Origin of the sequence: Blautia sp. AF19-13LB (assembly GCF_003479105.1) — a bacterium.
Taxonomy (GTDB): Bacteria; Bacillota; Clostridia; order Lachnospirales; family Lachnospiraceae; genus Fusicatenibacter; species Fusicatenibacter saccharivorans.
Genome location: NZ_QUGO01000013.1, coordinates 252 through 57,922, shown reverse-complemented (window position 1 = coordinate 57,922; position 57,671 = coordinate 252). Strand labels below are relative to the sequence as shown.

Annotated in this window: 50 protein-coding genes, 2 tRNA genes and 1 other RNA gene (1 of these 53 only partly in view); 46 read left to right on the top strand and 7 right to left on the bottom strand. The window is 47.5% G+C overall.

What is annotated here, in order from left to right; genetic code table 11:
• The 10 genes from DWX32_RS13770 to ilvA all read left to right on the top strand — a co-directional run.
• Positions 1-980, top strand: partial view of an acetate kinase gene (locus DWX32_RS13770; RefSeq protein WP_022462727.1) — the 3' portion only. The gene continues 217 nt to the left of window position 1, outside the view; 980 of the gene's 1,197 nt are visible here — the last part of the coding sequence; the start codon falls outside the window, past its left edge; its stop codon occupies positions 978-980.
• A gap of 74 nt (positions 981-1,054) precedes the next feature.
• Complete coding sequence (locus tag DWX32_RS13765) at positions 1,055-1,582, top strand: YceD family protein (protein WP_055267341.1); 528 nt, start codon at positions 1,055-1,057, stop codon at positions 1,580-1,582.
• A 2-nt stretch (positions 1,583-1,584) separates the two neighbouring features.
• Entirely contained in the window at positions 1,585-1,764 is a 180-nt protein-coding gene (gene rpmF, locus DWX32_RS13760) for a 50S ribosomal protein L32 (protein WP_022462729.1), read from the top strand.
• A gap of 207 nt (positions 1,765-1,971) precedes the next feature.
• On the top strand, positions 1,972-2,757 hold the full coding sequence (locus tag DWX32_RS13755) for a hypothetical protein (RefSeq protein WP_055218872.1): 786 nt from the start codon (positions 1,972-1,974) through the stop codon (positions 2,755-2,757).
• Positions 2,758-2,985: 228 nt separating this feature from the next.
• Positions 2,986-4,026: a phosphate acyltransferase PlsX gene (plsX, locus tag DWX32_RS13750; protein ID WP_117802559.1), complete on the top strand. Its 1,041-nt coding sequence runs from the start codon at positions 2,986-2,988 to the stop codon at positions 4,024-4,026.
• Positions 4,016-4,249, top strand: a complete 234-nt coding sequence (gene acpP / locus DWX32_RS13745) for an acyl carrier protein (protein ID WP_117802558.1) — start codon at positions 4,016-4,018, stop codon at positions 4,247-4,249. Before plsX ends, acpP begins: the two co-directional genes overlap by 11 nt.
• Positions 4,250-4,354: 105 nt before the next feature.
• The gene (rnc, locus tag DWX32_RS13740; RefSeq protein WP_055228392.1) at positions 4,355-5,047 is read left to right on the top strand and encodes a ribonuclease III; all 693 of its coding nucleotides are present in this window, start codon (positions 4,355-4,357) and stop codon (positions 5,045-5,047) included.
• A gap of 7 nt (positions 5,048-5,054) precedes the next feature.
• The gene (smc, locus tag DWX32_RS13735) at positions 5,055-8,615 is read left to right on the top strand and encodes a chromosome segregation protein SMC (RefSeq protein WP_117510309.1); all 3,561 of its coding nucleotides are present in this window, start codon (positions 5,055-5,057) and stop codon (positions 8,613-8,615) included.
• Between the two features lie 60 nt (positions 8,616-8,675).
• Positions 8,676-9,617, top strand: coding sequence for a signal recognition particle-docking protein FtsY (gene ftsY / locus DWX32_RS13730; RefSeq protein ID WP_022462735.1), 942 nt, complete (start codon positions 8,676-8,678; stop codon positions 9,615-9,617).
• Between the two features lie 35 nt (positions 9,618-9,652).
• Entirely contained in the window at positions 9,653-10,864 is a 1,212-nt protein-coding gene (gene ilvA / locus DWX32_RS13725; protein WP_055219017.1) for a threonine ammonia-lyase, read from the top strand.
• Between the two features lie 125 nt (positions 10,865-10,989).
• On the opposite strand, the gene DWX32_RS13720 is transcribed toward ilvA, so the two are convergent.
• Positions 10,990-11,074, bottom strand: a tRNA-Leu gene (locus DWX32_RS13720).
• Positions 11,075-11,099: 25 nt separating this feature from the next.
• Positions 11,100-11,184 (bottom strand) — tRNA-Leu (locus DWX32_RS13715).
• Positions 11,185-11,387: 203 nt separating this feature from the next.
• On the opposite strand from DWX32_RS13715, the gene DWX32_RS13710 reads away from it, so the two are divergent.
• The 18 genes from DWX32_RS13710 to DWX32_RS13625 all read left to right on the top strand — a co-directional run bounded on the left by DWX32_RS13710 (position 11,388) and on the right by DWX32_RS13625 (position 29,432).
• The gene (locus DWX32_RS13710; protein ID WP_055218880.1) at positions 11,388-12,395 is read left to right on the top strand and encodes a deoxyguanosinetriphosphate triphosphohydrolase; all 1,008 of its coding nucleotides are present in this window, start codon (positions 11,388-11,390) and stop codon (positions 12,393-12,395) included.
• Between the two features lie 16 nt (positions 12,396-12,411).
• Positions 12,412-14,190, top strand: coding sequence for a DNA primase (gene dnaG / locus DWX32_RS13705; protein WP_118660311.1), 1,779 nt, complete (start codon positions 12,412-12,414; stop codon positions 14,188-14,190).
• 105 nt (positions 14,191-14,295) lie between these two features.
• Positions 14,296-15,438, top strand: a complete 1,143-nt coding sequence (gene rpoD / locus DWX32_RS13700; RefSeq protein ID WP_055228389.1) for an RNA polymerase sigma factor RpoD — start codon at positions 14,296-14,298, stop codon at positions 15,436-15,438.
• 22 nt (positions 15,439-15,460) lie between these two features.
• Entirely contained in the window at positions 15,461-16,159 is a 699-nt protein-coding gene (locus DWX32_RS13695; RefSeq protein ID WP_118594896.1) for a tRNA (adenine(22)-N(1))-methyltransferase, read from the top strand.
• 118 nt (positions 16,160-16,277) lie between these two features.
• Positions 16,278-17,933, top strand: coding sequence for a nucleoside kinase (locus DWX32_RS13690; protein ID WP_243037597.1), 1,656 nt, complete (start codon positions 16,278-16,280; stop codon positions 17,931-17,933).
• A 91-nt stretch (positions 17,934-18,024) separates the two neighbouring features.
• An RNA gene (gene rnpB / locus DWX32_RS13685) (RNase P RNA component class A) lies at positions 18,025-18,375 on the top strand.
• 182 nt (positions 18,376-18,557) lie between these two features.
• Complete coding sequence (locus DWX32_RS13680; protein WP_117510305.1) at positions 18,558-19,154, top strand: Maf family protein; 597 nt, start codon at positions 18,558-18,560, stop codon at positions 19,152-19,154.
• 16 nt (positions 19,155-19,170) lie between these two features.
• Positions 19,171-21,345 carry a M3 family oligoendopeptidase gene (locus DWX32_RS13675; RefSeq protein WP_118594895.1) on the top strand — a complete coding sequence of 725 codons (2,175 nt, stop codon included), beginning with the start codon at positions 19,171-19,173 and terminating at the stop codon, positions 21,343-21,345.
• A gap of 233 nt (positions 21,346-21,578) precedes the next feature.
• Positions 21,579-21,788: a FeoA family protein gene (locus DWX32_RS13670; RefSeq protein ID WP_022462744.1), complete on the top strand. Its 210-nt coding sequence runs from the start codon at positions 21,579-21,581 to the stop codon at positions 21,786-21,788.
• A gap of 19 nt (positions 21,789-21,807) precedes the next feature.
• Complete coding sequence (locus DWX32_RS13665; protein ID WP_022462745.1) at positions 21,808-22,029, top strand: FeoA family protein; 222 nt, start codon at positions 21,808-21,810, stop codon at positions 22,027-22,029.
• 116 nt (positions 22,030-22,145) lie between these two features.
• Positions 22,146-24,296 carry a ferrous iron transport protein B gene (gene feoB / locus DWX32_RS13660; RefSeq protein ID WP_022462746.1) on the top strand — a complete coding sequence of 717 codons (2,151 nt, stop codon included), beginning with the start codon at positions 22,146-22,148 and terminating at the stop codon, positions 24,294-24,296.
• Between the two features lie 97 nt (positions 24,297-24,393).
• Positions 24,394-24,528, top strand: coding sequence for a FeoB-associated Cys-rich membrane protein (locus DWX32_RS13655; protein WP_022462747.1), 135 nt, complete (start codon positions 24,394-24,396; stop codon positions 24,526-24,528).
• Between the two features lie 33 nt (positions 24,529-24,561).
• On the top strand, positions 24,562-25,017 hold the full coding sequence (locus DWX32_RS13650) for a transcriptional repressor (protein ID WP_022462748.1): 456 nt from the start codon (positions 24,562-24,564) through the stop codon (positions 25,015-25,017).
• A gap of 176 nt (positions 25,018-25,193) precedes the next feature.
• Entirely contained in the window at positions 25,194-25,505 is a 312-nt protein-coding gene (locus DWX32_RS13645) for a DUF6110 family protein (protein ID WP_022462749.1), read from the top strand.
• A 97-nt stretch (positions 25,506-25,602) separates the two neighbouring features.
• Entirely contained in the window at positions 25,603-27,690 is a 2,088-nt protein-coding gene (locus DWX32_RS13640) for a heavy metal translocating P-type ATPase (protein WP_118594894.1), read from the top strand.
• A 364-nt stretch (positions 27,691-28,054) separates the two neighbouring features.
• Complete coding sequence (locus tag DWX32_RS13635) at positions 28,055-28,345, top strand: DUF2325 domain-containing protein (protein WP_022462751.1); 291 nt, start codon at positions 28,055-28,057, stop codon at positions 28,343-28,345.
• Positions 28,346-28,363: 18 nt separating this feature from the next.
• Positions 28,364-28,918 carry a DUF3793 family protein gene (locus DWX32_RS13630; RefSeq protein ID WP_055228382.1) on the top strand — a complete coding sequence of 185 codons (555 nt, stop codon included), beginning with the start codon at positions 28,364-28,366 and terminating at the stop codon, positions 28,916-28,918.
• Positions 28,919-29,009: 91 nt separating this feature from the next.
• Entirely contained in the window at positions 29,010-29,432 is a 423-nt protein-coding gene (locus DWX32_RS13625) for a flavodoxin (RefSeq protein WP_022462753.1), read from the top strand.
• Positions 29,433-29,526: 94 nt separating this feature from the next.
• Here the strand turns inward: DWX32_RS13625 and DWX32_RS13620 are convergent, their stop codons facing one another.
• Positions 29,527-30,681 carry a DUF4317 domain-containing protein gene (locus DWX32_RS13620; protein ID WP_022462754.1) on the bottom strand — a complete coding sequence of 385 codons (1,155 nt, stop codon included), beginning with the start codon at positions 30,679-30,681 and terminating at the stop codon, positions 29,527-29,529.
• Between the two features lie 275 nt (positions 30,682-30,956).
• Between DWX32_RS13620 and DWX32_RS13615 the strand changes: the two genes are divergently transcribed.
• From DWX32_RS13615 to nadC, 4 genes are all read left to right on the top strand, one after another.
• A complete protein-coding gene (locus DWX32_RS13615) occupies positions 30,957-32,171 on the top strand; it encodes an AI-2E family transporter (RefSeq protein ID WP_242991186.1) in 1,215 nt (404 codons plus the stop codon).
• Between the two features lie 384 nt (positions 32,172-32,555).
• The gene (gene nadA, locus DWX32_RS13610; RefSeq protein WP_118594893.1) at positions 32,556-33,464 is read left to right on the top strand and encodes a quinolinate synthase NadA; all 909 of its coding nucleotides are present in this window, start codon (positions 32,556-32,558) and stop codon (positions 33,462-33,464) included.
• A gap of 40 nt (positions 33,465-33,504) precedes the next feature.
• On the top strand, positions 33,505-34,881 hold the full coding sequence (locus DWX32_RS13605; protein ID WP_118594892.1) for an L-aspartate oxidase: 1,377 nt from the start codon (positions 33,505-33,507) through the stop codon (positions 34,879-34,881).
• The gene (gene nadC / locus DWX32_RS13600) at positions 34,847-35,701 is read left to right on the top strand and encodes a carboxylating nicotinate-nucleotide diphosphorylase (RefSeq protein WP_022462757.1); all 855 of its coding nucleotides are present in this window, start codon (positions 34,847-34,849) and stop codon (positions 35,699-35,701) included. The genes DWX32_RS13605 and nadC overlap by 35 nt, the downstream gene beginning before the upstream one ends.
• Positions 35,702-35,842: 141 nt before the next feature.
• Here the strand turns inward: nadC and DWX32_RS13595 are convergent, their stop codons facing one another.
• Positions 35,843-36,475 carry an SdpI family protein gene (locus DWX32_RS13595; RefSeq protein ID WP_022462758.1) on the bottom strand — a complete coding sequence of 211 codons (633 nt, stop codon included), beginning with the start codon at positions 36,473-36,475 and terminating at the stop codon, positions 35,843-35,845.
• The gene (locus DWX32_RS13590) at positions 36,459-36,743 is read right to left on the bottom strand and encodes an autorepressor SdpR family transcription factor (protein ID WP_022462759.1); all 285 of its coding nucleotides are present in this window, start codon (positions 36,741-36,743) and stop codon (positions 36,459-36,461) included. Before DWX32_RS13590 ends, DWX32_RS13595 begins: the two co-directional genes overlap by 17 nt.
• A gap of 194 nt (positions 36,744-36,937) precedes the next feature.
• Here DWX32_RS13590 and DWX32_RS13585 point away from each other — a divergent pair, with 194 nt between their 5' ends.
• The gene (locus DWX32_RS13585) at positions 36,938-38,119 is read left to right on the top strand and encodes an MFS transporter (protein ID WP_118660309.1); all 1,182 of its coding nucleotides are present in this window, start codon (positions 36,938-36,940) and stop codon (positions 38,117-38,119) included.
• Between the two features lie 60 nt (positions 38,120-38,179).
• On the opposite strand, the gene DWX32_RS13580 is transcribed toward DWX32_RS13585, so the two are convergent.
• Both DWX32_RS13580 and pyrB read right to left on the bottom strand, forming a co-directional pair.
• Positions 38,180-38,617, bottom strand: coding sequence for an aspartate carbamoyltransferase regulatory subunit (locus DWX32_RS13580; RefSeq protein ID WP_022462761.1), 438 nt, complete (start codon positions 38,615-38,617; stop codon positions 38,180-38,182).
• Positions 38,618-38,636: 19 nt separating this feature from the next.
• The gene (gene pyrB / locus DWX32_RS13575; protein WP_022462762.1) at positions 38,637-39,557 is read right to left on the bottom strand and encodes an aspartate carbamoyltransferase; all 921 of its coding nucleotides are present in this window, start codon (positions 39,555-39,557) and stop codon (positions 38,637-38,639) included.
• A 413-nt stretch (positions 39,558-39,970) separates the two neighbouring features.
• Here pyrB and pheA point away from each other — a divergent pair, with 413 nt between their 5' ends.
• The 13 genes from pheA (at position 39,971) to tnpB (ending at position 57,071) form a co-directional block, all read left to right on the top strand.
• Complete coding sequence (gene pheA, locus DWX32_RS13570; RefSeq protein WP_118660307.1) at positions 39,971-41,101, top strand: prephenate dehydratase; 1,131 nt, start codon at positions 39,971-39,973, stop codon at positions 41,099-41,101.
• Positions 41,102-41,177: 76 nt separating this feature from the next.
• On the top strand, positions 41,178-42,506 hold the full coding sequence (locus tag DWX32_RS13565; RefSeq protein WP_055228687.1) for an ATP-binding protein: 1,329 nt from the start codon (positions 41,178-41,180) through the stop codon (positions 42,504-42,506).
• A gap of 83 nt (positions 42,507-42,589) precedes the next feature.
• The gene (locus DWX32_RS13560; protein WP_118660305.1) at positions 42,590-44,131 is read left to right on the top strand and encodes a Ppx/GppA phosphatase family protein; all 1,542 of its coding nucleotides are present in this window, start codon (positions 42,590-42,592) and stop codon (positions 44,129-44,131) included.
• Positions 44,132-44,144: 13 nt separating this feature from the next.
• Positions 44,145-46,331, top strand: coding sequence for an RNA degradosome polyphosphate kinase (locus DWX32_RS13555; RefSeq protein WP_118660303.1), 2,187 nt, complete (start codon positions 44,145-44,147; stop codon positions 46,329-46,331).
• 611 nt (positions 46,332-46,942) lie between these two features.
• Positions 46,943-48,097 (top strand): ABC transporter ATP-binding protein, encoded by a 1,155-nt coding sequence (locus tag DWX32_RS13550; protein ID WP_118594891.1) that lies wholly within the window; start codon positions 46,943-46,945, stop codon positions 48,095-48,097.
• Between the two features lie 55 nt (positions 48,098-48,152).
• Positions 48,153-48,980 (top strand): carbohydrate ABC transporter permease, encoded by an 828-nt coding sequence (locus DWX32_RS13545; protein WP_118594956.1) that lies wholly within the window; start codon positions 48,153-48,155, stop codon positions 48,978-48,980.
• Positions 48,981-49,081: 101 nt separating this feature from the next.
• A complete protein-coding gene (locus DWX32_RS13540; protein WP_416388118.1) occupies positions 49,082-49,894 on the top strand; it encodes a carbohydrate ABC transporter permease in 813 nt (270 codons plus the stop codon).
• 53 nt (positions 49,895-49,947) lie between these two features.
• Entirely contained in the window at positions 49,948-51,366 is a 1,419-nt protein-coding gene (locus DWX32_RS13535; RefSeq protein WP_118594955.1) for an ABC transporter substrate-binding protein, read from the top strand.
• A gap of 478 nt (positions 51,367-51,844) precedes the next feature.
• The gene (locus tag DWX32_RS13530) at positions 51,845-52,573 is read left to right on the top strand and encodes a glycerophosphodiester phosphodiesterase (RefSeq protein ID WP_117802584.1); all 729 of its coding nucleotides are present in this window, start codon (positions 51,845-51,847) and stop codon (positions 52,571-52,573) included.
• A gap of 29 nt (positions 52,574-52,602) precedes the next feature.
• Positions 52,603-53,394 carry an HAD-IIA family hydrolase gene (locus DWX32_RS13525; RefSeq protein WP_243037596.1) on the top strand — a complete coding sequence of 264 codons (792 nt, stop codon included), beginning with the start codon at positions 52,603-52,605 and terminating at the stop codon, positions 53,392-53,394.
• Between the two features lie 258 nt (positions 53,395-53,652).
• The gene (locus DWX32_RS13520; protein ID WP_117802549.1) at positions 53,653-55,209 is read left to right on the top strand and encodes an ABC-F family ATP-binding cassette domain-containing protein; all 1,557 of its coding nucleotides are present in this window, start codon (positions 53,653-53,655) and stop codon (positions 55,207-55,209) included.
• Positions 55,210-55,533: 324 nt separating this feature from the next.
• The gene (tnpA, locus tag DWX32_RS13515) at positions 55,534-55,947 is read left to right on the top strand and encodes an IS200/IS605 family transposase (RefSeq protein WP_055222090.1); all 414 of its coding nucleotides are present in this window, start codon (positions 55,534-55,536) and stop codon (positions 55,945-55,947) included.
• Between the two features lie 5 nt (positions 55,948-55,952).
• Complete coding sequence (tnpB, locus tag DWX32_RS13510) at positions 55,953-57,071, top strand: IS200/IS605 family element RNA-guided endonuclease TnpB (protein WP_117802548.1); 1,119 nt, start codon at positions 55,953-55,955, stop codon at positions 57,069-57,071.
• Positions 57,072-57,671: the final 600 nt, after the last annotated feature.

The window sequence follows — 57,671 nt, the reverse complement described above, 5'->3', positions numbered from 1 at the left end:
AGAAGAGCGGCGTCATCAAGAGCCTGGAAGAAGTAGATGCCATCGGACACCGCGTTCTGCACGGCGGAATGAAGATCACAAACTCTGTTATCATCGATGACGAAGTAATCAAAGTAATCGAGGAGTGCGCTGACCTCGGTCCTCTGCACAATCCGGCAAACCTGATGGGAATCAATGCCTGCATGAAACTGATGCCGGGCGTTCCAAACGTAGCAGTATTTGATACCGCATTCCATCAGACCATGCCTCCGAAAGCATATATGTACGGTATTCCGAAAGAGTACTATGAGAAATACGCAATCCGTAAATACGGCTTCCACGGAACTTCTCATAAATTCGTATCCAAGAGAACCGCAGAGTTCCTTGGCAAAGACTACAACGATCTGAAGATCATCGTATGCCATATGGGAAATGGTGCTTCCCTTTCCGCTGTAAAGAACGGCAAATGTGTAGATACCTCCATGGGCCTTACCCCGCTCGAAGGTGTGATCATGGGAACCCGTTCCGGAGATATCGATCCGGCTTTTGTTGAGTATCTGTGCAACAAAGAGAACCTGACCGTATCCGAGGTTCTGAACATTCTGAACAAGAAATCCGGTATGCTCGGCATGACCGGCATCTCCAGCGATTACCGTGATGTATCTGCAGCAGCAGAGGCAGGTAATCAGGATGCCATCAACTGTCTGGAAGCATACGCTTACCGCATTATCAAATACATCGGTTCCTACATCGCAGCTATGGGCGGCGTAGATGTGATCACCTTCACCGCAGGCCTTGGAGAGAACGCTATTCCACTTCGTGAGACCATCTGCAAAGCATTTGAGTTCATGGGTCTGGAATTCGATTCTGAGGCAAATAACTGCCGCGGCGTTGAGAAGATCATCACCAAAGAAGGCTCCAAGATTACAGCATGCGTGATCCCGACCAACGAGGAAATCGCAATCTGCGAGGAGACTGTAGAGTTAGTAAAAGGAAAATAAAAAATAATTCAAAAAGCAGTTGACAATTCTTACCTTCCCGGGTATAATTGGTAAAGTGTGATTAGGAGAACAATATGAAAATCAGTCTGACCAAGTTATTTGCGCAGGACGGAAAGTCCGAAAAGTATGAAATTCCGCTTACATCCGAAACTTTTTCGATCGGCGGGCAGGACTATCGGGTAATCGAAAAACATCCTGTTATCCTTGGCCTTACGCATGAAGGCAATCGTGTGATCACGATCACCGGCAGCGCAGACCTTACAATGGAGATTCCATGTGCAAGATGCCTGACACCGGTAGCGACTCCATTCCAGCTCGAGTTCGATCTGCAGATTGATCTGAATCTGTCGGAGGAAGAACGCGAGGAAAAAGAAGAGGACTCTTCGTTTGTGGAGGGAGACGAGCTCGATGTGGAAGAACTGGTTCGTAATGAGCTCATAGTCCAATGGCCGATTCGAGTGCTGTGTAAAGATGACTGTAAAGGAATCTGCAGCCGTTGTGGTGCGAATCTGAATATTCAGACCTGTGATTGTGATACCACAGGGCTAGACCCCCGAATGGCTGCAATCAAAGATATATTCAGCAAATTTAAGGAGGTGTAACTATGTCCATTTGTCCTAAGAATAAATCTTCCAAAGCAAGACGCGATAAGAGAAGAGCAAACTGGAAAATGTCTGCTCCGAACCTTGTAAAATGCAGCAAATGTGGTGCTCTTATGATGCCGCACAGAGTTTGCAAAGCTTGTGGTTCTTACAACAAAAAAGAAGTCGTTGCAATGGACTAATATTCATAAATCGGAATCAGTTCCGATGTGCAATGCAGCAAAAGGCTCCCGTCACCGGGGGCTTTTTTGTTGTCTCTGCGGGTTGTCTGGAAGCGTCATATAAAAGATTTGACGTGGTGTGTCGTGATGTGCTATAATGGTCTCGGTGAGAATTGAAACAATATTGCAACATTTTCGTAACAATTATAAAAAAGGAGTGCAAAGCATATGAAGAATAGACGAATCATATTTCTGGCAGCATGCATGTGCAGTGTAGTATTCCTCTCAGGATGTTCCACAGACAGTCTGATGGATAAAATGATGGGAACTGAGACGACGGTTTCGTCTTCGGCCAGTGTAGATATTTCAAAAGAGGACAGCGATGCTGTTCATGTAGATGCCAATCTGGAAAAGCCGGTTTTTTCGGTAAATCCGGTGGAGAGCCTGCAGATTCCCGTTGGAAATACATCTGGAAAGCTGACTTGTGAGGCAGGAATAACGGGAGAAGGCACAGTAACATATCAGTGGTATAAGAACAACGTAAATTCCAACGGCGGAGGAACGCCGATTGAAGGCGCAACAGAAGTGACATACCAGGTCGATACTTCGGCGGAGGGCAAAGATTACTATTACGTTGTGGCAACAAACACGGTTGGAAATACCGTTTCCATGGCGACGAGTACAGTAACAGAAGTTACGGTAATTCCGGCAGGGAAATGGGTTCAGAATGAAAACGGATGGCAGTATCAGAATAATGATGGAAGCTATGCAACCAATACCTGGCAGAATATCGACGGCTACTGGTACGTGTTTGATGAAAATTCATACATGGTGACAGGATGGTACTGGAGCGGAGAAGAATGGTATTATCTGGCGGACAACGGTCAGATGCAGACCGGCTGGTTCACGCAGGATGGTGAGGAATATTATTTGGATCCGGATACCGGTGTCATGGCACGGAATACAACCATAGACGGTCATGAGATGAATTCGAGCGGAGTCAAGGTTTCTTAAGAAAAATAAGATAAAACAGAGCGGGTGGATTTTGGAAAGATAAATCCACCCGCTTTTTTGGAATACAGGAGAAAGCGCGGATGGGCATTTGTGCTTGATTTTTGCAAAGGAGTTTAGTATAGTTAATACAGCACTTGCATGAGTGCTTTTAGAGCGTGGTTGAAAACGGTTTTTTGAAAGAAAAAGAGTTTTCAAACGCGCTTTAGAAAAGAGAAAAGAGGAAAAAACATGAGTGACTTAGTCAGAGTTGCAGTGGACGCGATGGGCGGCGATTATGCGCCTGTGGAGCCGGTAAAAGGCGCCGTTGAGGCCGTAAACGCAGATGAACGTGTCAAAGTCCAGCTGGTCGGCCAGGTGGATGTCATCGAAAAAGAACTGCAGAAATATACGTACCCGAAGGAGCGGGTTGAGATCGTTCCGGCAACCGAGATCATTGAGACGGGAGAGCCGCCGGTCAATGCGATCCGCCACAAAAAAGATTCTTCGATCGTTGTCGGCATGAAAAAAGTGCGCTGCGGAGAGGCAGACGCGTTTGTCTCCTCCGGAAGCACCGGAGCAGTCCTGGTCGGCGGACAGACGATCGTAGGACGCATCAAGGGCGTAGAGCGCCCGCCGCTGGCTCCGCTGATCCCGACGAAAGACGGTGTATCCCTTCTGATCGACTGCGGTGCGAATGTTGATGCAAGACCGTCCCATCTGGTGCAGTTTGCCATGATGGGTTCCATCTATATGGAACACGTTGTCGGCATTAAAAATCCGCGTGTGGGAATCGTGAATATCGGTGTGGAAGAAGAAAAAGGAAACGCGCTCGTCAAAGAGACGTATCCGCTTCTGAAAGAAAACCCGTATATCAACTTTGTCGGCAGTATCGAAGCAAGAGAAATTCCAAACGGAGCCGCAGACGTTGTTGTCTGTGAGGCGTTTGTCGGAAACGTTATCTTAAAGCTGTATGAGGGCGTCGGCGCGACCCTGATTTCCAAGGTAAAACAGGGCATGATGACATCTCTGCGCAGTAAAATCGGAGCCCTTCTTGTGAAACCGGCGCTGAAAGAGACACTGAAGTCTTTTGATGCCAGTGAGTACGGCGGAGCACCGCTGCTTGGCTTAAAAGGACTCGTTGTAAAAACGCACGGAAGCTCAAAAGCCAACGAATTTAAAAATTCCATTCTCCAGTGCATTTCATTTAGCGAGGAGAAGATTCCGCAGAAAGTGCAGGAGCATCTGGCAGACTATAAGAGCAGCAGGGAGGCAGCGAAAGATGGAATTTGAGAAATTACAGGAGATCATTGCGGATGTATTAAACGTAGATCCGAATGAAGTAACCATGGAGACAACCTTTACAGATGATCTGGGAGCGGATTCCCTGGATGTATTTCAGATTGTGATGGGAATTGAAGAAGAATTTGATATCCAGATCGAAGCAGAAGAAGCAGAGCACATCGTATCGGTTGAGGATGCGGTGGAAGCGATCAAAAAGAAACTGGCAGAATAATAGAAAATGGCGAAGGGGCTGTTTGCTACAGGACAGCCCCTTTGTTACCGTCCGCAGAACACCTGCAAACGGTAACTATGAGGAAGGACAGGCTTAAAACAGGTTATGAATAATATTGATAAACTCGTGGATTTGGAAAAGAAGATCCAGTATAAATTTCAGGATTTCGGACTGCTGGAGATGGCGATGCGCCATTCTTCCTACGCAAATGAGCACCATATGGAGCGCCTGGAGTGCAACGAGCGTCTGGAGTTCTTAGGAGATGCCGTGCTGGAAGTTGTATCCAGCGAATTTTTATACAAGACATTCCCGCGTCTCCCGGAGGGCGAGATGACGAAAAAACGCGCCAGCCTCGTCTGTGAACCGGCACTGGCATTCTGTGCCCGTGAGATTGACCTTGGCAGCTTTCTGCTCCTTGGAAAGGGCGAGGAGGCAACCGGCGGCCGTCACCGCGATTCCATCGTTTCGGATGCTATGGAGGCAACGATCGGTGCGATTTTCCTGGACGGCGGCTTTGAACCGGCAAAAGCGTTCGTTCTGAACTATATCTTAAACGATATCGAACACAAACAGCTTTTCTACGACAGCAAAACGATTCTGCAGGAGCTGATCCAGGGTGAGACGGATGAAGAGATTGTTTACACCATCTTAAAAGAAGAGGGACCGGATCACGACAAGAGCTTCTGGGCACAGGTCAGCGTCGGAAAGAAAGCGCTCGGTACCGGAAAGGGCAGAACGAAAAAAGCGGCAGAACAGGCAGCGGCATACGATGCAATTCTTGCCAGAAAAAAAGCGTAGGTGAATTATGTATCTCAAATCCATTGAAATGCAGGGATTTAAGTCGTTTGCCAACAAAACCATTCTGCAGTTCCACGACGGTATTACCGGCGTTGTAGGGCCGAACGGCAGTGGAAAGAGCAATGTTGGCGATGCGGTGCGCTGGGTGCTCGGCGAACAGAGCGCCAAGCAGCTCCGCGGCGGAAATATGCAGGATGTTATTTTCTCCGGAACCGAGACGAGAAAGCCGCTCGGCTACGCGTCGGTTGCAATTACACTCGACAATTCCGACCACAAGCTGAATGTCGATTTCGAGGAAGTCACGGTGACGAGACGGCTCTACCGCTCCGGTGAGAGCGAGTATCTGATGAACGGCGCATCGTGCCGGTTAAAGGACATCAACGAGCTGTTCTACGATACCGGTATCGGAAAAGAAGGCTATTCCATCATCGGACAGGGTCAGATTGATAAGATTTTAAGTGGTAAGCCGGAAGAGCGCCGGGAGCTGTTTGACGAAGCGGCAGGAATTGTCAAATTCAAGAGAAGGAAGGCCGTGACCGAAAAGAAGCTGGCGGAAGAGCAGCAGAATCTGGTGCGCGTCAACGACATTCTCTCGGAACTGACAAGGCAGTTAGAGCCGCTGGAACGCCAGTCTGAGACGGCAAAGATTTATTTAAAGAAGAAAGAGGAATTAAAGCTCCTCGATATCAATATGTTTCTGCTCGAGATGGAGCGCATCCGGAACGATCTCGCGAAAGTAGAAGACCGGTACCGGATTACAGAAGAGCAGTTAAAGAGCACGAAAGAGGCTTTTGAGCATACGAAGCAGGAGTATGAAAAGCTGGAACAGGAGCAGGAAAAACTGGACCAGACGATTCTTTCTGCGCGCGATCAGGCGGGGGAGAATGCACTGAAACGTCAGCAGCTCGAAAACCAGATCGAGGTGTTGAATGAGCAGATTCATGCATCGGAGAGGAACAGCGACACATTAAGAGAACGTCTGGAGGCGATCCGCGCGGAGAGCCGCACAAAGACGGCAGAAAAAAATACATATCAGGCAGAAAAGGACGGGCTTCATGAAGCACTTCTTGCGTCAGAGACGGAAAAGAGTGAGAAAGAGGCCGCTCTCTCGGAATGCCAGGGGCAGATCCAGGCAGTCGAGCTGCAGAGTGAACAGGATAAGAGCGAAGTCATCGGCCTTCTGAACCAGCGGGGTTCCACGAAGGGAAAAATGCAGCGCTACGATGCGATGCTCGAGCAGATCGGCATCCGAAAGGCAGAATTAAGCCAGAGGGTGCTGCATTTAAAGACGAGCGAGTCCGAACAGAACGGGCAGATGGAAGAACTGCAGAACGCGTTTGAAGCGCTCGAAGAGACGGTAAGCAGCCTGAAACAGCAGTACCAGGAGGCAGATCAGAAGATTACCGCGCTGACGGCGGATCTCTCGAACCAGACGAAAGAGATGGAAGCCGGCCAGACCAATTACCACAGAGAAGCGTCAAGGCTCGAATCCTTAAAGAACATCACCGAGCGGTACGACGGCTATGGAAACAGTATTCGGAAGGTCATGGAGCAGAAAGACCGGAATCCCGGCATCCACGGCGTTGTGGCGGATCTTCTGCAGGCGGAGAAAAAGTACGAGACGGCGATCGAGACCGCACTTGGCGGCAGCATTCAGAATATTGTCACCGACAATGAGGCGACGGCGAAATACCTGATTGAATACCTGAAACGGGGCCATTTCGGCCGTGCGACGTTCCTTCCGCTCACCAGTATGCGCGGGAAAAAAACGCAGGTGAATGAGGATGCGGCAAGAGAAACCGGTGTGCTTGGTGTGGCAAATGCACTTGTTTCGTACGACCCGGTGTATGAGGGCCTTGTGGCACAGCTGCTTGGAAGAACGCTGGTGGTCGACACGATCGACCATGCCATTGTGATTCAGCGGAAATACCGTCAGACGCTCCGCATGGTAACCCTCGAGGGCGAGCTCTTGAGCCCGGGCGGTTCCATGACAGGAGGTTCGTTCCGGAACAACAGCAACCTGCTCGGAAGACGGCGTGAGATTGAGGAACTCGAAAAGAGCGTACAGGGTCTTGCGAAGGAACTGCGGGAAATCCAGCAGGAACTTGAAGAGAAGAAAAATAAGCGGAATGAAATCCGTGATCTCCGCACCGAGCTGAATGAAAAACTGCAGCGGCAGTACATCGAGCAGAATACGGTGCGCCTGAATCTGGAAAAAGCGCGCGAGAAAAAGACGGAAATCCGTCTGGATTTTGAAGCGCTTCAGAAGGAGAGTCTCGAGATTGAAAATCAGATCGCCGAGATTGAGCGGAACCGGAAAGTCATCGGTCAGGAAATGCAGGAATCGGTGGAGCGGGAAAGCACGCTGCAGGAGAATATCCAGAAGGCACAGGAGGCGCTTACAGGGCTTCGCCGCCGGGAAGCAGAATATACGAAGGATCTTGAAGAAATCCGGTTAAATTACGCAAATCTGTCCCAGAAGGATGGATTCCTTGCCCAGAACATCCGCCGTCTTGAGGAAGAGACGGGAAAACTGGAAGCGGAAAGCCGCACCATGCTGGAAAAAGCGGCGGAGGAAAAAGACGATGTCAAAAGGAAACAGCAGGACATCGTGGAGATCCAGAAGACGATTGCAGCAGCAGTGCAGGCAAAAGAAGAGGAAGACCGCCGGATTGTGGAACTGCAGGAGAAAAAAGAAGCATTAAGCGCAGATCACAAAGAATTTTTCGAGAAGCGGGATCAGCTCTCCGACCAGATTTCCCTGATGGACAAAGAGTGCTTCCGTCTGAACAGCCAGAAAGAAAAGCTGGAGGAGACAAAAGAGGCACAGACCTCGTATCTCTGGGAAGAGTACGAAGTGACACCGGGCCACGCAAGAGAGTTCCAGATGGAGGAGATTCCGGAGCGTAGTGAATTAAAGCGGCGTGTGCTGGAAGTAAAAGATGCGATCCGGAAGCTTGGCTCTGTCAATGTGAATGCGATTGAGGAGTACAAAGAGATTTCGGAGCGCCACGCCTTTCTCGATGCACAGCACACCGATCTTGTCAAGGCGGCAGAGACACTGCAGGGCATCATCGATGAGCTGGATGCCGGTATGCGCAAGCAGTTCACGGAAAAATTCGAGGAGATCCGGAAAGAGTTTGACCGCGTGTTCCGCCAGCTGTTCGGCGGCGGAAAGGGAACGCTGGAACTCGAGGAGGACACGGATGTACTCGAGGCAGGTATCCGCATCATTTCCCAGCCGCCGGGAAAGAAACTGCAGAATATGATGCAGCTCTCCGGAGGCGAGAAGGCACTGACCGCGATTGCGCTGCTTTTTGCAATCCAGAACTTAAAGCCGTCCCCGTTCTGTTTACTTGACGAGATCGAGGCGGCGCTCGACGATTCCAACGTAACGCGTTTTGCACAGTATCTGCATAAGCTGACAAAAAATACCCAGTTCATCGTCATCACCCACAGGCGCGGTACGATGACGGCGGCAGACCGTCTGTACGGCATCACGATGCAGGAGAAGGGTGTTTCTACCCTTGTTTCTGTCGATTTGATCGAGGGAGAACTGGACAAATAGAAACGAATAAGATACAATACGAAAGAAGTAAGATAGAAAAGATAAAGGGAGGCGAACGGTATGGCGGAGGAGAAAGTAGGCTTTTTCAAACGTCTTGTCAACGGTCTGACGAAGACCCGAGACAGCATTGTAGCTGGAATTGATTCTATTTTCAGCGGCTATTCCAATATTGATGACGATTTTTATGAGGAGATCGAGGAGATTCTCGTCATGGGAGATATCGGCATCAATACAACGACCAAAATTATTGACCACTTAAAAGAGCGGGTGGCAGAAGAGCACATTACCGATCCGGCAGAGTGCAAACAGCTTCTGATCGAGAGCATCAAAAAACAGATGGATGTAGGCGATACAGCCTATGAATTTGAAAACCGGAAATCGGTAGTGCTGGTGATCGGTGTCAATGGAGTCGGAAAAACGACCTCCGTCGGAAAGCTGGCCGGCCTTCTGAAGGATCAGGGCAAAAAGGTTGTTCTTGCGGCAGCAGATACGTTCCGTGCAGCGGCAGGCGAGCAGCTCACGGAGTGGGCGCACCGCGCCGGCGTGGATATCATCGGCGGACAGAACGGAGCAGATCCGGCGTCCATCGTGTACGATGCAGTCGCAGCGGCAAAAGCCAGAAATGCGGATGTGCTGATCTGTGATACGGCAGGAAGACTTCACAACAAGAAGAACCTGATGGAAGAGCTCCACAAGATTTACCGGATTCTGGAAAAAGAGTACCCAGAGGCATACCTGGAAACGCTGGTGGTGCTGGATGGTACCACGGGCCAGAATGCGCTGCAGCAGGCAAGACAGTTTGCGGAAGTGGCAAATGTCACCGGTATCATTCTGACGAAGCTGGACGGAACTGCAAAGGGCGGTATCGCCGTTGCCATCCAGTCCGAGCTTGATATTCCGGTCAAATACATCGGCGTGGGCGAGAGCATCCACGATCTGCAGAAATTTGATGCAGACCAGTTTGTAAATGCACTGTTCCATACATCCGAAGAGAATGCTTAAAAAGACAACAAGGAGAAAAGACTATGGCAGAAGAAATGCTGACACTCCCGAAATTTGAGGAAGCGTCTGAAATTGTAAAAAAAGTAACACAGGAGACCAAACTGGTTTACAGCAAATATTTCAGCGAGCAGACGGGAAATAAAGTCTACTTAAAACCGGAAAATATGCAGCTGACCGGCGCCTATAAGCTGCGCGGTGCCTATTACAAAATCAGCACCTTAAGTGAAGAGGAGCGCGCAAAAGGACTGATCACCGCATCTGCAGGAAACCATGCACAGGGCGTTGCGTATGCGGCAAAATGCTACGGTGCAAAGGCTGTCATTGTGATGCCGACGACCACACCGCTCATCAAAGTAGAGCGTACCCAGAGCTACGGCGCTGAGGTTGTTCTGTACGGAGATGTGTACGATGAGGCATGTGCAAAAGCATACGAGCTTGCAGCAGAGCATGGCTATACCTTTATTCACCCGTTCGATGATCTGACCGTTGCAACCGGCCAGGGAACCATCGCTATGGAAGTGATTCAGGAGCTTCCGCTCGTAGATTATATCCTTGTTCCGATCGGAGGAGGCGGACTGGCTACCGGTGTTTCCACACTGGCAAAGCTGCTGAAACCAAACATCAAAGTCATCGGTGTTGAGCCGTCCGGAGCAGCCTGTATGAAGGCTTCTTTTGAAAAAGGCGAGGTAACGACCGTATCTCCTGTCAGCACAATTGCAGACGGTACTGCAGTACAGACACCGGGATCCAAGATTTTCCCGTATGTAAGACAGAACCTGGACGAGATCATTACTGTGGATGATGATGAGCTGATCGTAGCATTCCTTGATATGGTAGAAAACCACAAGATGATCGTTGAGAACTCCGGTCTTCTGACTGTGGCTGCATTAAAGCATCTGGATGTCAAGGGCAAAAAGATTGTTTCGATCTTAAGCGGCGGAAATATGGACGTCATCACCATGTCTTCCGTGATCCAGAACGGACTGATCCAGAGAGACCGTATCTTTACTGTATCCGTTCTTCTGCCGGATAAACCAGGCGAGCTGGTACGCGTTTCCCAGGTGATTGCAAACGAGAACGGAAACGTCATCAAACTGGACCACAACCAGTTCTTCACAACGAACAGAAGTGCTGCAGTAGAGCTCCGCATCACAATGGAGGCATTCGGCACCGATCACAAGAACCGTATTGTCAAAGCACTGGAAGAGGCTGGCTATACACCGAAGATTGTAAGACCGAACCTGTAAAAACAGAAATTGCAGAGAAAATTCTGAAAAAAAGAAAAATAAGAAATCAGAGGGATCCGGAAAGGAATTTCCTCTGATTTTTTTTGAGCAGGAAAAAACCCTTGCATGCACAAGGGTTTTCATTCTGCGGAAGATGGGACTTGAACCCACACGATCGCAATGACCACCAGATCCTTAGTCTGGCCTGTCTGCCAATTCCAGCACTTCCGCATGTTATGTAGTTTTTTAAATTTCATGCGGAAGATGGGACTTGAACCCACACGATCGCAATGACCACCAGATCCTTAGTCTGGCCTGTCTGCCAATTCCAGCACTTCCGCATGTTCTTTAAGTTTTTGTCATCTCACTGACGACAAGATGTATTATAGCACCAGAGTTGTAAGCCGTCAACACTTTTTTTGAAAAAATTTGAAAAATTTGAAAAATAAAAAAGGAAATCGGAATCGGGCACCGAATATAGGAAATAGGAGGACAATGAAAAGAACTGTTACAGGCATATTACCGGGAAAGAGGTGGTCTTCGTTTGAACTTGAGAGAATCGTTTGAAGAACGGGAATTTCAGGAGCTGAGTCCTTATGCGGCGCACAGCCGGAATTCCAGAGGAAGGGACCGATATGAACCGGAGTGTGACATCCGCACCGTCTACCAGAGAGACCGGGACCGGATTCTCCACTCCAAAGCCTTTCGCAGGATGAAAGACAAAACACAGGTGTTTCTCGCTGCGCAGGGCGATCATTACCGGACCCGCCTGACGCACACACTCGAGGTGTCCCAGATTGCCCGCACGATTGCGCGGGCGCTGAATCTGAATGAGGATCTGACCGAAGCCATTGCGCTTGGCCACGATCTCGGACACACGCCGTTTGGCCATTCCGGGGAAGCGGCGCTCAATGCGGTGCATCCCGGGGGCTTCCGCCACGCGGAACAGAGCGTCCGTGTCGTGGAGGTTCTAGAAAAGGAAGGACAGGGCCTGAACCTGACCTGGGAAGTGCGGGATGGAATTCTGAACCACCGCACGGCGGGAAAGCCGTCGACCCTGGAGGGACAGGTTGTGCGTCTCTGCGACAAGATCGCCTACATCCACCACGATATGGACGATGCCATCCGTGCCGGCATTTTAAGCGAGGATGACATCCCGATTACGATCCGCGTCGTCCTTGGCGATACATGCCGCGAGCGGCTCAATACGCTGATCCACGACATTGTGGAGCAGAGCCGCGGAACGGAGTATGTGCGCCAGTCGGCGGAGATTGCCGAGGGCATGCGCATGCTGCGGGAGTTGATGTTCGCGAACGTCTACCGCAACCCGGAGGCGAAAAAAGAGGAGGAGAAGGCAAAAAAGATGCTGATTTCCCTCTACACCTACTACCAGGAGCACCCGGAACAGATGTCCCGCGAGTACCGGAATCTGATCGGGTGCGGCGAGGACAAGACACAGGTGGTATGCGACTACATTGCCGGTATGACCGATCAGTATTCCATGCACAAATACGAGGAGCTGTTCGTGCCGAAAGCCTGGGCGGTTTATTAGATACAGGGAGGAAAAAATGCGATATTCCGATGATTTAGTGGAAGAGATTCGTATGAAAAATGACATCGTAGATGTGATATCCGGCTACGTAAAGTTGACAAGAAGAGGAAGCTCTTACTTCGGGCTCTGCCCGTTCCACAATGAGAAGTCCCCTTCCTTTTCCGTCAGCCCAGGAAAGCAGATGTATTACTGCTTCGGATGCGGAGCCGGAGGAAATGTTTTTACGTTTTTGATGGAATATGAAAACTTTACGTTTGTGGAAGCTTTGAAATTTCTGGCGGACCGGGCCGGGGTGGAGCTTCCGCAGATGGAGTATTCGAAAGAAGCAAAGGAGCAGGCGGATTTAAAGAATACGCTGCTTGAGATCAACAAGCAGGCGGCGAAATTCTATTATTACCAGCTTCACACCGAGCGCGGAAAGCAGGGCTACGATTACCTGAAGGGGCGCGGCCTTTCGGATGATACGATTCGAAAATTTGGCCTTGGCTATTCAGATAAGTATGGAAGCCTGCTGTACCGTTTCTTAAAAGAAAAAGGGTATGACGATGAAATCCTGCGTCAGTCGGGCCTTTTTCTGGCGGACGAGGTGCATGGCATGCAGGACAAGTTCTGGAACCGTGTCATTTACCCGATCATGGATGCCAACAGCCGTGTCATCGGCTTCGGAGGCCGTGTGATGGGGGATGGAAAGCCGAAATACCTGAACTCGCCGGAGACAAAGATTTTCGATAAGAGCCGCAATCTCTACGGGCTGCATCTGGCGCGCTCTTCACGGAGAAAAAATCTGATTATCTGCGAGGGCTATATGGATGTAATTTCCATGCACCAGGCAGGATTCAATAACGCGGTAGCTTCTCTTGGAACAGCGCTCACATCGCTGCAGGCGGGGCTGATGAAGCGGTATACCAACGAGGTTCTTGTGATCTATGACAGCGATGAGGCAGGCGTCAAAGCGGCGCTTCGTGCGATTCCGATGCTCAAAGGGGTTGGTCTTACAACGCGTGTCGTCAATTTGAGACCGTATAAGGACCCGGATGAGTTTATCCAGCACGAGGGCTGCGAAGCGTTCGAAAAACGTCTGGAAGAGGCGGAGAACAGCGTTTTGTATGAGATCCGCATGAAGGAACGCGATTTCGACCTTGCCGACCCGCAGGGCAAATCCGATTTCCTGCATGAGGCGGTGCGTCGTCTTGTTGCAATCGAGGATGAGATTGAGCGGAACAGTTATCTTGAGGCAGTGGCGGGAAAATACGGGATTGCCGTCGAAGTACTGCGAAAGCAGGTCGGTCAGATGGCACTATCAGGAGCCGGAAGGACGGAGCGTGTCAAGCCGCGGAATACAGCCGCAAACAAAAAAGAGAAAGAGGGCGGTGTCGAAAAAGCACAGAAGCTGATGCTGACATGGATGACCTCTTATCCGGCGCTCATTGGAAAGCTGGAAAAATATATTACGCCGGAGGATTTTACCACACCTCTTTACCGCCAGATTGCAGAGATGATTGTGCTGCAGTATCACGAGGGCGGGGTGAATCCGGCAAAGCTTTTGAATCAGTTTGTTGATTCCGAGGAGCAGAAAGAAGTTGCAGGCCTTTTTAATGCCAGAATCCCGCTGGAGACAGAGGAGGAAAAACGGCGCGCGCTGCATGATGTGATCTGCAATATGAAAGAAAACAGCATTGCGTATCAGTCGGCACATATGAATGTGACCGATATGGCGGCGCTGCAGAAGCTGATGGCGGACAAAAAGAGCCTGGAGCGGTGGAAAGCAGGGGAACTTCCGGATTTCGCTTTTTAAGGAGGCCTGGATACCAAAGAAAAACCCTGGAATCTTCTGTTCTGCGTGTTTAATTTCGCAGGGCAGGGACAGAATATATACAAGCTATGGAAGGATGGACAGTCAATGGAGTTCGATAAAGCAAAATTTATGGAAAAATTAAAAGAGCTGGTAGCATACGGCAAAAAGAAAAAGAGCGTCCTGGAATATCAGGAAATCAACGACTTTTTCCGCGATATGCCGCTGGATGCGGAGCAGATGGAGAAGGTATTTGAATACCTGGAGGCAAGCGGTATCGACGTACTGCGCCTCTCCGATATGACCGAGGATCCAAATGCGGCAGACCGCGATCTTCTCCTTCTGGACGACGATGACATCGACCTTTCCGAGGAAGAAGAGATCGATATGGAAAACATCGACCTTTCCGTTCCGGAAGGCATCAGCATTGAGGACCCGGTCCGCATGTACTTAAAAGAGATCGGTAAAGTGCCGCTTCTTTCCGCAGAGGAAGAGATCAAGCTGGCACAGAGAATGGAAGAGGGCGATGAGGATGCGAAAAAACGTCTGGCAGAGGCCAACCTTCGTCTCGTTGTTTCCATTGCAAAACGTTATGTCGGCCGCGGCATGCTGTTCCTGGATCTGATTCAGGAAGGTAACTTAGGCCTCATCAAAGCGGTTGAAAAATTCGATTACCGCAAGGGATACAAATTCTCCACCTATGCAACATGGTGGATCCGCCAGGCAATCACAAGAGCGATTGCAGACCAGGCGAGAACGATCCGTATTCCGGTTCATATGGTAGAGACCATCAACAAGCTGATCCGCGTTTCCCGTCAGTTACTGCAGGAGTTAGGCCGCGAACCTACTCCGGAAGAGATCGCAGAGGAGATGCACATGTCTGTAGAGCGTGTGCGTGAGATCCTGAAAATCTCCCAGGAACCGGTTTCACTCGAGACACCAATCGGTGAGGAAGAGGACAGCCACCTCGGTGACTTCATCCAGGACGACAATGTGCCGGTACCGGCAGACGCGGCAGCATTCACCATGCTGAAAGAGCAGCTGGAGGATGTCTTAAGCACACTGACCGACCGTGAGCAGAAGGTTCTGCGTCTCCGTTTCGGACTTGACGATGGCCGTGCGAGAACCCTCGAAGAGGTTGGTAAAGAGTTCAACGTTACAAGAGAGCGTATCCGTCAGATTGAGGCGAAAGCGCTTCGAAAGCTCCGCCATCCGAGTCGTTCCAGAAAACTCAAAGATTATCTGGACTAAGTTTTCAGTCAGGAGAAAAGACATGCAGTTATCAAAAAGACTTTCCGCGGTAGCGGAGTTTGTCACCCCGGGCGGCTGCCTGGTCGATGTGGGAACAGATCACGGCTATGTGCCGATTGCGCTGCTGGAACAGAAGAAGATTTCCTCCGCAATCGCCATGGATGTGAACCGCGGACCGTTAGAACGGGCCAGGGAGCATATCACGCAGTATAACATGGGGGACTACATAGAAACACGGCTTTCCGATGGCCTTCATGCCCTGCAGGCGGGGGAGGGGGATTCTCTCCTCATCGCGGGCATGGGCGGCGGGCTCACCGTAAGGATTTTAAGTGAGGGTGAGCCGCTGCTGTCCGGCTTTGGTGAGCTGATTCTGGAGCCGCAGTCAGATATCGACCGCGTGCGCGCATGGCTGCTGGAGCACGGATTTTACCTTGCACAGGAGAATTTCGTGGAGGAGGATGGAAAATACTATCCGATTCTGCGGGCAGTGCATGGGGAAAAGGAAGATCTGAAGGCGGAGGAGCTTTTCTATGGACCACGTCTTCTGGAAAACCAGAATCCGGTGCTGTTGGAATATCTGCAGAAGCAGCAGAACCAGAACAGAATGCTGATCGGCCAGCTCTCTGGCAATCCGGGGGAGAAGGCGACACAGAGGCTTTGTGAATTAAAAGAAAAAGAGGCAATACTGGAATCTGCGCTTGCGCGGTTCCATACGATGTAACGACAGCGTTTTATCATGAGGAGGCGTGTCTGAAAATTTCAGGTTTTATAATTTTCGGGCGCGCCTTCGTTTTTACTTCTGAATTTTCAGAAAGTTTTGCAAAAAGGAGGAATTACAAGTGATTCAGGTAACAATTGATGGAAAGAAATATGAATATCCGGAAAATTGCTCTTATTATGAGATTGCAAAAGATTTTGAGAAAACGATGGATGCTCCGATTGTCCTGGTGAAGGTGGACGGACGGCTGAGGGAGCTGCACAAGCAGCTGAAAAAAGACTGTGAACTGGAATTTGTGACGACGAAGGATGAGATCGGACATAAAACGTATCAGAGGAGTCTTTCTCTTCTGCTGGTAAAAGCGGTGTATCATGTGGGAGGCTACGATAAGATCCGCCATGTGATGCTGCATTTTTCGGCGGGTTCGGGCTTTTTCTACACGGTGGACGGCGATATCACGCTGAATCAGGAGTTTTTGGACGAAGTAAAAGCGTATATGCATGAACAGGTGGAAAAGGCGGTGCCGATTTATAAGCGGAGTGTCGATACGCACGAGGCGAGAGAACGGTTCCGGCTGCATGGCATGACGGATAAAGACCGCTTGTTCCGTTACCGCCGTGTCTCCCGTGTGAATCTGTACAGTCTCGGGGATTTTGAAGACTATTATTATGGATTTATGACGTATGATACGAGTTATCTGAAGTATTTTGATCTCTATTTATACGATGACGGCTTTGTGCTGCAGATGCCGGAGAAAAAGGCGCCGGAGACGGTGCCGGCGGCGAATCTCTCCCCGAAGGTGTTCCAGGTGCAGCGGGAATCGGAGCGCTGGGGTGAGCAGATGGGAATTTCCACGGTTGCCGACTTAAATGAACGCATCACGAAGGGCAATATTCAGCAGATGATGCTGATTGCGGAGGCGCTGCAGGAGCAGAAGATTGCGAAGATTGCGGAGCAGATTGCGGAAAGAAAGCAGGTTAAATTTGTGCTGATTGCGGGGCCGTCTTCCTCCGGAAAGACAACGTTCTGCAACCGGCTTTCCATCCAGCTTTCAGCGCATGGTCTGACGCCGCATCCGATCAGCCTTGATAATTACTATGTGAACCGGGTAGATACGCCGCGGGATGAAAACGGCGATTATGATTTTGAATGCCTGGAAGCACTGGATATCGAGCTTTTGAATCGGGATATGACAGCACTTTTGAACGGAGAGCGTGTGGAACTGCCGTATTTTAATTTTAAGACGGGCAAGCGCGAGTACAAGGGGAATTTTATTCAGATGAAGGAGACCGATGTGCTGGTGCTGGAGGGGATTCACGGGCTGAATGAAAAACTGACGTGGTCGCTTCCTTCGGAAAGTAAATTCCGGATTTATATCAGTGCGCTGACGCAGATTAATGTGGATGAGCACAACCGGATTCCGACGACGGATGGCCGGCTGATCCGGCGTATGGTGCGTGACAGCCGGACACGGGCGACGTCGGCGAAGGAGACGATTGCGATGTGGCCGTCGGTGCGCCGCGGGGAAGATCGTAATATTTTCCCGAATCAGGAGAAGGCGGATGTGATGTTCAATTCAGCGCTGGTGTATGAGCTTTCGGTGCTGAAGCTGTATGCGGAGCCGCTTTTGTTCCAGATTGAGGAGGGAGAGCCGGAATACCAGGAGGCAAAGCGGCTGCTGAAGTTTTTGGATTATTTTGTCGGAGTGCCGATTGAGGATATTCCCAAGAATTCGATTCTGCGGGAGTTTGTGGGGGGAAGCTGCTTTGATGTATGAGAGGCTGCTTTGCGGGATCTGTGATTTGGGGGATGGACAACAGAGAAAGTTTGTGATATGATTATTAACTGTCTGATGTTCCGTTTTTGACAAAGTAAGATATGTAATCGCGGCTGGCAGGACCGAAAGGGGCCAGGTGAGGAAAGTCCGGGCTTCGCAGGGCAGGATGCCGGATAACGTCCGGCGGAGGCGACTCCAGGGATAGTGCAACAGAGAGATACCGCCAGGTTTTTTCTGGTAAGGGTGGAAAGGCAGTGTAAGAGACTACCGTTTCTCTGGTAACAGAGAAAGCCATGTAAACCCCATCCGAAGCAAGACCGAATAGAAAACGTATATGGCTGCCCGTCATGTTTTCAGGTGGGTCGCTTAAGGGGACTGGCGACAGTTCCATTGGATAGATGATTACACACGACATAACCCGGCTTATCGTTTTGCTTTGCATAAGACGGAAATTCAGGCATCTGGATAAAATAAGTACGCCGGGAACGGACACGAGTGGATTGTGTTTGTTCCCGGCGTACTTATTTTATCCGGCCATCTGGCGCAAGCCGCACATTCCCGCGGACCGCTGCATGGTGTGAAAAAAATGCATGTCATGAAAGAAAAAATAAAGGAGACAGCAGGATGAAAGTGATATTGGCTTCGGGGTCACCCAGAAGAAGAGAGTTGATGGAGATGTTGGGAATACGGTGTAAGGTTCAGGCTTCAGGGGCGGAAGAAGTTGTGACGTCTGCGGAACCGGAGAAGGTTGTGGAGGAGCTTTCACGGCTGAAATGTCTGGATGTTGCGGAGATTACCGAAGGGGATGCCGTTGTGATCGGGGCGGATACGGTTGTGGCTTTTGAAGGGGAGATCCTTGGCAAGCCGAAAGGGATAGAACATGCCAGAAGCATGATGCAGCAGTTGCAGGGAAGGGTGCATCAGGTGTATACTGGAGTTACGATTGCGGTAACAGAGGGGGACGCAAAGCGTGTGGTATCGTTCTGTGACCGTACAGATGTAGAGTTTTATGCGATGACAGAGGAGGAGATAAACGGGTATCTTGCTCTTGAGAAAGAGGGGGAGGCTCCTGTGTGGTCGGATAAGGCTGGAGGATACGGAATTCAGACGGTGTTTGGGACAAAGTTTGTGAAAGGAATCCAGGGAGACTATTATAATGTGATGGGACTGCCGGCGTCCCGGGTTTATCATGAGTTGAAAAATCTGGGCGTTCTGGAATAGAAGGAGGTAAGAGAAGATGAAAAAGTTTTCGGAAATTGAATACGTAAGGCCGGACATGGAGGCAGAGCAGGAAAAAGTAAGAGCGTATACGAAGGCGCTCAAAGAGGCAAAATCATATGAGGAGCTGCGCGGACTTTTTATGGAAGAAAAAACGCGCGAGGATGCCTGGGCGACAATGGCGGAAGTGGCGCAGGTAAGATATACGGTGGACACCAGAGATTCGTTTTATGAAGGAGAGGTTCAGTTCTGGAATGAGACGATTCCGGCGATCCATCTGCTGATACAAAAGGCAGAGAAGGTGATTCTGGAGTCTCCGTTTATCAAAGAGTTTGCAGAGGAGTTTGGGGAATTCTTTGTGAAGAATATGGAGGTTGGCCAAAAATTAGCGGACGACTGTATCGTGGAGGATCTGATCGAAGAGGCGAATCTGACGCAGCAGTACAGTAAAATTACGGCGAATGCTTCGACGAAATTTAAGGGCGAAACGTGTAATTTTTATGGACTTCTGAAGGCGATGCAGAGTACGGACCGCCAGATGCGGAAAGAGGCGATGACGGCATGGGGAGATTTGTATGAAGAGATTTCCGGGGAGCTGGATGCGCTGTATGACAAGCTGGTTCCGCTGCGCGATAAAATTGCGAAGAAGCTGGGATTTTCTTCTTACATTGAATTTATTTACCTGAGCTATGGAAGATACGATTATACGGCGGAGGATGTTGCAAGGTTCCGTGCGCAGGTGAAGGAGAAGATTGTACCGCTCTGCCTGGAGCTTCGGAAGGAGCAGGAGAAACGGCTTGGAGTGGACAGGCTGCATTATTACGATGAGGAGCTGATTTTCCCGGAAGGAAACGCGGTTCCGGAAGGAACGACGGAGGAACTGGTTGCGAAGGCGCAGAAGATGTACCATGAGCTGTCGAAAGAGACGGGTGAGTTCTTTGACTTTATGGTGGAGCATGAGCTGTTTGACCTGGAGACGAAGCCGGGAAAACAGACAGGCGGTTACTGCACATTTCTGAATACGTTCAAGGCGCCGTTCATCTTCTCCAACTTTAATGGTACGAGCGCGGACGTTGATGTTCTGACTCATGAGGCGGGCCATGCATTCGAGGCGTATACGGCGGCAAAACAGATTCCGTTTATGGATATGGTATTCCCGACAAGCGAGGTGGCGGAGATTCACTCGATGACAATGGAGCATTTCGCATACCCCTGGATGAATGCATTCTTTGGAGAGAAAGCAGATGATTACCGTTATGCGCACCTGATGAGCGCGCTGGAAGTGATTCCGTACATGGTATGTGTGGATGAGTTCCAGCATAAGGTATTTGAAAATATCGGCATGACGGCCAAGGAGCGCCGTGCGATCTGGCATCAGTTAGAGCTGACCTATATGCCATGGAGAAATTATGACGGCCACAAGTTCCTCGAGGAGGGCGGTTTCTGGATGCAGAAGCAGCATATCTTTGTGAACCCGTTCTATTATATTGATTATGCGCTGGCACAGATCTGTGCTTTCCAGTTCTTTGAGCGTTTCAAAAAAGAGCCGGAAAAGGCGTGGGGCGATTATTACCGTCTCTGCCAGGCAGGCGGAAGCAAAGGATATTTTGCACTGCTGGAGCTGGCCGGACTGAAGAATCCGTTCGTGGATGGAACGGTGGAAGAAGTCGTTGCGGGACTGAAGCCCTATTTAAAACAAAAAGTAAAGTATACGATCCGTCCGGTAAAAGAGGAAGATCTGAAAAAGGTAGCCGAGGTGGAGGCGCTATGTTTCCCGGCTGCCGAGGCGGCAGGTTATGAAGACTTCATGGAGCGGTACAAAACCTGCAAAAACAGCTTTTTTGTAGCGGAAACTGAAGATGGCGAAATCGCAGGCTTCTGCAATGGCTGCTGTGCGGATACCGATTATCTGGCGGATGCACTCTACCATGACGCCACGCTGCACAACCCGGACGGCGATTATCAGATGATTTTCGGACTGGACGTCAATCCGAAGTTCCAGAAACAGGGCATTGGAGAAGCACTGATGCGTCATATGGTAAAAAGCGCAGGAGAGCGTGACAAAAAAGCCGTTGTTCTTACATGCAAGGATCATATGATTCCATTCTACAAAAGGATCGGATACGAATATATCGAACTTTCCGACTCGACGCATGGCGGTGCAAAATGGCATAAGATGATGTACCGTTTCTAAAAAGAAATGGAAAGCAAAAAGGGCAGAACAGGGAGATACGAAATTTCTCTGTTCTGCCTTATTTTTCAAAAAAACAGGGCTCTTAACGAAGGCTTTTTCTCAGTAACGGAGTAAATTTCAGAAAAAAATACAAAAAAATAGTAAAAAAGCAGTTGACATCTAACGTACGTTAGCATATACTAACAACTGAAATAGAGATGAAACTCATTATCATACACAGGAGGTAATTGACTATGCCTTTAACGATGGCAAATCCAGGCGAATGTTACACAATCAGAAAAGTTGGCGGAAAAGAAGAGACCAGAAGATTTCTTGAAAATCTTGGCTTCGTCGTTGGCGGAAACGTGACAGTCGTATCGGAAATCGACGGCAATCTCATCGTGAATGTGAAAGATTCCAGGGTAGCCGTTGGAAAAGATATGGCAGCCAAAATCCTGATTTGATAGGAAAGAAGGAGAGAAGATGAAGACTTTAAAAGAGACTTCCGTAGGAGAAACCGTTAAAGTTGTAAAACTCAACGGCTCCGGTCCGGTCAAAAGAAGAATCATGGATATGGGAATCACCAAGGGTGTTGACGTATTCGTGCGCAAAGTTGCTCCGCTCGGCGATCCGGTCGAAGTAACCGTCAGAGGATACGAATTATCCTTAAGAAAAGCAGATGCCGAAATGATTGAAGTAGAGTAAATTTTTTTTGCCTGCTTGTTAGCGAATGCTAACAAAAGCAAGCTGTGGCCAATATTGGTAAGGCTTGTGAAGTTATTAAAATCAGTAAAAATCAAAGAAAGAGGGGCATGGAAAAAATGGCAATTAAGATTGCACTCGCAGGAAACCCGAACTGCGGTAAGACAACATTGTTCAATGCACTGACAGGCTCCAACCAGTTCGTAGGAAACTGGCCAGGTGTAACCGTCGAGAAAAAAGAAGGAAAGCTCAAAGGCCACAAAGATGTCACCATCATGGACCTTCCGGGTATCTATTCTTTATCTCCGTATACACTGGAGGAAGTGGTAGCCAGAAATTACCTGATTAATGAAAGACCAGATGCGATCCTGAACATCGTAGATGGTACCAACATTGAGCGTAACCTGTATCTGTCCACACAGATCATGGAACTTGGTATTCCGGTGATCATGGCTGTCAACATGATGGATATTGTTGAGAAGAACGGAGACAAAATACATATCGACAAACTGGCGAAAAAGCTGGGCTGTGAAGTTGTAACCATCTCTGCTCTGAAAGGAACCGGAATCAAAGAAGCTGCTGATAAAGCAGTGCAGATTGCACAGAAAAAAGGTGCTGCTGTACCGGTTCATGAGTTTGACAAGGATGTGGAGGCAGTCATCCGCACCGTTGAGAGCAAACTCGGAAGTGATATTGTAAATGAGCAGAAACGCTTCTTTGCAATCAAACTTCTGGAGAAAGATGATAAGATCACAGAGCAGATGAAATCCGTTCCGGATGTATCTGCCGAGATCAAACAGCTGGAAGACAAATTTGATGACGATACCGAGAGTATTATTACAAACGAGCGTTACGTTTATATTTCCAGCATCATCGGTGACTGTGTCACAAAGAACAAGAAAAACGCCATGACAACATCGGATAAGATCGACCGGATCGTAACCAACCGCTGGCTGGCACTTCCGATCTTTGCAGTTGTTATGTGGGTTGTATATTATGTATCTGTCACAACAGTAGGTACTTTTGTAACGGACTGGACCAACGATGTACTCTTTGGAGAGATCATTCCGCCGGCCATTGAAAATCTGCTGAACGCGATCCACTGCGCTGACTGGCTGCAGGGTCTGATCCTGGATGGTATTGTTGCCGGTGTTGGTGCCGTACTTGGATTCGTACCGCAGATGCTGGTACTGTTCCTGTTCCTGGCATTTCTGGAGTCCTGCGGTTACATGGCGCGTGTTGCATTCATCATGGATCGTATCTTCCGTAAATTTGGACTTTCCGGAAAATCCTTCATTCCGATGCTGATCGGAAGTGGTTGTGGTGTTCCTGGTATCATGGCTTCCCGTACCATCGAGAATGACCGTGACCGTAAAATGACCATCATGACAACAACGTTTGTACCTTGTGGAGCAAAACTTCCAATCATCGCCCTGATCGCAGGCGCCCTGTTTAATGGAGCTTCCTGGGTTGCACCAAGTGCTTACTTCGTTGGTATCGCAGCAATCATCTGCTCCGGTATCATCCTGAAAAAAACAAAACTGTTCGCTGGCGATCCGGCTCCGTTTGTTATGGAGCTTCCGGCTTACCACTGGCCGACGGTAAGCAACGTTCTCCGCAGCATGTGGGAGCGTGGCTGGTCTTTCATCAAAAAAGCCGGTACGATCATCCTGATGTCTACCATCGTTCTGTGGTTCCTGATGAACTTCGGATGGGTTGACGGATCCTTCGGAATGCTGGAAGCTGAGCAGTTAAATGACAGTATCCTGGCTTCCATCGGAAGCGTGATCGCTCCTCTGTTTGCACCTCTTGGATGGGGCGACTGGAAGATGGCTGTTGCAGCTGTTTCCGGACTGATCGCAAAAGAGAACGTTGTTGGTACCTTTGGTATCCTGTTCGGCTTTGGTGAAGTTGCAGAAGACGGTGCCGAGATCTGGGGACAGCTCGCAGGAAGCTTATCTACGGTAGCAGCTTATTCCTTCCTGGTATTCAACCTTCTGTGCGCACCGTGCTTCGCAGCAATGGGTGCAATCAAACGTGAGATGAACAATACCAAATGGTTTTTTACTGCAATCGGATATCAGACACTGCTTGCCTATGTTGTATCCCTGTGCATCTATCAGATCGGTAACCTGTTCATCGGCGGCGGTTTTGGAATCGGAACGGTAGTTGCTGTTCTGCTCATCATCGGATTTGTATATCTGCTGGTAAGACCTTACAAAGAGAGCGCAACTCTGAGCGTTTCCACCAACAAAATGTTCAGCAAATAATTGCTGTGACAGATAGAGAACATGTATCTGATGAAGAGTCCGTATCCGGCATCCGCTGCAGGATGCGGACTCTTTTGAAAAGAAAGGAGTTGTTTCTATGGGAACTTTTATCACACTTGTAGTCGTTGTTGGTCTGGTAGGACTTGCAGTACGCAGTATGATTAAAGATAAAAAAAGCGGCAAGGGAAGCTGTGGTGGTAACTGCGGGCAGTGCAAGGGACATTGCGACTGACAGGACAGGAATCATCATCAGGAGGTAGAACGTATGCCGCAGGAACAGACAAAGCATGAAGCCAGAAATTATCACAGAACACAGATGAAGCGAGAACTGATTATTCAGAAGCTCCGGGAACAGGGATGCAGAATAACCAGACAGAGACGGATTCTGCTCGATATTATCCTGGAAGAGGAGTGCTCCTGCTGTAAAGAAATTTACTATAAAGCTCTGCAGAAAGACAGCAGCATCGGGCCTGCTACGGTGTATCGCATGGTGAATACACTGGAGAGCATCGGTGCAATCAGCCGCAAAAATTTTTACAAGATTGCCTGTGGAGAAGAATGCTTCAAAGATCAGGGCTGTACCGTAGAACTGAGCGATCATACCATCTGCCGCTTAAGCGGAGAGATGTGGATGGACGTGATGAAATCCGGACTGAAGGCAAAGGGCTATATTCAGAATCAGGATATTGAAAATGTGATTGTTTCAGCGGTGGAAGGCTGAAAAACGGGGAAAACGGGTGAAAATTCCTTCCGTTTTCCCTGTTTTAATGAAAATAATTATCAAAAAGAACTGTACGTATTGTCTAACCGAGCAGGTGAGTGCTATACTGTGAACCACAGCGGGGGAAAATGTAAAATTCAGAAAAAATTTATTTTAATAACAGGAGGAAATGTAATATGACAATCAAAGATTTAAAACATCCAGGACTTTTCGCAGCAGGAGTATTATTCGGAACAGCAGGTATCAAAGCACTGTCCAGCAAGGATGCGAAAAAACTTTACACCAACTGCACCGCAGCTGTTCTTCGTGCAAAGAAAGTTGTTATGGATACGGTAACGACCATCCAGGAGAATGCGGAGGACATCTATGCTGACGCAAAACAGATCAACGAAGAGCGTGAAGCAGCAGAAGAGGCAGTAGAGGATGTAGCTGAAGAGACAGCAGAGGAAGCTGTTGAAGCAGAAGCAGAGGATACGGTTGAGGCATAAGCTGTACACAGCAACATCTGATTTACGTCGTATTCATACGGAAAAAACAAAACGCCTGCAGAATTCTCTGCAGGTGTTTTTCTAGGAGGCATAAGATTTGAAATTTTATATTAAACACGAAAGCAGAGGCAGAATCCGAATCCATCTGGCACAGAAGCGCATGTCCTCCGTACAGGCAGAGACACTGCTGTACTATCTGCAGAATCAGAACCAGGTATCTTTCGCGAAGGTATATGACAGAACCGGCGATGCCGTGATCTGTTACGAGGGAGAACGAGCCGCTGTGATTCGGATGATACAGCTCTTCCACTACGAGGAAGTAGAGCTGCCGACCGGACTGCTTGAGAGCTCCGGCAGAGCGTTAAACAACGAATATCAGGAAAAGCTGATCAGCAAAGTGATTTACCACTTTGGAAGAAAATGGCTTCTTCCGGCACCGATCCGTGCCATCTATACTACGGTTGTTTCCGTAAAATATATCTGGAAAGGAATCCAGACACTGGCACAGGGAAAGATCGAAGTTCCGGTTCTTGATGCAACCGCAATCGGTGTTTCGATGCTCCGCGGCGACTATGGAACCGCAGGCTCTGTCATGTTCCTGCTCGGCGTAGGAGAGCTGCTTGAGGAATGGACGCATAAAAAATCCGTCGGAGATCTGGCACGCAGCATGTCGCTGAACGTCGGAAAGGTATGGCTGAAAAAAGACGGCCAGGAAATTCTCGTTCCGTCTGAAAAAATTGTTGCGGGCGACGAGATTGTCGTACATATGGGAAATCTGATTCCATTCGACGGCGAGGTATCCAACGGCGAGGGTATGGTAAACCAGGCTTCTCTGACCGGAGAATCTGTTCCGGTACGCCGTACCTTAGGTTCCGTTGTCTATGCGGGAACGGTTCTTGAGGAGGGCGAGCTTACCATTCTTGTGAAGCAGACCGGCGGATCCAGCCGTTACGAGAAGATTACCGCGATGATCGAAGAGTCCGAGAAACTGAAATCCGGACTGGAGAGCAAGGCAGAGCATCTGGCAGACCGTCTTGTACCGTATTCCCTTGGCGGAACGGCGTTGACGTATCTTCTGACCAGAAATGCAACGAAAGCACTCTCTATTCTGATGGTAGACTTCTCCTGTGCGTTAAAACTTGCCATGCCGATTTCCGTTCTCTCTGCAATCCGCGAGGCAAACCAGCACAAGATCACCGTAAAGGGCGGTAAATTCCTGGAGGCTGTGGCGGAAGCGGATACGATCGTTTTCGATAAGACCGGAACACTGACAAAAGCGCAGCCGACCGTAGCAGAGGTGGTATCCTTCAGCGAAACAAAGAGCCCGGATGAGCTTCTGCGCATCGCAGCCTGCCTGGAAGAGCATTTTCCGCATTCCATGGCAAAAGCCGTAGTAGACGCGGCAAAAGAGAAACATCTGGATCACGAGGAGATGCACTCCAAAGTAGAATATATCGTTGCACACGGTATTTCTACAACGATCAATGGCGAAAAAGCGATTATTGGAAGTTATCACTTCGTATTTGAGGATGAGAACAGTATCATTCTGGAAGGAATGGAAGAGAAGTTCCGTCATCTGCCGGAGGAGTATTCTCATCTCTATCTTGCCTTAGAAGGTGTACTTGCAGCAGTTATCTGCATTGAGGATCCGCTTCGTCCGGAGGCGGCCGAAATTATCCGTCAGCTGAAAAAAGCAGGTCTGAAAAAGATCGTCATGATGACCGGAGACAGCGAGCGCACGGCAAAAGCGATCGCGAAGAAGGTCGGCGTGGACGAGTACTATGCTGAGGTACTGCCGGAGGATAAGGCAAACTTTGTGGAGAAAGAAAAAGCAGAGGGACGTAAAGTCATTATGATCGGTGACGGTATTAACGATTCACCGGCACTTTCTGCCGCAGACGTTGGAATCGCCATCAGCGAGGGCGCAGAGATTGCGCGTGAGATCGCGGATATCACCGTTGCCGCAGACGATCTGGCAGAAATTCTGGTGCTTCGTATGCTGAGCAACCGTCTGATGAAACGGATTCATAAGAATTACCGCTTTATCGTTACGTTCAATGCCGGACTGATTCTGCTCGGCGTGGGCGGTATTTTACAGCCAACCACTTCCGCACTGCTTCACAATACATCTACTCTTTACATTGGCTTAAAGAGTATGGGTAACCTGCTGGACGAGCCGGTATAAAAAACAGAACAGAATAGCAACGGGAAAGCCGCCGGAGTCTTCTTCTTAAGATTCCAGCGGCTTTTTAACAAAAGCAGGGAAAGTCTCTGCTTCCATTGCGAATATTCTTTCACCAGCGTGATGTGAAAAAGAAAATGATACAATTTTCTCAAGAAAAGCCGGAAAAATTTGCAGGATATCCTTGACAAAATCCGACAAAAACGGTATGATATACCCAACAGTTAGATGTAGCTAACTAAAGTACAACGGATAAAACCAAAAATCATACGGGATCCCGGTAGAGGGATTCTTTCTTAAAACACAGGAGTTAGAATAAACTAATTTCAAGTAGCATAAGATAACAACAGAAAGGCAGGTAGAGAAGATGAGTGTCGTAATTATCGGTGGAAATGAAAGAATGGTGTGTCAATATACAGATATCTGTAAAGACTATGGATGTAAAGCAAAGGTGTTCCCGAAAGAGCATGGCTCCGTTAAGAAAAAAATTGGGAATCCGGATCTGATGATTCTCTTTACCAACACCGTATCCCACAAAATGGTCATCACTGCTTCCCAGGAAGCAAAGAAAAACAATATTCCGATCGCAAGAATCCATACCAGCAGTGCCACCGCACTTCGCTCGGTATTAGATGAGCACTGCGCAGCAGCAATGTAAGAAGGAGACGTAAAAGGCATGATTGAGAGATTTCTGATCGAACACTGTTCGGCAACGCTGGCTTCCATCAAAGCCGCAAATTTATGTAATATGACATTTTCATCCAAAGAAGAACTGGAAGATCAGATTTCATACTGGAGTGCCTGTCTGGAACCAAAAGGAATTCACATCTTTGTATTGCGGGAGCATGAGACGAGAGCACTGGTCTATGTGTACCGTGAAGGGCTTCTCCAGAAGGAGCTGGAAAATCCGGAGAATGCAGCGTTTTTAAAATCCTATGGATATGAAAATACAGACATTGCCTATGCACTGAATCGCCTGAAAACCCGGGTAGCAGAGTGTAAAGAAGGATTTCCGCATGAGATCGGTGTGTTTCTCAACTATCCGCTCGGTGATGTGATCGGTTTTATTGAGAACAAAGGCCACAATTATAAATGCAAGGGATGCTGGAAGGTCTATTGCAATGAGTGCGAAACACAGAAAACATTTCAGCGCTATCAGAAATGCAGAAACGTGTATCTGCGTCTCTGGAAGCAGGGAAGAAGCGTTTTACAGCTCACCGTAGCTGTTTAACATAAAATCCTGCATACCATAAAAAGGGCAGTAGGATCGGGGAAAGAAAAATCCCCCGGAATCAGAAAATAAAGAAAGAAGGATTTGAAACATGAGCAAAGTAGCAGTAGTTTATTGGAGTGGAACCGGCAACACAGAAATGATGGCACAGAAAGTAGCAGAGGGAGCAAAAGAGGCAGGCGCAGAAGTTTCTGTTCTGACTTGCGCAGATTTCTCTGCGGATGATGTAGATGCATACGATGCAATCGCTTTCGGATGCCCGGCTATGGGGGCAGAAGAGCTGGAAGATACCGAGTTCGAGCCAATGTTCTCCGCATGTGAATCCAAACTCTCCGGAAAGAAAATCGCTCTGTTCGGTTCCTATGGATGGGGAGACGGCGAGTGGATGCGCACCTGGGAAGAAAGCTGCAAAAATGATGGCGCCGAGCTGGTATGCGACAGCGTGATCTGCGCAGACGCGCCAGATGATGAAGCTGAGGCAGCATGCATTGCACTTGGAAAAGCACTCTGCTAAGCATAAATAAAAGGAAGAAAAAGCGGCAGCCCTTTTGTCTGGGACTGCCGCTTTTTTTTTCGGACAATGAGAAAGACTCGCTGTCATTTGGCTGTTAAAATTCGGTATCATCCGCATCGGATGGCCGTGACGGTTTTAAAAGAATTCCGTTGATTTCCACTTCATCGGCTGCCTCGATCAGAATATACGGTGTTCCGTCGATCGTACGGGTTTCGATGAGCTGGGCCTTTTCCGGGCTGACTTTGATGATAACATCCGGGGTGCGGATCTCGTAGTTCCGTGTACTGGCCACGTTCGAGGCAACGAAGCTTGCTTTCTCATCCGCAATGGATTCGTACTTCTCGTCGAACTCGTCAAGCTGTTCATTCGGTACGCCGCTGCTGGCGAGCAGACGTTTTACCTCGTGTTTATCGAGCACCACCGGTTCCGGATCGTCTTTCCGCTCTTCAATCATGGTATTTAAGTTCTCCTGAATGGTCATAACAGTAGAAAAATCACAGGCGGAATCGAGAGTTTCTTCTATAATAGACTGAAACGTTTCTTTCTGAGATTTCGCGGAAAGCGGCGCCTGACAGCCCAGGAAGTGGTCGAGAAAGTCCGGCTGATCCATCTCTGCGTTTTTCGTGAAATACAGCAGATTGTGGATATCCGTGTTGCGGTCTGTGAAGGCCGGGAAGAGAAAACCGTTTTCCGGTGCGCCGACCACCCAGTCCTGCACGCGGTTTTCAATCGTATTGTGGGACACATTGTAGCAGAGACCCGGTTTGTCGAGTTTTACCGGGCAGATGCTGCAGAGGATAAATTCATAGACGTAATCGGAAGCATCGTCCATATCCAGATTATCAGAAGCGCGTCCCGGTACATCGTATGCACCATGGATCAGAATAATATAGTAGTTTTCCGGATAGAGATAATCCGCCATCACCTTTTCATAAAATTCATCAATCAGCGCTTCGTCCTTCAGCTCACTGTTGCGGAGTTTTAAGAGAAACTCCTGTGTGCCGCCCTCACTTTCCTGGGAGAGCGGGAACTCCATATTCAGCAGATTCTTTCCGATGGTACCGGAGAGGGTGCTTTTAAAAATCTTAAAATACTTAAACATTTCTTCCTCTTCGAGAGAGAGAAACGCTTCTTTTAATTTTGTCTTAATATTCTTTTCCGCATCCACATAGCATCCGCAGATTCGCGTGATCGCACAGTGGGATGGGGTAAACAGTTTTTTAATTTCGGCAATTTCCTTTTTGTTCATATAGAATGCTCCTTTATCAGCAATTTCGTATCTTAGACAAGTACTTTCTATTATAGACCATAGGGAAGGGAAAAGGCAAGAAAGAAAATAGCGACTATATCTTATTATACTTTAAATATAATTTCAAAAATCTTGACAGAGGTACCGATTCTGTTATACGATTAGGTCTAATAAAGGGGAGTAATTTGAGTTTGAAAATTTGCGTTTGCAAGTTTTCCGATTATTCAGCTACTTAAATGGATACGCATGAAATTAAGAAAAAGAGGAGAATGATAGTGGATATAAGTAAAAAATCTGTAAAAAAAATCCGGGAACTTATTGTGTTTACAGCATTTCTTGTGGTCGCACTGTGGAAGTTTAATGTGGTACTCGATGTGTTGAAAGCAATATGGGGGATCGTATTTCCATTTGTACTTGGCGGAGCGATCGCATTTGTGACCAACGTGCCAATGAGCTTTTTGGAAAAGAAAATTTTTGGAAGGGCAAAAAAAGAAAATAAGATAGTCGAAAAACTGGCAAGACCGATAAGCCTGTTCCTCACGATCGTATTTGCGGTTGGCGTGATTGTACTGGTGATGTTTGGTGTGATTCCGCAGCTTACGCGGACAATAGGAACCCTGATGATGAGTATCGCTGATTTTATTCCGCAGATGCAAAGCTGGATCCGGGAGTTTTCCCATAATAACCAGGAAATCATGAAGCTTGTAGATCAGGTACAGTTTAATCCGGATCAGGCGATCAAGTGGGGGATAAGCCTACTTGGAAATGGTGCAGGAAATATGATGAATATCACAATGTCAGCAGTGGGTTCCATAGTTAGTGGATTGGCAGCCTTTTTTGTTGCATTTTCCTTTGCCTGCTATGTCCTTTTTCAGAAGGAAACGCTGCAGGTGCAGATTCGAAAAGTATTTTTCGCTTTTCTTCCAAAGGAAAAAGCAGATGCTTTTCTTAAAGTCTGCTCTCTGACTTATCAGACATTTGCAAATTTTCTTACAGGTCAGTGTCTGGAAGCCGTGATCCTTGGCTGTATGTTTGTTGTGATATTGAGCATTTTGAGGATGCCATATGCACTTTTGATTGGAGTTTTAATTGCGTTTACGGCATTGATCCCGATTTTCGGAGCCTTCATCGGGTGTGCAGTGGGAAGCTTTTTGATCTTTATGGTAAATCCGAAACAGGCAATTTTATTTATTATAGTATTTCTGGTGCTGCAGCAGATCGAGGGAAATCTGATCTATCCTCATGTTGTGGGTGAGTCTGTAGGGCTTCCATCGATTTGGGTTCTTGCAGCAGTTACGATCGGCGGAAATCTTATGGGAATTATAGGTATGCTTGTTTTTATTCCGTTGCTTTCCGTGTTCTATACTATTTTTCGGGAATTCGTATATCTGCATCTGAAAAAAAAGCATATCAAACAGGTGACAAAGACAGAAATAGAAGAAGATACGGCGGAAGAAATGGTAAATAGTGAGATACCAGAGGTGAAATGATAGAATCCCGTCTTTGACAGCTGTATGGTGATAAAACGGTTACAAACCCAGTAAATATGGGTATTGTGGCCGTTTTTTTTTGTAGATCATTATTCAACCGTCAAACTTCCGGGTGTTTTTTATAGCAGTCCCAGAAAATAATGCAAAACTTCAGCACTGCAGAACGTGAATTACTGCGTCACAGATTTTTGTATCTTAGACAAGTACTTCCTATGATAGACTACAGGGAAGGGAAAGGCAGGAAAGAAAAAAATGTACAATGGATATTACAACTGTCTTGTCACATGACAAAAGTTGTGGTATACTAAGCGCTAAAGTGTTAAAAAAATATCACGATTCAGGGTTCTGAATCGTTATAGTAAAAATAGGAAGGAAACAAAACCAATGGATACCAGAAGAGAAAAGCTGGAAGCATTAAAGAAAGAAAAAAACGCTGTCATCATGGCACACTATTACGTGCCGGATGAGGTGCAGGAAATTGCCGATTACATCGGGGATTCGTATTACTTAAGCGACATGGCGACGAAAGTGGACGCCAGTGTCATCGTTCTCTGCGGCGTTCGTTTCATGGGTGAGAGCGCCAAAATCTTAAACCCGGGCAAAAAAGTACTGCTCCCAGATCTGCATGCCGACTGTCCGATGGCTCACATGGCAGCGATTGAAAAAATCAAGGAAGTCCGGCAAGAGTACCCGGATGTGGCTGTCGTATGCTATGTCAATTCCACCGCGGAATTAAAAAGTCATTCCGACGTCTGTGTCACCTCCTCCAACGCAGTAAAAATTGTAAAAGAACTGCCGAACCACGACATCTTCTTTATCCCTGATGAGCATCTTGGTACCTATGTGGCTGAGCAGGTGCCGGAGAAACATATCATCTTAAATGACGGTTTCTGCCACGTACATGCTGCCATCCGCCCGGAAGCCGCAAAGGCTGCAAAGGAAGCGCGCCCGCAGGCAAAGCTTCTCGTTCACCCGGAGTGCAGAAGTGAAGTCGTTGCACTTGCCGATTATGTCGGAAGCACCGCAGGCATCATCAAATATGCCGAGGCAAGTAAAGATACCGAGTTTCTCGTTGCAACCGAGCTTGGTGTTTTCGCGGAGCTGAAAAAGCGCTGCCCGGATAAGAAGTTTTATGCAGTGGGAAATACGCAGATCTGCCCAAATATGAAAAAAGTAACATTGGACAAATTAATAGAAGCACTGGAAAACGAGGAGAATGAAGTTCTGTTAAGCGAACAGGAAATTTCAGACGCACATGCGCCGCTGTTAAGAATGCTCGAGCTTGCAAAGTAACAAAATAAGCAGAACGCAGAAGCGGAAAAGAGGAAACGAAATGAAAAAGTATTATGATGCAGTGATTGTAGGATGCGGTGTGGCAGGATGCTTTACGGCACTTCATCTGCCCCAGGAAGCCGATATTCTGATGATAACAAAAGCAGATACCGAGGACAGCGACTCCTTCCTCGCACAGGGCGGTATTTGTGTTCTGAAAAACGAGAGCGATTACGATGCGTTCTATGAAGATACGATGCATGCCGGGCACTATGAAAATACGCCGGAATCCGTCGACATTATGATCCGTTCTTCCCGAAATGTTATCAATCAGCTCATTGCCTGGGGTGTGGATTTCCGTCGCGATGAGAACGGAGAACTCTGCTATACGAAAGAAGGCGCACATTCTACCAACCGCATCCTGTTCCACGACGATGTAACCGGAAAGGAGATTACGAGCAAGCTTCTCGCGCAGGTAAAAAAGCTGCCGAACGTGACGCTTCTTGCGCACACGGAAATGTGTGATATTCTTTCCGGCAAAAATGGCTGCGAGGGTGTTCTGATCCGGGATGAAGAAGGAAAGCTGGTTCCGGTTTATGCCAGGGATGTGATCTGGGCGTGCGGCGGTATTGGCGGAATTTATGACAATTCTACGAACTTCCCGCATCTGACAGGAGATGCACTTGCAATTGCGATCCACAGGAACGTAGCACTGAAAAATGTCAATTACGTACAGATTCACCCAACAACGCTGTATTCCCAAAAGAAAGGCCGCCGTTTCCTGATTTCCGAATCTGTCCGCGGAGAGGGCGCTGTACTGCTCGATAAAAATGGCGAGCGTTTCACCGATGAACTGCAGCCGCGTGACATGGTATCCCGTGAGATCCACCGTCAGATGGAAAAGGACCACACGAAGCACGTATGGCTTTCCCTGAAAACGATTCCGCTCGATGTAAAAGAACGGTTCCCGAATATTTACCAGAAATGCCTGGAAGAGGGATACGATATCACGAAAGAACCGATTCCGGTTGTACCGGCACAGCATTACTTTATGGGCGGCGTCAAGGTAGACAGCAATAGCGAAACGACGATGGATCATCTGTATGCAGCAGGTGAGACGAGCTGCAACGGCGTGCACGGTGCAAACCGTCTGGCAAGCAATTCTCTGCTGGAGAGCCTTGTATTCGCAGAGCGCGCGGCAAAGAAGATGGCTGCCGAATGGGCCGCAGAGGGTCTTGTAGAGAACGCAGACCGCAAAGAAACGGCAACGGAGCCGAAGGAAGATGAATGGAAGCTCCTTGCAAAACGGTACGATATTAGAAAAGAAGATTACCAGGATATGGAAGAATATGCAGAACGCTGCAAAGAGAGCATCTGGGATGCGATCAGAAAGGAAGACAAATATGAATCCAATCACAAGAACACTAAATGTGGATAATCTGCTGCTGTTGGCGCTGCAGGAAGATATCTCCAGTGAAGATGTAACCACGAATGCTGTCATGCCAGAAGCCTGCCAGGGAACGGTACAGCTTCTCTGCAAACAGGACGGCGTCATTGCCGGTATGGAAGTATTTGCAAGAGTATTTACGCTGCTCGATGAGAAAACCGAGATTATTCCGTATGTGAAAGACGGCGATGAAGTCAAAAAAGGCGATCTGCTCGCAACCGTAAACGGCGATATCCGTGTTCTGCTGTCCGGTGAGAGAACCGCGCTCAATTATCTGCAGCGGATGAGCGGAATCGCAACGTATACGAGAAGCGTTGCGAAGCTGCTCGAAGGTTCCAAAACGACCCTTCTCGATACCAGAAAAACGACCCCGAATATGCGTATTTTTGAAAAATATGCAGTCAAAATCGGTGGCGGCCAGAATCACCGCTACAATCTGTCCGACGGCGTTCTGTTAAAGGACAACCATATTGGAGCTGCAGGCAGTGTCACAAAAGCGATCGAGATGGCACGCGATTATGCTCCGTTTGTGCGTAAGATTGAAGTCGAGTGTGAAAACCTCGATATGGTCCGCGAAGCAGCAGATGCAGGTGCCGACATTATCATGCTCGACAATATGACTCCGGCGCAGATGAAAGAGGCGGTAGCCGTCATCAACGGCAGAGCAAAAACCGAGTGCTCCGGAAATGTGACAAAAGAAAATATCGCCACTATCCTCGACACCGGCGTAGACTATGTTTCCAGCGGTGCACTGACGCATTCTGCACCGATTCTTGATGTATCATTGAAAAATCTGCATCCAATAGAATAAGTATAAAAATAGGAATCATTTCCTTATAGATATAAAAATCGCGAAATAAAAAAGCTTCTGTTCCTCCCGGAAAAAGGGAAGAACAGAAGCTTTTTTAAACAGGAAACTTCGTTGAATTTTCTTATAAAAAATTCTCCGGGTTTAGATTCCTTTTTTAAACAGGAGAAAGGAATATCCGATCGGAATCAAAACCAGCGCTGCGATCGTGAGAAATAAAATCCATTCAAGCTGCAGAAAGCTGTTTACGATCATGGCAACGCCGCCGATGATCCAAACCCAGCCGGCGAGGCGGTGAGTGCGGTTCCAGTTTTCCTGACTGTGAAGGGTCCATGGAACCTTGATGCCGGTTGTGTAGTTCTGTTTGCATTTTGGCATGTAATTGCCGATGAGAATAAAGAGAAGGCCGACAATCCCATTGCTAACAAAACCGATATCAACTGCGATGCCGACTGCGTTTGCGTAGATGGAGCAGCAGACGATCAGAGAGGTTACAGGTATGATCCACAGAACAAGACGGATCATCTTCGGGCCGATGTTCTGCCGCTTCGGATCAGAAAAAGTGAGAACAGCGGTAAAAATCTGCAGAGCGGCAAGAAACAGAGGAATACCGATCACTGCCATCGTTTTGCTGCTCCAGCCGTTTGGAACATTGTTTGTGCCAAAATGGGTGGCAATGGTGTCCGGCATGCGATTCCAGAGCAGAAGTCCGATCACCATCGGAAAAAGAGAAATGAGTGTTGTCAGAATCAGTGTTGTTTTATATTTTTTCCACATCAGAAGTGCCTCCTTTGAGCTCTGAAATCCAGAGCATGATTTCTTCCAGGACGGAAGTGTTGAGTTCATAATAAATAAAATTTTTCTCCCGGGATTCCAGCACAAGGTCTGCTTTTTTCAGAATACCGAGATGGTAGGAGATGGTTGCACCTGCCATATCAAAGTGCGATCCGATCTCCCCGGCAGAAAGTCTTTCGTTTTTCAGAAGCTCCAGAATCCTTCGCCGGACAGGATCGGAGAGAGCTTTAAACGTTTCTGCGAATGCCATGGAAACCTCCTTTCCGGCAGTATGAATGCAAATTAATTAGAAATTCATCTAAATACTTTTTATCACATGGAAAGCGAAAAGTCAATAAGCATTTCGAAAAAATTCCAAATAGTTTTATTGTTGATTTTGAGTTGCTATTTTCTGCAGAATACGCTACGATAAGGGAAAAGTTGTAGAAAAAGGGGGACAAAAACATGAAAAAACACCTGTCCGTGCGCTACGGCACGATTCAGGGCTGCTACTGGATGGGATACGCGGCACTGATGGGGTATGCCAGCGTTTATCTTCTTGAAAAAGGCTTCACAAACACACAAATCGGCCTTCTGACGGCAGTTGGCTGTATCGTGTCAGCGGTTCTGCAGCCTGCGCTGGCATCCTACGCAGATCGGCCGGAAAGCCCGTCCGTACGAACAATGCTCCTTGGAGCGAACCTGATTCAGCTTGTTCTTGTCATTTCCCTTGCTGCAACGGCAGAAAGCAGTTCTATGGTGGTAAGGACACTGCTGTACGGCGCAAGCATTACGATGTTGATGCTGATGATTCCGTTCGTTAATTCTCTTGGTATGGAGACGATCCGCCAGGGAGAGGAACTTGATTACGGAATCGGGCGCGGCATGGGTTCCGTTGCATATGCGATTGCATCATGGCTGCTCGGCCGGCTGACCGCATCCTTTGGAGCAGACATGATTCCGATCTGGGCTATCGCGCTGACCATTCTTTTTCTCGCCTGTGTATTTCGTTTTCCGTTTAAAAAGGACAGAAAAAAAGCAGAAGCAGAAAAAGAAGAGACAAGAGCAGCCGGTCCGGTCGATTTTCTGAAACGGTATCCGTCCTTCGCGGTAGTACTGCTTGGCTGCATTCTGATCTTTATGTCACATAGCCTGATTAACAGCTTCAATTATCAGATTGCAATGGCAAAAGGTGGTGGCAGCGGTGAGATGGGAAATGCGATGACCATCTCTGCAGTTTCCGAGCTGCCAACGATGTTTCTGTTCGGCTATCTGCTGAAAAAGAAGAGCAGTGTTTTCTGGTTCCGCCTCTCCGGCCTGTTTTTTGTCCTGAAAAGCATAGGAACCTTCCTGGCCTTTAATATTCCGACATACTACGCTGCTCAGCCGTTCCAGATGTTCGGCTGGGCGCTGATCAACGTCGCCTGCGTCTATTACGTGGACGGCATCATGGAGCCGCAGGATTCGATTAAAGGACAGGCATATATGGCGATGACCATCACCGCAGGAAATGTAATGAGCTCCCTGTTTGGCGGCTGGCTTATCGATGCAGCCGGTGTTGGCGCGATGCTGATCTGCGCATCTCTTGCGGCCTTCATCGGCTGGCTGATTGTGTGCCTCGGTTCGAAAGAAGCAAAAACTGCATAGGAAAGATAAAAGAAAGCGCCCGAAACCGAACGTGGTTCCGGGCGCTTTGCCGTACAGCTCTTATTTATTTCTGTTTCCTGTATACTTCTCATCACAGTATTTGCAACGGTAAACCTCTTTTTCCGGGTCAGCCAGGATAAAGACATGTTTTAATCCCTGCTCAATAGAGGTGATACAGCGCGGGTTTTTACATTTAATCACATCAACCACCTGTTTCGGCAGATGAAGTTCTTTTTTCTCCGTAATCTCGCCGTCTTTAATGACATTGACAGTGATATTGTGATCGATAAAGCCTAAGATGTCAAGATCCATCTTATCAACCGAACACTCAACTTTCAGAATGTCCTTTTTTCCCATTTTTTCACTTTTGGCATTTTTAATAATGGCTACGGTACAGTCCAGCTTGTCCAGTCCCAGATCATGGTAAATGGTCATAGCCTTTCCTGCTTTAATATGGTCGAGCACGAAGCCCTCTTCAATACGTCCTACGTTCAGCATAGCGAAAGATGCTCCTTTCTTAATCGACTTTGATGTTCAGCAGCGTCAGAATCAGGGCCATACGTGCATAAACACCGTACTGAACCTGTTTAAAGTAAGCAGCGCGCGGGTCATTATCCACGTCAACGGAGATCTCATTGACACGCGGCAGCGGATGCAGAACCAGCATTTCCGGAGAAGCAAGATCCATTTTGGACTGATCCAGAATATAGAAATCCTTCATGCGGATGTAATCATCCTCGTTGAAGAAACGTTCTTTCTGGACACGGGTCATATAAAGAACATCCAGCTTCGGGAGAACATCTTCCATTTTAATAACTTCCTCAAATGGAACATTGTTCGCCCGCAGCACATCATCACGGATGTAATCCGGGAGACGAAGCTCCTCCGGGGAGATTAATACAATTTTAATGCCGGTATAACGAACCAGCGCTTCAATCAGGGAATGAACCGTTCTGCCGAATTTAAGATCACCGCAGAAGCCGATGGTAAGATTGTTCAGGCGACCCTTTAAAGAACGGATGGTAAGAAGATCGGTAAGAGTCTGCGTCGGATGCTGATGTCCGCCATCACCTGCGTTGATCACAGGAATACGGGAGTACATCGATGCAACGAGCGGAGCGCCTTCTTTCGGATGACGCATGGCACAAATATTTGCAAAGCAGGATACCACGCGGATGGTGTCGGCTACGCTTTCACCTTTGGAAGCGGAAGAAGAATTGGCAGAAGAAAAACCAAGAACAGTACCGCCAAGATTCATCATGGCAGCCTCAAAGCTGAGACGGGTGCGTGTGCTTGGTTCATAAAATAAAGTAGCAAGTCTTTTGCCATCGCAGGCATGTGCATATTTCTCCGGGTTCTTTTCAATATCGTTCGCCAGATCCATTAACTGATCCAGTTCTTCGACCGAGAAATCAAGGGGACTCATTAAGTGTCGCATATATTACCTCCTATGAAGATCCTTATTTTTGTTACCGTTCACAGGTTCCCTGCGAACGGTAACATTCGCAGCCCTCATTTAAAGTTTTGCTTCGCAAAAGGAGGGCTGCTCACGCCTGAATCACTTTCTTACGCAGCGAAACAGCAGGTGTTTCACTGCTGAGTGAACAGTAATTTATTTTTTCTGTGTTCCACCTTAACACAAAAACAGGATAAATGCAAGATAAAAAATGGCAGGAAAAAGGTCGAAAAGCAGAGTAATATGAAATGTGAAAAAATAAAGTGAAATAGCAGTCAAAAAGGAAAAAGATTGTACAAAAGCCGAATTTCGGAAGATCTTTTCTTGTAAATTAAGCGGAGATGGAGTAAAATATTGATATCTGCAACAAATGCAGAGTATCAGGAGGACCAGATATGCTAGACTTAGGAAAAATCCGCGACGAGATCGATGCCACCGATGACGAGATCGTCCGCCTGTTCCAGTACCGGATGGCGCTGACGGCGGAGGTTGCGCAGTACAAGATAGAGACAGGAAAAGCCGTTTTCGATGCAGAACGTGAGCGCCAGAAGCTGGAAAAGCTGACAGGCGAGGGAACAAATGCATTCAATACAAAAGGCATCCAGGAGCTGTTCCAGCAGATCATGTCGATCAGCCGGAAACGCCAGTATCAGCTGCTGACAGAAAACGGCGGCGAGGAGATGACCGATTACACGCAGGTTGACCACCTCCCGACACACGGCAAAAGAGTTGTCTTCCAGGGTGTGGAGGGCGCCTACAGTTTCGGTGCGATGAAAGAATTTTTCGATGATACGATTACAAGCTTTCACGTAGATACCTGGAAAGAGGCGATGGAGGCGATTACGAGGGGCGAAGCCGATTATGCCGTGCTTCCGATCGAGAACTCCACAGCAGGCATTGTATCCGATATTTATGATCTTCTGGTGGAATATCCGCACTACATCGTCGGTGAGCAGGAATTGCCGGTGGAGCATGTGCTGATGGCACTGCCGGGAGCAAAGGCTGAGGAGATCCGCACCGTGATTTCCCATCCGCAGGCGCTGGCGCAGTGCCGCCGTTTCCTGGATTCCAATGAAAACTGGAAGACGGAAGAGCGTCTCAATACAGCCGCCGCTGCAAAAGAAGTATCCGAGAGCGGTGATCTTACGATGGCAGCCGTCGGAAGTCCGTACGCTGCAGAGCATTTCGGACTGCAGATCTTAAAAGAAGGTATTTTTGATGCCCAGGGAAATACGACACGCTTTGTTATCATTTCTGGGCAGAAACGCTTTGTAAAAGATGCACAGAAAATCAGCGTATGCATGGAACTGCCGCATCAGAGCGGTTCTCTTTACAACGCACTGGCACATTTTATTTACAACGATCTGAACATGACCAAAATCGAGTCCCGCCCGATTCCGCAGCGGAAATGGGAGTACCGTTTCTTCGTGGATTTCGAGGGGAACTTAAGCGATCCGGCAGTCAAAAACGCACTGCGCGGATTGCAGGCAGAATCCGCGAAATTCCGGATTTTCGGAAATTATTAATCCAGAAGAGAGGGCCGTACCAAGCGGCCTTTTCGCATAAATAAAATGAAAAATGACAGGAAGGAAGAGACAAAAGATGATTAGAATAGAAGAATGTATCCTCTACCGCGATTTCGCAGAGGGGGAGGTACTGCGCGATATGACGATACTGGTGGAGACCTACAAAAAACTGGTCAATGCTCAGATTTCCCTGAAGGACCGCCGGTTCCGTGAGAATATGAGCGCATATGAGCCGCAGTTTTATGAGGCACTGAACCGCCTTGTCGAGATGGCAAATCGCTACGGCTTCTCCGGAAATCTCTGGCACGATTATCTGACATATCTTCTGGTCAACAAAGAAAATGCATTTTCTACCTCCTGCGAGATTGTCGGAAAAGTCGAGGGAAGCATCAACCAGATGGCAAAACATGATTTTGTCCGTTTCAAAGAGCTGTTCGATTTCGATATCTGTGTTTTCGACGAAATTTTCGAATCCGGCGATGCTTCCGTCATCAGCGATTACGAGAACACCGACAGCCCGAACAAGCTGTTCAACAAAGAAGTCCGCGACCGCATCTGCGAACTGGCCATCCGTCTTGCAAAAGCAGAATCTGTCGACGAATTTATGGATGATATGATTCAGTTCTACAAAGACTTTGGAGTAGGAAAACTGGGACTGCACAAAGCATTCCGCATCGCACACGTTGGCGAAAATGTTGAGATCATCCCGATCACCAACATCCCGGATGTGCGCCTTTCCGACCTTGTCGGCTACGAAATTCCAAAGCAGAAGCTGATCGACAACACGAAAGCGTTCGTCGAGGGCAAAAAAGCCAACAACTGCCTGCTTTTTGGTGATGCCGGAACCGGAAAATCCTCCAGCATTAAAGGTATCCTGAATGAGTATTACGATCAGGGACTTCGTATGATCGAGGTTTACAAGCATCAATTCCAGGATCTGAACGAGCTGATTGCGCAGATCAAAAACAGAAATTATAAATTCATTATCTACATGGACGATCTTTCTTTCGAGGAGTTTGAGATCGAGTACAAATACCTGAAAGCTGTGATCGAGGGAGGTCTGGAAAAACGCCCGGACAATATCCTCATCTATGCGACCTCCAACCGCCGCCACCTGATCAAGGAGAACTACAGCGACAAAGAGGGAACGAGACAGGATATGCACACCTCCGATACGGTACAGGAGAAGTTGTCCCTGGTATACCGCTTCGGTGTCAGCATCTATTTCGGTGCGCCGGATAAGAAAGAGTTCCAGAAGATCGTTTCCGTTCTGGCAGACCGCTACGGCGTGAAGTTAAGCGAGGAAGAGCTTTTAGCAGAAGCAAATAAATGGGAACTGTCCCACGGCGGTCTGTCCGGCCGTACCGCACAGCAGTTTATCGATTATCTGCTCGGAAAACAGTAAAAAGAAAAAGGTCAAAAAGTCCGCTTGGTATTGGGAGCGGGCTTTTTGGGATATCCTTTGAAAAAGAAGGAGGAAAAGCATATATGCAGTATTCCACATTTGCTGCCATTGATATCGGCAGCTACGACGTCATTCTGGAGATTTTCGAGATCTCCAAAAAGCAGGGGATCCGGAGCGTGGATAAGATCTGCCACCGGATGGAGCTTGGAAAAGATACGTACACGCTGGGAAAAATTCGCCCGGAAATGGAAGAAGAGCTGTGCCGTGTACTCGCAGATTTTGTGCGGATTATGGAAGGCTATCGCGTGGACGATTACCGTGCAACGGCATCCAGTGCGATCAGTGAGGCGTCGAACAGTCTCTATGTCCTTGGAAAAATTCATCAGTTGACCGGTCTTTCTGTCACGGTTCTCTCCAACTCGGAGCAGCGTTTTCTTAGCTATAAAGCGCTCGCGGCGATGGAGGACAATTTTAACAAGATCATTGAAAAGGGAACTGCGATTCTCGATCTTGACGGTGGCAGTTTTCAGATTTCCCTGTTCGACAAGGATGCACTTGTCACAACACAGAACATCCGCATGGGAAGTCTTCGCATCCGCGAGCGTCTTGCCGGAATTCAGAGTGAGACGGAACATTACGAAGAGATGGTCGAGGAGCTGATCTGGAACGAGGTATCAAGCTTTAAAAAGATGTATCTGAAAGACCGTAAAATTGAAAACATTATGCTGATCGGCGATGTTTTCACCGACAGTGTTTATCAGAACATTGAAGAAAAAACTACAAAAATCATTTCCCGCGAAAACTTTAATACCTGGTATGAGAAAATTATCCGCCAGTCACCGATGGAGCTCGCCGTAAAACTTGGTATTCCGCTGGAAAACGCTTCACTGATGTATCCGTCTGCTGTGATTTATAAATGTCTGATTGATATGATGGGTGCGGAGCATATCTGGATTCCGGGCGTGCATATGACACGTGGTATTGCATACGAGTATGCGGAGCAGATGAAACTGCTGAAAGGCGGTCATAATTTCGAAAATGATATTCTGATGGCGGCAAAAAATATCGGAAAACGGTACGCCGTAAACCGGCCGCACGTCCAGAATCTGGAGATGACGGCGCTTGCCATGTTTGATGCGACGAAAAAGATGCACGGCATGAAAGAACGCGAGCGGCTGCTGCTTCGGATGGCGGTGATGCTGCACGATGTCGGAAAATACATCAGCCTTAATAATGTAGCGGATTCTTCCTATAATATTATCATGTCAAACGAAATCATCGGACTGTCCCATATTGAACGGGAGATGGTCGCACTGATTGCAAAATACAATACGGCAGTGCTTCCATCCTACGATGAGCTGGTGATGGAATCGTCGCTTAGTGCAGAACAGTATCTGACCGTATCGGAGTTGACAGCAATCGTCCGTCTGGCGAATGCACTAGATCGGAGTCACCTGCAGAAAATCCAGTCGATCCGCGCTGTCTTAAAGGAGAGAGAACTGCATCTGTCTCTGACGGTTGACCGTGATTTCACACTGGAGCAGGGACTGTGCCAGGATAAATTAGATTTTTTCAATGAGGTATTCAGCATACAGCCGATTATTAAGATGAAACGGCAGATGTAAGGAGGCGAACAAGATGGATGTAACACCATATAAGAAACCGGAATATTTTCGAAACCGGGAATTGAGCTGGATCAGCTTCGACGAGCGTGTTTTAAACGAGGCGCGGGATAAGAGTATTCCGCTGTTTGAACGTCTGAAATTTATCAGCATTACCTCCTCCAATCTGGATGAGTTTTATATGGTCCGTGTGGCTTCACTAAAAGACCAGGTGCATGCAAACTATACGAAAAAGGATCTGTCCGGCATGGATGCGAAGGAGCAGCTTACCGAGATCAGCAAACGGACGCATGAGCTGGTGCAGCTGCAGTACAATACGTACAATCGCTCGGCGGTTCCGTCTCTGGAGCACGTTGGCCTTACGATTATCAGTGAGCACGAGAAGCTGACGAAGGAGCAGGCGGAGTATGCGGATTCCTATTTTGAGGAAAACATTTACCCGGTTCTGACCCCGATGGCCATGGATTCGGCCCGCCCGTTCCCGTTGATCCGGAACAAAACATTGAATATCGGTGCACTGGTGCAGAAGAAAGAGGATTCGCTTCTGAGCCGTGCGGAGGATAAGAAAGAGAAGAAAGGCAAGGAGAAGGAAAAGGAGAAAGAACTGGAATTTGCGACGGTTCAGGTTCCTTCGGTACTGCCGCGTTTTATTCTGCTTCCGCAGGATGAAAAGACGGGACAGCGGTATGTGATTCTTCTGGAGGAGATCATCGAGCGGAACATTGGAAAGCTGTTCTTAAGCTACGATGTGGTCTGCGCGCATCCGTACCGTGTTATGCGAAATGCAGATCTTTCGATCGATGAGGATGAGGCTTCCGACCTGTTAAAAGAGATCCAGAAGCAGCTTAAAAAACGTCAGTGGGGCGAAGTGATCCGTCTGGAAGTGGAAGATAAGATGGATAAGCGGCTCCTGAAGATGCTGGAAAAAGAGTTTGACATCGATGAAGACGACCTGTTCCGGATTCCGGGACCGCTCGATCTGACGTTTTTAATGAAAATGTATGGGCTCGACGGCTTTGATGAGTATAAAATTCCAAAATACATTCCAGCAGCAGTTCCGGCGCTGATGAATGAGGATGACATTTTTACAAACATCCGAAAAGGAGACATCTTACTGCATCATCCTTATATGACGTTTGATCCGGTCGTGCAATTTGTACAACAGGCAGCAAAGGATCCGGATGTACTGGCAATCAAACAGACGCTGTACCGTGTGAGCGGCAATTCTCCGATTATTGCAGCACTGGCTCAGGCGGCGGAAAATGGCAAACAGGTTTCCGTACTGGTGGAATTAAAGGCACGGTTTGACGAAGAAAACAATATTGTCTGGGCGAAGATGCTGGAAAAGGCGGGATGCCATGTGATTTATGGTCTTCTGGGACTGAAAACACACAGTAAGATTACACTGGTGGTTCGGCGCGAGGAGACAGGCATTCGCAGATATGTACATCTTGGCACGGGAAACTATAACGATTCTACGGCAAAGCTGTATACGGACTGTGGCCTGTTGACATGCAATGCAAAGATCGGTGAGGATGCAACAGCAGTATTTAACATGCTTTCGGGCTATTCGGAGCCGGATCACTGGAACAAACTGGTGGTTGCGCCACTCTGGATGAAAGACAGATTCCTGCATCTGATTGCTATGGAGGAGGAACACGCGAAGAAGGGACAGAAAGCGCATATTATTGCGAAGATGAACTCGTTATGCGACCGCGATATTATTGCGGCGCTTTACAGTGCTTCGGCAGCCGGAGTAAAGATTGACCTGATTATCCGGGGAATCTGTTGTCTGAAGGTTGGAATCCCGGGTGTCAGCGAGAATATTACCGTTCGCTCGATTGTCGGCAATTTCCTGGAACATGCGCGGATTTTCTACTTCTACAGTGGTGGAAATGAAGAGGTGTTTATGGGAAGCGCGGACTGGATGCCGCGAAATCTGGAAAAACGGGTGGAGATTGTGTTCCCGGTTGAGGATGAGCAGATCAAGAAAGAAGTAATGCATATTCTTGATATCCAGATGAAGGATAATGTGAAAGCCAGTATTTTACAGGCAGACGGAACGTATACAAAGCCGGATAAGCGCGGAAAGATGCTGGTGAATTCACAGGAGTATTTCTGCAGGGAGGCAACGGAAAGAGCGGAAAAACCAAAAGAACAGGAAAACAGCAGGGTGTTTGTGCCGGCGGAACCGGTGGAATAGGTTTGGACGGACGCCCCGTAACGCACACAAGGGTGATGCGCGGTTTCGGGAGCTAGTAATTCTAAGGCTCTGTCATTTTGCTAAAACCATGCGCCAAAAATCAAAACTCGCTGTCGCTCAGACAGTTGATTTTTGGCGCATAACGCAAAATGCCAGAACCTAAGAATTACACGCTCCCTGCAAATGCGCATCACCCTTGTGTGCGTTACGGGGCTGTGTGAAGGACGGACACGGATGTGGGAGCGGGAGCGCCCACTGCGTTGACATGAAAGAAGAATATGGTATGTTGTGATGAGAAAGAGCTGCAGCTTTGAGAGTTGCGGCGTTTTTTTGTGTCAAAAATAATCTGTTGGGTATTGGGAAAAGGAATGGCTATTCAGAATTTGTTTTGAAAATTGGTTTTGCGGGTGATTTTCGGGGATTTTACAAAGAGTGATCTGGAAGAGTGGCTGGAAAAGAAGGGGATGGAGACGGAGATAAGGGAAAATGTGGACATTTTTTGTAAAGTAACCGGTTATTTTATTAACGGATATTTTACAAAGCGGTGGTAGTGAGCTTTACGGAAGGAAAGGTATAATGAATCTCGACAAGACGAGGAGGAAGAAAAACGAATGTCAAATATTGTGTTGAAGAATGTCTGTAAATCTTATGATAAGGAACATTATGCGGTTCAGGATTTTTCGCTTGAAATACCGGATCGGGAGTTTGTGATTTTTGTTGGACCTTCCGGCTGCGGAAAATCGACGACGCTTCGGATGATTGCCGGTCTTGAGGAGATTACGAGCGGGGAGCTCTGGATTGATGGACAGCTTTGTAATTATGTAGAAGCAAAGGATCGCGATCTTTCGATGGTATTTCAGAACTACGCGCTTTATCCGAATATGACGGTATATGAAAACATGGCGTTTTCTCTGAAAATCCGGAAACAGCCCAAGGATGAAGTTGATAAAAAGGTACATGAGGCAGCTAAAATGCTTGGAATTGAGCATTTACTTGACCGGAGACCGGCAGCACTTTCCGGTGGTCAGAAACAAAGAGTTGCGATTGGAAGCGCAATTATGAGACGGCCGAAAGCATTTTTAATGGATGAGCCGCTTTCAAATCTGGATGCGAAGCTGCGGGCACAGATGCGGGTGGAGCTGGCAAAATTACATAAGGAACTGAAAACGACGGTGATTTATGTTACCCATGATCAGACGGAGGCGATGACGCTTGGTACAAAAATTATTGTTATGAAAGACGGTGTTGTGCAGCAGGCGGATGCACCGGAGCGGATTTACCGCCATCCGACAAACAAATTTGTGGCTGGTTTTATCGGAGCTCCGAGTATGAATTTTATGGAAACGATGGTGATGGAAAGAAACGGAGCGGTTTATCTGGAGGCAGACGGAGGAGTTACCCTTCGTGCAAAAGGAGAGAACGAAATGGTGCTTCGTCGCGCTTATCTCGGAAAAATGGTGATCTTAGGTCTGAGACCGGAGGATTTACAGGACGAAACAACCGCTTCCGCACATCGGATCTGTTACGAAGAGAATCAGTTGAAGGCATTTGTTGACCTGCGGGAGATGATCGGTGCAGAAGCGTATCTGCATATGAATACCGGAAAAAATCTGATTACAGCAAGAGTGCCTTCCGAGGTGCCGGTTACTGTAAAGGAAAGCATTACATTGTATGCAGATATGGAGAAAGCACAGATCTTTGATCCGTTTACAGAAGAAAATATTTTATCTCTGCCGGTTGAAAAAGAAGAACGTGCAACAGCATAAGAAGGAGCAAGAAGTGAAAAAAGTAATCGAAAAGTGTAAAAAAGCAGAAGTTTATATGTATCTAATCCCGAGTATGGTGATCTTTAGCATCTTTCTGTTTTATCCGTTTTTTAAAACCATTTATCTGAGCCTGTATAAGACAAACAAGCTTGGAGAAGCGAAATTGTATGTGGGACTGGATAACTATAAAAGCTTATTATCGAATCCATCCTTTTACAACAGTCTCTGGGTTACACTGGAATTTGTGGCGATTGTTGTAGTCGGAAGTATGGCGCTTGGCCTTCTGGGAGCAGTTCTTTGCAGCAAGGCTTTCCCGGGAATCCGGGTATTCAGTACTTCCTATGCACTCCCAATGGCAGTAGCATCGAGCTCAGGCGCCATGATTTTCAAGATTATTTTAAATCCCACGATCGGTATCGTAAACAAATTGCTGCATGTGAGCATTAACTGGGTCAGTGATCCGAAATATGCGCTGATCTGTGTGGCTGTCCTTACGGCATGGCTGAACAGTGGCATCAATTTCCTGTATTTTTCGGCGGGACTTGGAAACATTGATGATTCGATTTATGAGCGTGCTTCTGTAGATGGAGCGAATGCAGTACAGAAATTTTTTAAGCTGACACTGCCGGGGCTTTCTCCGATCATGTTCTACACACTGGTTGTTAACATTATTCAGGCATTCCAGTCATTCGGACAGGTGAAAATCCTGACACAGGGAGGACCGGGAGAATCCACGAACCTGATTGTATATTCGATATACCGTGATGCGTTTTTTAATTACCGGTTTGGAAGCGCAGCCGCACAGTCCGTTGTTTTGTTTCTGATTGTCATGGCGCTTACCCTGGTTATGTTCCGCATGGAAAAGAGAGGAGTAAAATACTGATGTCTACAATAGCAACTACGATTGCCGGACCAAAAACTTATTCTGCAGAGGAGCTGCAGGCACTGCATCTGGCAATGAATGCAAAAGCAAAAAGAAAGAAAATGCTTCAGAAAACAGCGTTGGTTACCATGAACCTGATCGTTTGTCTGTTTATGCTGTTTCCGCTGCTTTATACCATCAGTGTAGCGTTTATGCCGTCCGGCGAGCTTTACACAATGGCAATGAACATCGTGCCAAAACATCCGACGCTGGAAAATTTCGTGGAAGCATTTCATAAAATTCCGCTGGTACGCTTTGTCCTGAACTCATTTTTGGTTGCGGGCAGCATTACGCTGGGTCAGATTGTAACGTGTTCTCTTGCGGCATTTGCCTTCTCTTTCCTGGATTTCAAAGGGAAAAATATTCTGTTTATGCTGGTAATGGCGACCATGATGGTGCCGGGTGAGGCAACCATTATTTCCAATTATCTGACGGTAGGAAGTCTCGGACTGCTCGATACCTATATTGTTCTGATTCTGCCTTCTCTTACCTCTGCAATGGGAATTTTCCTGTTCCGCCAGTTCTACATGACTTTTCCGGTTTCTCTTTATGAATCGGCGAAGCTGGACGGCTGCGGGAATCTGCGGTTTATCGTAAAAATCCTGATGCCGCTGACAAAGTCAGCAATGGGAGCAATGGCGGTTTACACCTTTATCAATGCATGGAATATGTACATGTGGCCGCTGCTGGTTACAGGTTCGGACAGCAAGCGTACCGTACAGATTGGTATCAGTATGCTGAACAGCGTCGACGCACAGTCGATTACCCTGATGCTGGCGGGCGTGGTAATGATTATCATTCCATCCATTTCCATCTTTATCGTGGGCCAGAAGGCCTTAATCAAAGGAATGTTTTCGGGAGCAGTCAAGGGCTGATTCCTGTGACAGAAAAAAGAATAGAAAACTGTATGAAAAACGAGGAGAAAAAAATGAAGAAAAAAGTGATTGCATCAATTCTTGCGGCTTCTATGGCAGCTATGGCGCTTACCGGATGCGGAGGCGGAAAAACAACGAGTGAGGCACAGAGTGCGACAACAGATGAAACCACAGCCAGCACAGAGGCAGGAAGTACGGCAGATGGCGCAGAAGCACCGGATTTAAACCAGGATACGAAGGGAACCACGATTACCTTCTGGCATTCCATGGGCGGTGTCAATGGCGAGGCAATGGATTATCTTGTCAATAAATTCAATGAAGAGAATACCGATGGCATTACCGTTGAGGCGGTTTATCAGGGAGAATATGATGATACGATTAACAAACTGAAAAGTGCACAGATCGGAAATATGGGAGCAGACCTGGTACAGATTTATGATATCGGAACACGCTTTATGATTGATTCCGGCTGGGTCATTCCGATGCAGGAGCTGATTAATGCAGATGGCTATGACATTTCCCAGATCGAGCCGAATATCGCTGCTTATTATACGGTAAACAATGAGCTGTACTCGATGCCATTCAATTCGTCCACACCGATTCTGTATTACAACAAAGATATGTTTGAAAAAGCAGGGATCACTGAGGTTCCGACAAGCCTGGAAGGAATTCTTGCTATCGGTGATGATCTGAAAACAAAGGGCGGAGCCGGTGAACCGCTGGCACTCTCCATCTATGGATGGTATTTCGAACAGTGGCTCTGTAAACAGGGACTTTCCTATGCGGATAATGGAAATGGCCGTGATGCCGCTGCTACTGCAGTTGAATTTGATTCCAACGGCGGAGCGCTCAACATCTTAAATGAGTGGAAAGCCCTGAACGATGCCGACGTTGCACCAAACGTAGGCCGTGCCGGAAGTGATACCGCAACGACAGACTTTACTTCCGGAAAAGCAGCGATCACCCTTGGCTCTACCGCATCTCTGAAGCAGATTTTACAGGATGTCAATGGAAGCTTCGAAGTTGGAACCGCATATTTCCCGACAATCAAGGACGGCGATGAGGGCGGTGTTTCCATCGGAGGAGCATCTCTCTGGGCATTGAACAACAACGATGATGCAAAAGCAGCAGCTACCTGGAAATTTATTAAATTCCTGATTTCCCCGGAATCTCAGGCATACTGGAATGCCGAGACGGGTTACTTCCCAGTAACAACAGCTGCTGATGAGGAGCAGACCTTTAAAGATAATGTAGAACAGTATCCGCAGTTCCAGACCGCAATCGACCAGCTGCACGATTCCAAGCCGCAGTACGCCGGCGCACTTCTCTCTGTATTCCCGGAGGCAAGACAGATTGTGGAAACAGAAATCGAGAATATGATCAACGGAAACGAGACTCCGGAGAAAGCAGTAGAATCAATGGCTTCCCAGATCAACAGCTCCATCGAGGACTATAATCTGGTAAATGAATAAGAGACAGGCTTTACAAAAATAAGATTTCGTCCTATAGTGAAGAAAAACGAGTTCCCAAAGCGTGTTTGAACGGTTTCTATGAAGGGGAAGATCCGAGTTACGGAAATGATTTTTCAGATATGACTGGAAATGCGTCGGAGACAAAAATCCGGCGTGTTTCCGGATTTATAGTAAGCCGCCAAATAATGCAAAAGAGTCAGTACCGCTTTTTTTAACCGAATCAAGTAAGTCCCCTGCTTCCATTGCGTGAAGCAATAAGCAGTGGGTGGGGACTTGCTTGTATCAGGAGGAGTGCAAGCTCCTTCTGATAAACTGCGGAGCAGTTATTCGGTTATGAGCAAGTAGCAAAGCGGATTGCGAATATCCGCTTGACTTATTTTCAGGGTTTACGATAAAAGAAAAAAGCTGCAGCCGGGAAAAAAGATAGAAAAGAGTGCAGGTTTGGAAATGGGAACGGAAAATGGAGGACAGATACGAGATGAAAACAAAAGTATGGGCACACAGAGGAGCCAGTGCATATGCACCGGAAAATACACTGGAAGCGTTTCTTCTTGCAGCAGAGCAGGGAGCAGACGGTGTGGAACTGGATGTACAGCTGACAAAAGATGGCGAGATGGTTGTTGTCCACGATGAGGAAATCGACCGGGTCAGTGACGGAAGCGGATTTGTCAAAGATTATACGCTTGCGGAATTAAAGATCCTGAACTTTAATAAGACACATCCGGAGTATCAGGATGTAAAAATTCCGACGCTTCGCGAAGTATATGAAGCATTAAAACCAACGGGAATGACGATCAATGTCGAGCTGAAAACCGGTATTTTCTGGTATAAAGACCTGGAAAAAAAGGTACTCGAGCTGACAAAAGAGATGGAGATGGAAGATCGCGTGATTTATTCTTCCTTTAACCATTACAGCATTGCAAAAATTCTGGAACTGGATCCGAAAGCCAGCACCGGCATCCTCTACGCAGATATTATTTATGATGTCGTGAATTATGCGAAAAAAATCGGAACAGGAGCTCTTCATCCGGCAACCTTTCATGTGCAGATGGCAGACTTTCTTCAGCGGTATGTGGAAAGCGATCTTGCGGTGCATGTGTGGACGGTCAATGATAAGGCGGAGATCGAGCGTCTGATGGAGGCCGGTGTTGACGCAGTCATCACTAATTATCCGGATGTGGCCGTTTCCTGCCGCAACGCGAAGTGATACCGATTGGAGAAAAAAAGCTGTTCCTTTTGGATATCGACGGAACCATCTGCGTGGGGAACCGTCTGATTCCGGGAGCAGACCGGTTTTTAAACGGACTGTCCGAGTACGGCGGAGATTATGTGTTTATCACAAATAATACGACGATGAGCGTAGCAGATTACCGGAAAAAATTTGCAAAGCTGGGCATCCCGACAACAAGCGCGAACTTTCTGACGGCTTCTGTTGCAACAGCGCATTATCTGAAGCAGAAATATGGATCCCGTCCCGTCTATGTGCTGGGAACGGACTCTCTGATCCGGGAATTGGAGAGCTTCGGTGTGTGTACCACCCGCGATCCGGAGAAAGAAGGAATTGCGTGTGTGCTTGCAAGCTATGACAATGAACTGACGTATCAAAAACTGACGGATATCTGTCGGCTGTTGATAGAGCGCCCGGAGCTCGATTACGCTGCAACGAACCCGGACTATGCTTGTCCGATTGAATTCGGCTACGTGCCGGATTGCGGTTCCATCTGCGAGATGATCGGTCATGCGATCCATCGTATGCCGACTTATATCGGAAAACCAGGCATACGGATGGTTGAGATGGCACTTGATATGACAGGCAGAACGCGCGATGAGGCTGTTCTTGTGGGAGATCGTCTCTATACGGACATTGCGTGCGCCAACATGGCGGGCATTTCTGCAGCACTTGTGCTTTCCGGTGAATCTACGCGTGAAGAAATGCAGAACTCGCAGTATCTTGTGGAGTATGTGTATCCATCCGTAAAAGAAATGTATGCGGAGTGGGTGTATGGACAAAAGAAGAAGTGTTCTTAAAATTCCGAAATGGTTATGGTTTTGGAACAAAAAAACAAAAAGAAGAATTCTGAGAGGAGAACCTTTTTCCGAAGGAGTTCTTCTTTTTTGTTGCGGAAAAGGATACTTTCCGGATACGGGATAAAAGCCTGGGACGGTATAGAAAAAGCTTGCCAAAAGAGGGAATTTCCCTATATAATGATTCAGACTATAATATGAAAAAGAAAACGGTCAGGAGATCGGAAAATTCCAATACAACAGAAGAAGGAGAATTTATGCATGAGTATTTTAAATGTAGAACATCTGTCCCACGGCTTCGGCGACCGTGCGATTTTTGAAGATGTATCGTTCCGCCTGCTAAAGGGGGAGCACATCGGTCTGGTAGGTGCAAATGGCGAGGGAAAATCAACCTTTATGAACATCATCACCGGAAAGCTGATGCCGGATGAGGGAAAGGTTGAGTGGGCAAAAAACGTCCGTGTCGGCTATCTGGACCAGCATACCGTTCTGGAAAAAGGTATGACGATCCGTGATGTGTTAAAAAGTGCTTTTTCCTGGTTGTACGAGATGGAAGAGCGGATGAACACGATCTGCGATTCCATGGGCGATGCCTCCGAGGACGAGCTGAATGCAATGATGGAAGAACTCGGCGTGATCCAGGAGATGATGGATGCACATGATTTTTATATTCTGGATTCCAGAATAGAAGAGATTGGCCGTGCGCTTGGTCTTGAAGAGATCGGTCTCGAACGCGATGTCACCGAACTTTCCGGCGGACAGAGAACGAAGGTACTTCTGGCAAAATTACTTTTGGAAAAACCGGACATCCTTCTTTTGGATGAGCCGACCAACTACCTGGATGTGGAACATATCACTTGGCTGAAACGATACCTTGAAGAGTATGAAAATGCCTTCATTCTGATCTCTCACGATATTCCATTCCTGAACAGTGTTGTCAATCTGATCTATCATATGGAAAACAAAGAGCTGAATCGTTATGTTGGTGATTACGATCACTTCCAGGAGGTTTATGCGGTCAAAAAAGCGCAGAAGGAAGCTGCCTATAACCGTCAGCAGCAGGAGATCAGTGAACTGAAGGATTTCGTGGCACGAAACAAAGCCCGTGTGGCAACCAGAAATATGGCTATGTCACGGCAGAAGAAGCTGGATAAGATGGATGTGATCGAGCTTGCGAAAGAAAAACCAAAGCCGGAATTTCATTTCCGCACTGCGCGCACTTCGGGCCGCTTCGTTGTGACTGCAAAAGAACTTGTGATCGGCTATGAAGAACCGCTCTCCAGACCGCTGACCTTTGCGATCGAGCGTGGCGAAAAGATCGTGCTCACCGGTGCCAACGGAATTGGAAAAACAACGCTCTTAAAGAGTATCCTCGGTTTGATCCCGTCCCTTGGCGGAGACGTGGAGCTTGGCGATTATCTGGAAATCGGATATTTCGAGCAGGAAATGCCAAAAGGCAACACCAACAGCTGTATCCAGGAAATCTGGGAAGAATTTCCATCCTATACTCAGTATGAAGTCCGTGCAGCGCTTGCCAAATGCGGTCTTACCACACAGCACATTGAAAGCCTGGTGCGTGTGCTCTCAGGAGGAGAACAGGCAAAAGTTCGCCTCTGTAAACTGATCAATCGCGAAACCAATCTTCTTGTCCTCGATGAGCCGACCAACCATCTCGATGTAGACGCAAAAGAGGAGTTAAAAAACGCACTGAAAGAGTACAAAGGAACTGTTCTTATGGTCTGCCATGAGCCGGAATTTTATGATGGCCTGGCAACCAGCGTATGGGACTGCTCGGAGTGGACGACGAAAGTGATTTAATCGAATCAAGCAAGTCCCCTGCTTCCATTGCGTGGAGCAATAAGCAGTGGGTTGGGACTTGTTTGTATCAGGAGTGGTACAAGTCACTCCTGATAAGCTGCGAAGCAGTTATTCGGTTATGAGCAAGTAGCGAAACGGATTGCGAATATCCGCTTGACTAATAATAAGAAGAAAAGTCAGCAGAAAACGGACTTTTATCCTCTTTCAGCAAGAAGACTCCGACCTCTAAGGTGGGAGATGAATTGCGTCCGTTACCTTCTTGATAGTGGGTTCTAATCATGGTATAATAGAATCAGTCGAATGGCAGAAAGGGGTCGAAATACAATGGATTTGGATAATAATGCACATTCAGTGTTTTTGCTGCACTATCATCTTGTTCTTGTGGTTAAGTACCGCAGACAGGTTTTTGATGACGCAATTTCCGGCAGGGCAAAAGAGATCTTTGCGTATATTGCTCCAAATTACAATATCACCCTTGAAGAATGGAATCACGATAAAGACCATGTGCATATACTTTTCAAGGCGCATCCAAATACAGAAATAAGCAAGTTCATAAACGCATATAAAAGTGCAAGCAGCAGACTTCTGAAAAAAGAATTTCCACAGATAAAGCAAAAATTATGGAAAGAACATTTCTGGAGCCAGAGTTTTTGCCTGCTCACAACGGGCGGTGCCCCGATGGAAGTAATCAAAAAATACATTGAAAGTCAGGGACAAACGGATCGAAAAAGGAAGTGACCAACATGGCAAACAAAGCATATAAATTCAGAATATACCCCGACGATGTGCAGAAAGTTTTGTTTGCCAGAACGTTCGGCTGTGTCCGAATGGTGTACAACCATTGGCTTGCCAGAAAAATCAGGCAGTATGAGGAGGACAAAACCGCGGTAACTTACACGGTTTGTGCAAAAGAAATGGCTGAAATGAAGAAAACAGAAGCATACGCATTTTTGAGGGAAGTAGACAGTGTCGCATTACAACAATCGCTTCGGCATCTTGATACGGCATTTCAGAATTTTTTCAAACAGCCGAAGACAGGTTTTCCAAAGTTTAAATCTAAAAAACAGAATAAAAAGAGCTATTCAACGATCTGTATCAACGGAAACATTGCCATATTGAATGGATATTTGAAATTGCCGAAAGCCGGCCAAGTCCGGTTAAAACAACACAGAGCTGTTCCGAAAGAATACAAATTAAAATCTGTAACAGTAAGCCAGACACCAGGCGGAAAATATTATGCAAGTATTCTTTTTGAGTATGAAAATCAAGTACAGGAAAAAGAGATGCAGAGTTTTCTGGGGTTAGATTTTTCCATGCATGAATTATATCGTGACAGCAACGGGAATGAACCTGCATATCCGAAGTATTACAGGAATGTAGAGGAAAAATTAGTGAGGGAGCAGCGCAGACTTTCCAAAATGCAGAAAGGTTCGAACAACCGTAGCAAGCAGAGAATCAAGGTGGCAAAACTCCACGAAAAGGTTTCCAGTCAACGAAAGGATTTTCTGCATAAGCTGTCAAGGCAGCTAGCAAATGCTTATGATTGTGTATGTATAGAATCCCTAGATATGAAAGCAATGTCACAGATGCTGAACTTTGGAAAATCTGTTTCAGATAACGGGTGGGGAATGTTCACAGGGTTCTTGAAATACAAACTTGAGGAACAGGGTAAAAAACTTGTGAAGGTGGACAAATTTTTCGCCAGCAGTCAGATTTGTTCAGTTTGTGGTTACAGGAACGCAGAGACAAGAAAACTTGCGGTCAGAGAGTGGGATTGTCCGCAGTGCGGAACCCATCACGACAGAGATGTAAATGCGGCTGTTAATATCAGAAATGAGGGAATGCGGCTGGTAGTGGCATGACCGTAACGTAATATAATAAAACCGTGGGACACACGGGGATAGCTCGCCTATGCTTAGCACATTGGTGCTATCGAACGAGAACCAAACCTACCGAGGTTAGGGAAGCCCCCACCTCTACAGGTGGTGGAGGATGTCACAGAAAGTGTTTTCTGTTGATTTTTTGCATTTAACAAGTAGTTAGATAAAAGAATGAATATACAGAATTAACTATATTTTTCTAAAAATAAGAAAATTCGAAAAAAGGTGTTGACTTTTGCTTTGGGCGGTGTTATTATAACTAAGCTGTCAGCGAGAGCTACAGTGAATGAGTTCTTTTGAAACAGAAAAACCTAGTTCGGAGCCGGGTGGCTGCCGCGGGTTGCAAAAACTGCTTCAAAAAACTTGAAAAAAGTTCTTGACAAAAGCAAATGAGTTTGATAAAATAAACGAGTTGCTGATCGAGAGAACAGCAGAGAAGTTCGAAAGAACTTCAAAAAATAAATAAAAAAGTTCTTGACAAACGAAAAGTTCTGTGATAAAATAAACGAGCTGATCCGAGTCAGAACGGCAAAGATCCTTGATAATTAAACAGTGAAACACATCCTCGAAAGTTCTGAATAA

Excerpts from the sequence above, each read along its gene's own strand:
- DWX32_RS13765 (WP_055267341.1), top strand. The coding sequence starts at position 1,055 with ATGAAAATCAGTCTGACCAAGTTATTTGCGCAGGACGGAAAGTCCGAA.
- rpmF (WP_022462729.1), top strand. The coding sequence starts at position 1,585 with ATGTCCATTTGTCCTAAGAATAAATCTTCCAAAGCAAGACGCGATAAG.
- DWX32_RS13755 (WP_055218872.1), top strand. The coding sequence starts at position 1,972 with ATGAAGAATAGACGAATCATATTTCTGGCAGCATGCATGTGCAGTGTA.
- plsX (WP_117802559.1), top strand. The coding sequence starts at position 2,986 with ATGAGTGACTTAGTCAGAGTTGCAGTGGACGCGATGGGCGGCGATTAT.
- acpP (WP_117802558.1), top strand. The coding sequence starts at position 4,016 with ATGGAATTTGAGAAATTACAGGAGATCATTGCGGATGTATTAAACGTA.
- rnc (WP_055228392.1), top strand. The coding sequence starts at position 4,355 with ATGAATAATATTGATAAACTCGTGGATTTGGAAAAGAAGATCCAGTAT.
- smc (WP_117510309.1), top strand. The coding sequence starts at position 5,055 with ATGTATCTCAAATCCATTGAAATGCAGGGATTTAAGTCGTTTGCCAAC.
- ftsY (WP_022462735.1), top strand. The coding sequence starts at position 8,676 with ATGGCGGAGGAGAAAGTAGGCTTTTTCAAACGTCTTGTCAACGGTCTG.
- ilvA (WP_055219017.1), top strand. The coding sequence starts at position 9,653 with ATGCTGACACTCCCGAAATTTGAGGAAGCGTCTGAAATTGTAAAAAAA.
- dnaG (WP_118660311.1), top strand. The coding sequence starts at position 12,412 with ATGCGATATTCCGATGATTTAGTGGAAGAGATTCGTATGAAAAATGAC.
- rpoD (WP_055228389.1), top strand. The coding sequence starts at position 14,296 with ATGGAGTTCGATAAAGCAAAATTTATGGAAAAATTAAAAGAGCTGGTA.
- DWX32_RS13695 (WP_118594896.1), top strand. The coding sequence starts at position 15,461 with ATGCAGTTATCAAAAAGACTTTCCGCGGTAGCGGAGTTTGTCACCCCG.
- DWX32_RS13680 (WP_117510305.1), top strand. The coding sequence starts at position 18,558 with ATGAAAGTGATATTGGCTTCGGGGTCACCCAGAAGAAGAGAGTTGATG.
- DWX32_RS13675 (WP_118594895.1), top strand. The coding sequence starts at position 19,171 with ATGAAAAAGTTTTCGGAAATTGAATACGTAAGGCCGGACATGGAGGCA.
- DWX32_RS13670 (WP_022462744.1), top strand. The coding sequence starts at position 21,579 with ATGCCTTTAACGATGGCAAATCCAGGCGAATGTTACACAATCAGAAAA.
- DWX32_RS13665 (WP_022462745.1), top strand. The coding sequence starts at position 21,808 with ATGAAGACTTTAAAAGAGACTTCCGTAGGAGAAACCGTTAAAGTTGTA.
- feoB (WP_022462746.1), top strand. The coding sequence starts at position 22,146 with ATGGCAATTAAGATTGCACTCGCAGGAAACCCGAACTGCGGTAAGACA.
- DWX32_RS13655 (WP_022462747.1), top strand. The coding sequence starts at position 24,394 with ATGGGAACTTTTATCACACTTGTAGTCGTTGTTGGTCTGGTAGGACTT.
- DWX32_RS13650 (WP_022462748.1), top strand. The coding sequence starts at position 24,562 with ATGCCGCAGGAACAGACAAAGCATGAAGCCAGAAATTATCACAGAACA.
- DWX32_RS13645 (WP_022462749.1), top strand. The coding sequence starts at position 25,194 with ATGACAATCAAAGATTTAAAACATCCAGGACTTTTCGCAGCAGGAGTA.
- DWX32_RS13635 (WP_022462751.1), top strand. The coding sequence starts at position 28,055 with ATGAGTGTCGTAATTATCGGTGGAAATGAAAGAATGGTGTGTCAATAT.
- DWX32_RS13630 (WP_055228382.1), top strand. The coding sequence starts at position 28,364 with ATGATTGAGAGATTTCTGATCGAACACTGTTCGGCAACGCTGGCTTCC.
- DWX32_RS13625 (WP_022462753.1), top strand. The coding sequence starts at position 29,010 with ATGAGCAAAGTAGCAGTAGTTTATTGGAGTGGAACCGGCAACACAGAA.
- DWX32_RS13620 (WP_022462754.1), bottom strand. The coding sequence starts at position 30,681 with ATGAACAAAAAGGAAATTGCCGAAATTAAAAAACTGTTTACCCCATCC.
- nadA (WP_118594893.1), top strand. The coding sequence starts at position 32,556 with ATGGATACCAGAAGAGAAAAGCTGGAAGCATTAAAGAAAGAAAAAAAC.
- DWX32_RS13605 (WP_118594892.1), top strand. The coding sequence starts at position 33,505 with ATGAAAAAGTATTATGATGCAGTGATTGTAGGATGCGGTGTGGCAGGA.
- nadC (WP_022462757.1), top strand. The coding sequence starts at position 34,847 with ATGAATCCAATCACAAGAACACTAAATGTGGATAATCTGCTGCTGTTG.
- DWX32_RS13595 (WP_022462758.1), bottom strand. The coding sequence starts at position 36,475 with ATGTGGAAAAAATATAAAACAACACTGATTCTGACAACACTCATTTCT.
- DWX32_RS13590 (WP_022462759.1), bottom strand. The coding sequence starts at position 36,743 with ATGGCATTCGCAGAAACGTTTAAAGCTCTCTCCGATCCTGTCCGGCGA.
- DWX32_RS13585 (WP_118660309.1), top strand. The coding sequence starts at position 36,938 with ATGAAAAAACACCTGTCCGTGCGCTACGGCACGATTCAGGGCTGCTAC.
- DWX32_RS13580 (WP_022462761.1), bottom strand. The coding sequence starts at position 38,617 with ATGCTGAACGTAGGACGTATTGAAGAGGGCTTCGTGCTCGACCATATT.
- pyrB (WP_022462762.1), bottom strand. The coding sequence starts at position 39,557 with ATGCGACACTTAATGAGTCCCCTTGATTTCTCGGTCGAAGAACTGGAT.
- pheA (WP_118660307.1), top strand. The coding sequence starts at position 39,971 with ATGCTAGACTTAGGAAAAATCCGCGACGAGATCGATGCCACCGATGAC.
- DWX32_RS13565 (WP_055228687.1), top strand. The coding sequence starts at position 41,178 with ATGATTAGAATAGAAGAATGTATCCTCTACCGCGATTTCGCAGAGGGG.
- DWX32_RS13560 (WP_118660305.1), top strand. The coding sequence starts at position 42,590 with ATGCAGTATTCCACATTTGCTGCCATTGATATCGGCAGCTACGACGTC.
- DWX32_RS13555 (WP_118660303.1), top strand. The coding sequence starts at position 44,145 with ATGGATGTAACACCATATAAGAAACCGGAATATTTTCGAAACCGGGAA.
- DWX32_RS13550 (WP_118594891.1), top strand. The coding sequence starts at position 46,943 with ATGTCAAATATTGTGTTGAAGAATGTCTGTAAATCTTATGATAAGGAA.
- DWX32_RS13545 (WP_118594956.1), top strand. The coding sequence starts at position 48,153 with ATGTATCTAATCCCGAGTATGGTGATCTTTAGCATCTTTCTGTTTTAT.
- DWX32_RS13540 (WP_416388118.1), top strand. The coding sequence starts at position 49,082 with ATGCTTCAGAAAACAGCGTTGGTTACCATGAACCTGATCGTTTGTCTG.
- DWX32_RS13535 (WP_118594955.1), top strand. The coding sequence starts at position 49,948 with ATGAAGAAAAAAGTGATTGCATCAATTCTTGCGGCTTCTATGGCAGCT.
- DWX32_RS13530 (WP_117802584.1), top strand. The coding sequence starts at position 51,845 with ATGAAAACAAAAGTATGGGCACACAGAGGAGCCAGTGCATATGCACCG.
- DWX32_RS13520 (WP_117802549.1), top strand. The coding sequence starts at position 53,653 with ATGAGTATTTTAAATGTAGAACATCTGTCCCACGGCTTCGGCGACCGT.
- tnpA (WP_055222090.1), top strand. The coding sequence starts at position 55,534 with ATGGATTTGGATAATAATGCACATTCAGTGTTTTTGCTGCACTATCAT.
- tnpB (WP_117802548.1), top strand. The coding sequence starts at position 55,953 with ATGGCAAACAAAGCATATAAATTCAGAATATACCCCGACGATGTGCAG.